This is a genomic window from Streptomyces sp. NK15101, assembly GCF_020400725.1.
GTDB lineage: Bacteria > Actinomycetota > Actinomycetes > Streptomycetales > Streptomycetaceae > Streptomyces.
Map to the genome: position 1 here is coordinate 1 of NZ_JAINVG010000063.1, position 44,568 is coordinate 44,568.

The window sequence follows — 44,568 nt, forward strand, 5'->3', positions numbered from 1 at the left end:
GCGGACGGCGATCGCCGAGCACGCGCACGAACTGGCCGCGGTGGTCGTGCCGGCCTGCTCGACCTGTCCCGGGCGGTCCTCACTCCGCCCACGTGCGGGCGAAAAGGGGGGGCGAGCTCCCCGGTCCGAGCCCCGTGGACCGGGCAAGGCGGGTTTCACGATGCACATCCTGTCGGACGCGAACGGACTGCCCCTCCTCGTCGGCCTCTCGGCCGCCGACACCCGCGACAGCCAGGCCCTGAGGCCCATGGTGCTCGGCCACCAAACGAAACACGACCCCTATCGAGGCCGTCACTTCAAGCCCCGGCGCCTGCACGCCGACAAGGCGTACGACATCTCTGAGCTGCAGAGATGGCTCCGCGGAAGACGTACCGGAGTCCGCATCGCGCGCAGGGGCATCGAGTCGTCCGAACGGCTCGGGCGCCGCCGTTGGGTGATCGAGCGCACGATGTCCTGGCTGACCGGCCACCGCCGGCTCAACCACCGCTACGAGCGTCTTCCCCGCAACTACCCGGCCTTCCTCGGCCTGACCGCAGCCATCTGCTGCTACAAGCGACTCCTCGAACTCACCACATAGGGCACGGTCTAGGGACACTGGCGCGGGTTGCCCGGATTTACCGACGCGTGACCCGGATACGGACGGAGGGCCGCCCACCGGCATGGTGGGCGGCCCTCATCGTCATATGGTCAGAGGCGGAAGGGGTTGGCACCGACTCCGGCCAGGAGGTACCAGGCGGTGGCACCGGTATGGCGGGAGGCGTAGTAAAGGTCGCCCTGTCCCGTGTCGAGGCCGTCGCCGGAGGCTGCGACGATGGCGCGACCGTCGTTGTGGGGAGCCGAGGTCTGGGCGTTCTCCAGGGTCTTCTGGAGGACGGCGGCCTTGGCCGCGTCACCGGTCCCGTTACGGACGTGGTAGGCGGTCAGGAGGTGAGCGGTGCCTTCGAACCAGACCTTGGAGGTGTCCATGGCGCCGAAGCTGACCCCCTTGAACACCGGTTCGCCGGTGGTGGCGTCCGCCGGACCGTCAGTGGCGGCCATGCGTCCTGCGGCCCAGTCGACGACCCGCTCGTAGGCGGGGTCGAGGGTTGCCAGGTAGCTCCAGGTCTGGACGTCCTCCGGTACGGCATCCTCGTTGACAGTGACCCCGTCGAGGCCCGTACCGGTCCACAGGTGGTTGCCGTCGGCACTGAGCATGGTCTTGACGAACGCGAACGCGTGGTCGGATCGGTCCTTCCACGCCTGGTCACCGGTGAGCCGGTTCAGCATCGAGAAGAACGCGCCGACGTCGATGTTGTGCTCGGTGGCCTTCCAGGTCCGCTCGACCATGCCACTGCCGTCCTCCGCGGCGGAGGTGTCCGCGTATCCGCCGGTGTACCCGCCCGCTCCGCGGTCGTCGGCCGAGTTGCTCTGGATCCAGTCGGCGGCCCGCAGTGCGCCGTCGAGGTAGTCGCCGTTGCCGGTGGCCTCGTAGAGATGACAGAACGCCATGCCTGCCCAGGCCATGTTTCCGGTGTACACCGACCAGCCGCCGATGTAGGGCGTGCCGGCCGGGTAGTCCCGGCCGAGGGTGGTGACGAACGGATCGGGCAGGTAGGAAGCCCGGATGCGGCCGTCGTCCTCCGGATCGTGGCCCTGGGCGTACAGCAGGCTCTCACCGAGCCGGGCCGCGCGGGACAGGTCCGGATGGGCACCCTTCACCAGAGCGATGATGGTGACCGCGTTGTCGTAGGTGAACGACGACTGGTAGCCGCCGTCACCGAACCTGTCGCCGGGGCCGAAGAAGCCGCCGGTGTAGCTGCGGGGAACGCCGAGCCCGTCCGTCCCGAACTCGTCCTGGTCGTCGGCGATGTAGGAGTACGCGGCATCCGTCGACGCCTTCGGCGCGTCGGGAACATCCGGGCCCGGTTGCGGGCATTCCGGGGAGGAACCGGTGGACGGATCGCCGGAACACATCGGTTGCGATGCGCGATTCGGGTTAGCCAGCAGGGCCAACCACAAGCGCATCATGTGGAGCGTCACCGTCCCTATGACGCCTTGGTTGTTGAAGGTCCATTCCCTTCCTGCACGGAATTCTCGGGACATGTGCTCCCACCCCCGGATGACATCCGCCCACCTCCTCGTATTAAACGGCTCCCCCGTGGCATTCGCTTCACCGGTGATGGATCTGTGGACCTGCTGCTGAACCCCCCTGTTTCGGGCGGCCTCGATGATCGCCACGACCGTGATCGCCAGGGAGTTCCCCACGGCGAAGGACGAGGGCGGACTGTCGGGATTCGACTGCGCCAGCTGGGATATCGCCGTCTGTATTCGCCCACCGGTGATGGTGAGCGACAATTCGCTGTTTTCCATGCCCTGGTACGAGCTTGCGAACCCGAGCATGACCTGCCGCGGAAGGCGATTCTGATCGAAGGCCGTCGAGGAATCCAGACGGGCATCGCTGAACCAGAAGACCGTCCCGTTCTGCCCTGCATCGGGAAGATAGTATCCCTGTACGTAGAGGTCCGAGCTGCTGACGACGAGCTGGACGTGCTCGCCATCGAAAGCGAGGGTGTCGAGGGACACCAGGAGGTAGCGGCCCGATTGGCCGAGATCTCGAGGGGTGAAAGCTCTGGATCCCGTACTGGAGGTCGCTGCACCCCCTTCGGCTGCAAACCTGTTCCGGACGCTCTCGATGAGATTGTTGTACCGGCTGCCGAGCTCGCTGTAATAACCCTCCGTGGCGTAGGCGGGGCCCACCAGGGCAGTGGGGACCAGCGTAAAGGCGATGACGAGGGCGAGAAGGCCGCCGACGGCCCTCCTGAAACGGTGCAGGATCATGAAGCGCGTCACCACGGCACCACATAATCGATGGTCGCCACCGGGGTCCCGCTCGACTCCTTGGCGTCATCGGCCCAGTAGGCCACGGTGTAGGTCGCCCCAGGTCTCATGCCGTCGTCTCCGGCCGGTACGACCGCGGAGCCGTGCGACAGGCATCGCTCGTGCTCGTTCGGGCAGACCCAGTCCCAGTCGATTCGATGACCGGTGTCGAGTTGCCCCTTCTCGTAGATGCCGATCCAGTCACCGTGACTGGACGGGACCCGGCCTGCCGGGGTGAGGTAGGTGACCACCAACCCGGTGTCGGACGTACCGATGAGCGCGCCCTTCTGGTAGACGTGCGCGGTGGTCCACATCGCATCCGTCAGGATGTACTTGTTGCCCTCCACCGGCCCTTCGTCCGACGCGAAGGCGTTCACACCTGCGGCCGCCGCGACGCACGTCAACACCGTCGCCGGGAGGATGAATCTTCGTCGGAGATTTTCCCGACGCCAAGAGAAGCCCATGTCGAATTCCTTGTAGATTACCGATCCGCCATCTGGAACGACGGCTTCGACTGCTCATTCCGGGGTGCCACCGGAAGCCCGCTCACCACGGCACGACGTAGTCGACTCTCGCCATCGGCCTGCCGTTCGACTCTTTCGCCCCGTTGGCCCAGTAGGCCACGGTGTAGACCTTTCCGGAGACCATGCCGTTGTTGCCCGCAGGGATGATTGCGGCGCCGAAGGACATGCACCGCTCCGGCTCGTTCGGACAGACGTAGTCCCAGTCGATGCGGTGGGCGGTGTCCAGCTGGTCCTTCTCGTAGATCCCGATCCAGTCACCGCGCCGGTTGGGGTTCCAGCCGGAAGGAGCCAGGTAGGGCACCACCAATCCGGTGTCCTTGCCGGTGAGGAACGGGTGGAATCCCTTCTCGTTGATATGGGCGGTGGTCCACGTCGGCTCATCCAGCGCGAAACCGCTGGATGACAGGGAGAGCGGATCACCATCGGCCGAGGCCGAGGAACTCTGCACTCCCAGCACGACGGCAGCAGCAAAGGCAATCGCCGTCGCATGGAAAAGAAGCGCGGGCCGGCGCCTCGAGAACCTCATACCATCCCATCCAATCTCTATTTTTCGATGCGTGTCTGCAGGAAAGGAAATCACGCCACCAGAAGCAGCGGTACACATGATCCTGCAGACCCCTCCCCGCATGCGGGAGACCTCATACAGTGCGCTACTTTTTCAATCCCAATCCGCGACGCACACAAGATCTCACAACAAAAGATCGGAGCCGTCTGAAAATACGCCGGGGGCAAGGACCCCGAAATCCCGTTCGTACGATGTCGTGTCGTTCCCCCACGCGCCCCGCAGGAGGCGAACCACCAAAATAGTCTCGTTCATCACTAGTGATTCGCTAACGATGCGCTGTTGCAGGATCACCTTTTCGCGTTAGAGCTCGCGACACGAGCGTGGGCGGTGCATCTTGAGGCGTCTTCGGCAGACGAGGCCGTGGGAAGGGAAGGCGGGGCGGAGTCCGGTCCGCCGCTCCCGGCGGACCGGGAGACGTTCGAACCGGTGCGGCAGGGCGAAGGGCTGCTCGACGACGTACCGGAGCTTGCCCGGGCCCTCGTCGCTCGGGGCGCCCCCTCGGAAGGCGACCGGCGGGATCCGCCGCTTGCGAAGTTCGCGGCGGCCGGGTCCGAAGTCGTAGCCCTCGTCACCGAACAGGGCCCGGAGGCATCGCCGGGGCCAGCCCTGGCCGAACCCCAGCCCCAGCCCCAGCGGCGGCGGTCGTCAGGCGGTGTCGTGACACTGCGCGTCCAGGACGCCCTGCGGACATGGTCGGTCCGGAACCGGCCGCGGGCCGGAGGCCCTCTCCGGCCAGGACGGCGGCAGCGACCCGGCCAATGCACGAAAAACGATTCGCCCTGCTCATGAGGTTCTGTTCCGCCTCGCCTCCTGTTCGACGTCTCGCGGTCCAGGGGCTTCGCGCGACCGACCTCCCGACGCCTCGGCCGAGTCCCCGGGCCGCGTACTGGTGGAGGGCGTGCCGCGCACCCCGGTCACGCCGGGCGGACCGTCGGCCGCGGAGGCCGGAGTCGGCTTTGAGGGTCGGTGTTCTGCAGCACACTCACCGAGCTGCGCATGACGATCGCGGAGGGCGACGAACCGGACCCGACCCGCGCCCGACTGGGACGGCGTCGGAACGGGCCCAACGAGCTCGTGCATGGTCGGCGGTGCGACGTCGAAAGGTGCGGGTCGGTCCGGTGATCACTGTGCCTGACAGTCCGTGCGGGTGGCGGTCTGCTGGTGTGAGAGCAGGCCGGCGACGGCTTGGATCGTGTCGCTCATGAGCTCGCGTCGGCCGAGGTGGCGGGCCGGTGCCCGCCAGTTCTTCAGGTGTGCGATGCCGTGCTCGACCCGGACACGGCGTGAGGAGTGCACCTTGCGCCGGCGTTCGCAGATCTCCTCGTACCACTCTGGCGGGTTCTTCTTGAACTCGCGGTGTGGTGGTGTCACCACGCGGCCGCCGGTCTGGGCGCCCAGGCCCTGATAGCCCGCATCGGCGAGGATCTCCACGGGCGGGCCGTCAGACAGGTGCTTGACCAGGCCCGACTGCCGGGCGTGGGTGATGCCGGCACAGCTTGCCGGCCGGGCTGGACTGCAGAACAGGAGCCTGCCGCGGGCGCCGGTGAGGACCATCGCCTTGACGGCGTTCTGCTCGTTCTTGCCGGAGACGAACTTCTCCCGATCCTTGCGGCCGGCGGCAGGCCTGCGGACCCGGATCTCGGTGCCGTCGACGATCCCGGTCCGCCCGCCGGAGCCGAGGTGCTCGATGACCTCGGCGAGGGTGCGGAGCCGGACACCGGGCGCGATGGTGCGGCCCCGCCGGGCGAGCAGCGGCCACACCTCGCCGACGGCACGGGTGATCGTGGAGCGGTCGACGCCGAACCAGCAGGCCGGCATGTCGTGAGGGGCACCGTGGCGAAGGTGAACGAGGGTGGCCAGGAGCCGGTCGATGAACACCAGCCGGTGCTTTGCACCGGCGCCGACGGCCCGCTTCCGCGGCCTGGACTCCAGTCTTGCCTGGTGTCGCTCGTGTCATGACGGACCTACCTCAGCGACGAGTTCGGCGATCACATCGGCCGACAGCCCCGTGGTCCTTCGGTCGTTGATGAGCGCTGCACGAGACCCGTTCCCCACCACACGAACATGATCAGCGATCACGATCCAGCGTCGCACCGCCAACCATGCGCGAGCTCGTTGGCAAAGCGCCGAGCGATCCGCCCCACCAAGCAAGAGGCATAAAATCATGTCCACTATGTGGAAAGTTCCTTGAGACGATTCCACCCGGTGCTACCGTGCACCTCATGCAGCACACCGCCACCCTCGCCATGATGCGAATGATGCCCCCGCCCCCGGAGGCGCTTCGCTAGCGAAGCCGTGTGCGCGCAGGACGCGACGGACCCTCCGGAGACGGAGGGTCCGTTTTTTGTCGTCCCGGCCCGTCACCGAGCCCGTCGACCCCCGCGCCTCGAACCCCACCCGCCCCGTGTCCTCCCTCGACAGAAGGACGAAGTACCGCCATGCCCCTTCCTCCGGTCGTCTCCCTCACCGACTGCGCCGACCCCAACGCACTCGCCCGCCAGTCCGCCCGGATCGCCACCCTGTTCGACTCCACGCCGACCGTCCTGCCGCTCGACGGACCGGACCCGGAGGGCGCCGCCGCCCTCACCCTGCTCGACCTGCTCCGCTCCACGGACCTGATCGGTGGCCCGGGCCGACCGGTCGTGGTGCTCGTCAACATCGCGCCGAGGGACGGGCACTGGCCCAACGGCGTGCCCTTCTGCTCTTTCCGCCACGGGAACCACCTGGTCGTCAGCACGCTGAACCAGCGGGTCCTCGCTCCGCTGGCGACCTACCTGGGCCTGAAGGGGGTCCAGGTCACCGACGTCCGCGAGGTACTGGAAGCCGCCGCCGACGACTGGGCCGAGCTGACGCCGGCCGAGATCGAGCAGATGGTACGGACCCAGTTCCGGAGCCTCTGGTACGCGCCCCTGCTGGCCCGCTGGCTGGTGGACGGCCACCCCGTTCCCGCACGGCCGACAGCGGTGCGCCCGTCCGCCGCCGAAGACGTGCGGATCGCCGTCGTCGACAACTTCGGCAACTGCAAGCTGGACCGCCCGGCCGCCGAACTGCCCGGTTACAACACCGCCGAGAGCCTTCTCGTGCGCAACCGGCTCGACGGCCGCGACATCCGGGTGCGCTGTTACGACCGACTCCCCGACGTCCCGCTCGGCGAGCCCGGAATCACCGTCGGGAGTTCCGGGGTCGGATTCGCCGAACTGGTGATCCGCGGCGGTTCCGCGGCGGAGGCATTCGGACTGCGTCAAGGCGACCACGTATTCCGTCTCACCAGCTGACATGTTATCAACGCGTTACCCCGGCAACGGTCTTCCCGATTGACGCCGGTCTCCGTGAGCCGGAATGCTGAAAAGCATGTCCGGAACTCTCCTGCTGGTACGCCGCCGCCACGTGGACCACGTGCGCTGTGCGGCCGATCTGTGTTGCTGAGCGCACAGCACCGGCCCTCCCCCCGTACCTTTCCCGGACCTCTCGAAGGACCTCTGATGTCCCGTACCCGCATATCCCTGACGACCTCCGCCGTCGCCCTCGTCGCGCTGGCGGCGGCCGGTTGCGCGCCGCAGCCGCAGAACACCCCCGAGGCGGCCGGATCCAAAGACGCCGCCCGGTGCACGACCGACGACCCGAGCCTCCACAAGCGCGGCCAGCTCACCGTCGCAACCGACTCCCCTGCCTATGAACCGTGGTTCGACAGCAACACCCCGTCGAACGGAAAGGGCTTCGAAAGCGCCGTGTCCTATGCGGTGGCCGAAAAGCTGGGCTTCGAACGCGATCAGGTGAAATGGGTCGTCGAGCCTTTCGCCCATTCGTACGCCCCCGGCCCCAAGCCTTTCGACTTCGACATCAACCAGATCTCCATCACGCCGCAGCGCGCGAAAGCCGTCGATTTCTCCACCAGTTACTACACGGCCAATCAGGCCATCCTGGCACTCGACGGATCCGTGTTCGCGAAGGCCAGGTCCCTGAGCGCCTTCAAGGACGCCAGGATCGGCGTGCAGGTCGCCACGACCAGCTACCAGGCCGTGCTGGACCAGATCAAGCCCTCGAAGCAGCCGAGCGTCTTCAGTACCACCAAGGACGAGGTGACCGCGCTGCGGAACGGTCAGATCGACGCGGTCGTCACCGACCTGCCCACCGTCTTCTACCTGGCCGGGGCGGAGCTGGAGAACGGCGAGATCGTCGGCCAGTTCGGCTACGCGGGCGGCACCCCCGAGAAGTTCGGCCTGCTGCTGCCGAAGAACAGCGGGTACACCTCCTGTGTCAACCAGGCCCTCGACGAGCTCAGGGCCGACGGCACGCTCGCCAGGCTCACCACGCAGTGGCTCTCCGCCTCGGCGAACGTCCCCGAGCTGAAGCGATAACGGGCCGGCTGTGGACATCGGCAAGACGGCCGCACCGGACCGGTCGGCCACCTCTCCGGGCACGCTCGACACCGGCTACCGACCCAGCGACCACGAACGGGAGCGACAGCGGTACCGCCGCTCCCGCAAGCGCCGCCACACCTGGGTCTCCACCCTCTGCACCCTGCTCGGCCTGGTGGCGGTGGGCACGGCCGCGGTTGCCTCACCGGGCTGGGAGCGCGTCGACAGTCTGTTCTTCGACGGCGCCGAGCTCCGCTCCGCCTTCCCCGACCTCCTCCGGGGCTTCTGGCTCAACATCCAGATGTTCCTCGTCGCCGAGGTGCTGATCCTCGTCCTGGGACTGCTGATCGCCCTGGTGCGGGTGACCCGCGCTCCGGGTCTCCAGCCGCTGCGGCTCGCCGCCACGGTCTACGTGGACGTCTTCCGCGGCGTACCGACCCTGCTGCTGGTCTTCCTCGTCGGCTTCGGACTACCGGCGCTGCAACTGCAGGGCACCCCCTCCGAGCCCTGGATCCTAGGCATGATCGCCCTCACCCTCTCCTACACCGCGTACGTCGCCGAGGTGTTCCGGGCGGGACTGAACTCGGTCCACCCGGCCCAGCGGAACGCCGCCAGGGCCCTGGGCCTCAACGAGCGGCAGACCGTGCGGCACGTCGTCCTGCCCCAGGCCGTGCGCAACGTGCTGCCGCCCCTGCTCAACGACTTCATCGCCCTGCAGAAGGACACGGCACTGGTCGCCGTCCTCGGTCCGCTCGAGGCGCTGCGGGCCGCGCAGATCAAGGCGGACTACGATTTCAACTACACCCCGTATCTGGGAGCGGCCCTCTTGTTCATCGCGGTGACCATCCCGCTGACCCGCTTCGCCGACCGGCTCCAGCGGCGGGCGACCCAGCGCACCTGGGCGGGGGCGGGCCAATGAGCGAGTCGCTGCTGCGCATCCGCGGCCTCCGCAAGCAGTACGGGGAGCGGCTGGTGCTGCGCTCGATCGACCTGGACGTCGCCGAGCACCAGGTCGTCTGTCTGATCGGCGGCTCGGGTTCGGGCAAGTCGACCCTGCTTCGCTGTGTGGACCTGCTGGAGGTCGTCGACGACGGGACCGTCCACCTGAACAAGACCGAGCTGACCGATCCCCGGCTCGACCCCGACGTCGCCCGCCGCCGGATCGGCATCGTCTTCCAGGCGTACAACCTCTTCCCGCATCTGAGCGTGCTGGACAACATCACGCTCGCGCCCCGCCAGGTCCACGGCGTCCCGCGCCGGAAGGCCGAGTCCTCGGCCCGCGAGCTGCTCGACCGACTCGGGCTCGCGGACAAGGCGCACGAACACCCCGACCGGCTCTCCGGCGGACAGCAGCAGCGGGCGGCGATCGCCCGCGCCCTGGCCACCGAGCCGGAGCTGCTGCTCTTCGACGAGATCACCTCGGCCCTCGATCCCGAACTGGTCGGCGAGGTCCTGGACGTCGTCGCCGACCTGAAGCGGCGCGGCCTGACCATCCTGATGGCGACCCACGAGATGGACTTCGCCCGGCGGGTCGCGGACCGGGTCTGCTTCCTGGAGGGCGGCGTGATCGTGGAGCAGGGCACTGCGGAGCAGGTGCTCACCGCTCCGCGGGAGCAGGCCACGCGGCGCTTCCTCGCCCGCGCACTCGACCGTTCCTAGCGCCGGTTCCCGCGGATCTCGGAAGCCGGTCCCTCCTCCTGCCGCGGGAGGGACCGGCTTCCTCCGTCAGTGGTGGAAAGCCGGTTGCGGTGTCGTTTCCGATGCGGACTTCCTGCCCAGGTGGTTGAAGGCGAGGTTGAGCAGGACGGCGACGACGCAGCCGGTGCTGATGCCCGGGTCCGGGACGGTCCGGGTGCTCTCAGGGAAAGCGCGGGAGGAGTCGGGCGCGGCGATGGGGACGATGCCGGCGCCGAGCGAGATGGCGGTCCATGAGGGCGTTGTCGCCGCGTTCGAGGGCCGCGCCGACGGGGGTCTGGTCGCCGCCGGCGGCGACCGTGTCGAAGAGGGCGATGCCGAGGGATGGACCGTGGGTGGTCAGGCCGGCCGATCAACCACACCACGCGGGGCGCGGGCTGGTGACCGGCACCGCTGCTTCTACGGCCGAGCCGGTGGTCGTGGCCTCCTGCGGACGCGAGAGGATCGATCTGCCCCGGCTGGTGAGCGCCGGGGACATGCAGGGCATGGATCACTGCCAGAACTTCCCGTCCCACGCCGGCTTCTCCACCTGGGGACCAGCAGGGCCGAGGTCCGGGCCCATCACGGACCAGCCCCCCTCCGAGGAGCCGCACCAACTGCCTTTTCCACTGGTCAGCGTGGGTTCAGCCGCTGTACCACCAGCAGTCGAAGGTCCTGCTGGTCAGCTATTCGCCGAAGAAGCCCGGGTTCTTCCAGGGGCACACTAGAAGGTGCTTGAACTGGGCTTTCGCCCGTCAGGCGCCTCACCCCGGCTGACGCGGTCCCACTCCTCCATGGACCGCCCGATGAGGCGGTCGGCCTGCTCCTGGACGCCGGCGGGCGGCCCTCGCGGAGTCCGAGGACTTCCCGCACCTGGTCCGGGGCCTTGGCCGGGTCGTGCGCGAACGGGGTGTGACGGCCCGCCACTCCCCGGTGTGGGCGCATGTCCACCGCCACTCGGCCAGGCCGCTGACGGCCGCACCGCCGGGCCGGTCGGGGTCTGCCGCTCGCTCCTTCACTCGCGGTGGTGGTCCCGGGTTGGAACGGCATTCGGGAGGAGGGGTGTTGGGCTCCCGTAACTGGCGTCGACGGGTCACGTCATTTCTGCCGCACCCTTCACATCCGACTCAGCCGCTCCCATCGGGCCCTTCCTGTTACATCTTCACGGAATGCCCACCGTGTGATGATAAGTCAGTCCGTATGCCTTCTCATGGACCTCGCAGCCGCATTAGGATTGCCCTGCGTGCCGGACCGCTGGCGGTGTGTGATGCAGGGTGCTGCTGGCTGGTCACCGGTTTCGCAATTCGTCATCGGATCCGTGACTGATGGAATTGGGTGACCCATGCCTCCTCGGCTTGTCGGCCATCAAGGCTCCCTGGCTGGACAGCAGTTCCCGATTGGCACCACACCGGTTACCTTGGGTCGCAACGGCGACAACAACATAGTGATAGTCGGGGGGAACGTCTCACGCTTTCACGCCGAAGTGCGGCGCGAGGGCCACGGATTCGTGCTGTACGACAGAGGCAGCAGCAACGGAACGCAAGTGAACGGGACGCGTGTGACGTCGCACGAACTGCAGCCCGGAGATCTCGTCCAGATAGGAACCGAGACGTTCCGTTTCGAAGCGGCCGATGCGATGGAGACCATCCTCGACCTCTCCGTGCTGCGCCCGCTCGGCCCCTCCTCCCAGGCCACCCTGGCGGCAGGGCCGGTTCTGCGCGTCACGATATCGGGCGGGGGTCCCGTCGGCCTGAGTTTCGCCCTGCTCCTGGAACACCTCATGGGGCGCCGTGTCGCCATCACCGTGTACGACGGCCGCTGGACCCAGGACGGGACGAAGGTCGTCTGGAAGGGCGAAAGCCAGGGCAACGTACGGCGACAGCAGGTCGTCACGGTGCAGAGCCGCCAGTATCTGAACCTCCCCGAGGAGGTGCAGGAACGGCTGTTCCGTGGCGACGCGTTCTCCGAGATGTGGCCGGTCGGACCCGACTCGATCCGCAACCACAACCCCAGGAACCTCAGAATCGCCTACATCGAGGACACGCTCCTCGAACTGGCCAACGAAAAACCGGACCGCATCCAGCTGGTCCCCGCCGCGTTCGATCCGGCCGAGCACCAGAAGTCCGGGACCAAGGATCACGTACTCGCCATTTGCGAGGGCGGCCGCTCTCGAACTCGGGAGTATTTCGCCGACAAGTTCGGCAACGCCGACAAGTCCATCTACTCTCTGCACGGCCAGCACATTCAGGATGTCGTCCTCGGCCTGCGCGTCAAGTCGACCCTGACGGACCCCATGACGGTCCTGCTGACCGTGGCCCAGAACCGTTTTCTCCTCAACGCCCTTCGTGGCGAGGGGTTCCTGAACATGCGGCTCACCGACGCCGAGGCCGCAGAAGTGGTCGGCATCGATCCGGTCCGGCACGTGTTCGAGGAGTGCATCGCCTCACGCCCGTGCGTCATGGGGCGCGACGACCACGGCGATTTCCAGTGCTCGACGCACAGCACGCTCTTCCTGCCCGCCATGGTCAGGGGGTCGGCCCTGTGGAAGCGGGTGCTGGAGGGGCTGGCGCTGTTCGGCGTCGCCGAGAAGGACTTGAGCGCCGTCACCGCCTTCCGGCTCGACATGGTGCAGCGCCCCAGGTTCACCACCCGTCTGCACTCGGCGACGTCGACCTCCCCGGGAACGTACGGATTCCTCCTCGGCGACGCCGCCAACGCCATCCACTTCTGGCCGGGCCGTGGGCTCAACAGCGGCCTCGGCTCCGCCATCTCGCTGGCCCGGTCCCTCAACGGGGCCTGGACGGGCAGGCCGTTCCGCGACGCCGACTTCGCGCGACACGAGGCAGCGATGTCCATGCTCCAGTACCGGCACAAGAGCCGCGCCTGGAACACCATGATCACCACCGACGAGAACGGCGTCAGTCGCCCGATCAAGGAAAGGATCGCCCAGAGCATCGAGGAGTGCGAGGGGAAGGACCTCGACAGGAACGCGGACATCGACGCCCTCATGGAACGACTGCGGTCGATCCGTGACCGGCTGACGTCACGCCTCCCCGGCATGCCCGACGACCCGACCCTCCGGAACCACCTGGAGTCGCTCGACTCCTCGACCCTGCGCACGCTGTGGGAGAGCGGAGCGTGGGACACCCTGATCGTGGGGGGCGAAGAGGTGGACATCGACATCTTCTACCAACAGGACCCATCGCCCACGGCCGCCGCGACAAAGGCCCCTGCCGTGTCGTGATCACGGAAGGTGCCGGGTCCCCCGCGGACTCGACACCGCTCAGGTCGTCAGAGGACGACGGAGCAGAAGGGGGTCCTCCGGGGGCCGCTCCGGTCTTCCGGGCAGTCTTCGAGACGTGCCGGCGCCGGCGGGGGCCTCGGGCTGGGGCCGGGCGTCGCGGCCGACGTGAAGCCCGGGGTGACCTGCCGGGCCCTCGGCGCGGCCGTACCAAGCCCACGGACAGGCGCGGGGCTGCCCGAGTGGTCGCCGTCGCCGTCGGACTTCTCCTGCTCGGTCGAGCGGTCGGCACGGCCGCCGCCGTACGTCCGCGGCATGGTCTCACCCGCCCCCGTCAGCGGCCCCCGTCCCGGCACCCGGGCCTTGAACCCGTGCTCGTCCTCGGGACACTCTTCGTGCCGACCGTCTCCACGGCAGCGGACGGTCCCGCCGCGCCGGGCAGAAGGAGACCGAACAGATGGGAGAGGTCCGCATGACCACCCGCACTCCGCAGGAACTCGCCGTCCCCGCACGAGGAGGCGACCTCGCCGTGACCCGCTGGCCGGGCGAAGGACCTGCGGTCATCGCCCTGCACGGCATCACGGGCAACGCCCTGTCCTTCGGCGCCGTCGCCGAGCAGCTCGGGGACATCGATCTGTACGCCCCGGACCTGCGCGGCCGGGCCCACAGCGCCGGCCTGCCGGCTCCCTACGGCATCCCCGCCCACGTCGAGGACGTCCTCGTCGTCCTCGATCACCTGGGCCTGCGTCAGGTGCTGCTCGTCGGCCACTCCCTGGGGGCCTTCATCACCGCGGTGGCCGCCGCGCGGCACCCGGACCGCTTCCCGCGCGTGGTCCTCGTCGACGGCGGCCTCGGATTCCCGATTCCGGACGGCGCGGACATCGACGAGGTGATCGAGTCGGTCATCGGCCCGGCGATGCGCCGGCTCAGGACGACCTTCCCGGACGGCGACGCGTACCGCGCGCTCTTCCGTGAGCACCCGGCCTTCGCGGCCTACTGGGGCCCGCACGTCCAGGCATATGCGGACCGCGACATGACCGGCGAGCCCCCCGAGATACGCAGCAGCTGCCTCCTGGACGCGGTCCGTGCCGACGGCGCGGGCCCCATCGGCGACCCCGAGACGCTGGCCGCCATCCACCGGCCGGAGGTGCGCGGCACCATGCTGTGGGCGGAGCGAGGAGTGATGAACGAGCCTCAGGGGCTCTACGACGAGGGGCGTCTGGCCGCGGGCGATCTCTCCCCGGACCGGATCACCACCCGCCGGGTCGACGACACCAACCACTACACGATCCTGTTCGCGGAGAACGCGACGGCAGCCGTCGCGGAGGCGGTGCGCGCGGAACTGAAGCAGATGTAGCACCTGGCCCGACGTGACCCACCGGGCCGGGCGTGCGTCCGATTCCGCGGAACGGCGCAATCCGGCCCGGTGCGCGACCGGCGTCGCCACGACAGTCGACCGGCAGACGGGTTGTTCCGAAGGTCTGGTCCTGTGGCAGACGGTGACGGTATGGACACGCAGCGCTTACCGGCATCACACTCGCCTCAGCCCCTCGGCGGGGAATCGGACCTCAGGACGGAGACGCGATGCTTCGGCGCACGATCCAACTCACCCTCTCCATTGTCATGGTCATGGCGGCAACGTTGGGCGGGATGCTGTCCACGGCCGGATCCGCCCAGGCCGACGAGTGCTACACCTGGGGCCGCACGCTGTCCGAGGGCATGTCGGGCTCCGACGTGACGCAGCTGCAGATCCGCGTGGCCGGACATGCGGCGTACGGCGAGGTCATCGCCGTCGACGGCGCCTTCGGCCCGGCCACGAAGGCCGCGGTGACCCGATTCCAGCAGGCATACGGGTTGCCCGCGGACGGCATCGCGGGTTCCCAGACGTTCAGCAAGATCTACGCCCTGCAGGACCCGGACTGCACCCCCGTCCACTTCACCTACGCCGAACTGAACAAGTGCAACTCCGACTGGTCCGGTGGCGCGGTCAGCGCCACGACGGCCAAGGCCAACGCCCTGCGGACGATGTGGAAGCTGGAGGCCATGCGACACGCCCTGGGTGACGTGCCGCTGACCGTGACCAGCGGATTCCGCTCGTACGCATGCAACAGCGCGGTGGGCGGCGCCTCGAACAGTCGGCACCTGTACGGTGACGCCGCCGACCTGACCGGCAGCCCGTCGCTGTGCACCCTGGCCCAGCGGGCCCGATACCACGGCTTCGGCGGAATCTTCGGCCCCGGCTACCCCGGCCACGACGACCACACCCACGTGGACGGACGCACCAGCCGATCCTGGTCCGCGCCCAACTGCGGCGTCTGACCTGCTCGTACGACACGGACAGCGGGCTCTCCCCCGGACCGGCTCCAGCTCTCGGGAGAGCCCGCACCGCCCGCCAGGCGCGCGGCCGGCGAGGCTCCGGCCCCCGGACGGGCACCGCTCATCCCTGCCCCGAGCAGACCTGCCCCACCACCCTCTCTCCCGGGGCGGTCACGTGGTGCTGTACGACTCCGACACCTCGAAGTACTACGGCACCGGCTGGCACGGCACGTGGCGCCAGTACATGTACCGGTGGTGAGGGGACGGCACCCGGCGCACCGGGTCCGCCTCCCGACTTCGTGAAGGCCGCTCGCTGAGCGGCCGGCGCGGCAGGGCCGGACGGCTCTCGCTCCGAAGGCGGCGTCGGCGAGCAGCCGCCTCGAACCGCTCCGCGAGACGTCACCGGACGGTGGTCTCCGCCTCATCGCGCCGAACCTCGCAAGCGGCGGGACTCCCGTGCTCGCGGACGAGACGGTGGTGCCGACGTACCCCGGCCCGCTTCCGGGAGACGTGCGCCCCGAACTCTCCGTCTTGCTCAGCGGACTGAGGGAGGATGCGGTGGAGATGCCCCATCGCGGTGAGGGAAACGACGTCGTGGCCCTCTGCACGCCCGCCTCCGTCGAGTCCCCGCAGCGGCCGGGCCGTCGAGCGCGCCATGGCCCGGCTCCCTGCCGTCCGACAGGGAGCGCGGCGGCGGCACGGGAGACAGCCTCGCGACGGGCGCGGGCCGCTGCCCCGTCATGTACGGCGGTCGCCTCGGCGGTGTCGGTGCCGTGCTCTCCACCGGGCGAGGAGCTCAGCGGGCGTGCGGGCCGGTGGTGTCCGTTCCACCGGCCCCCGGTCCTGCGGGGTGAGGGCGATGTGGGGCATGAGGTAGCGGTCGCCGTCCGTCTCCAGCACGCACAAGGGGACGTCGCCCTCGTCGTAGGGGGGGTCGATCCTGACGACCACCGGCTTGGGCGGAAGGGCGGGGAGCTCCCCCTCCAGAACAGTGGTCTGGTGGGGTGGAGTCCGGGCCACGGCGATGGTCTTGCCGTTGACCCAGACTTCCGCGCGTCGGCGCCGCGGGTCGTGCAGGACGGTGATCGATTGGCCGTCCTGATCCAGGTGGTACCGGTGGTGGCCCGCCATGTCAGCCTCCTCGGACGTTCCTGTAACCAATGTAGGACGCCGGGCCTCCCCGCCTGCCGTGCCCCGGGGCGGGAACGGTGGGCGGGTACGCCCGTCCTCGTCCTTGCTTCTTGCCGACCACCGCGCTGATGCGGAGCGGATCAGGTCCGGCCGAGCTCCGCGAAGGACGAAGGACGCGTCGATCCATGAGCGGGGTCCTCTTCTCCGGCGTCCGGTCCACGGCACAGGCCGTCGGTTTCGCCACGTCGGATCCGGGGCCGGGGACGCCGGAAAGGGGCATGGCCCGGTGAACGGTTTCACCGCGTGACTCTTGCAGTACGCAGCGGATCGGGACGCCGTCGGTGAGCCGGCCCGAAAGGGCACCGTCCCTACGGCTCCGGCGCGGTCCTCTGTACCGCGACAAGCGCCGCGTCATCGCCGAGATGGCCGCCGGCGTACGTCCGGAGGTCGGCCCGCAGCCGGTCGAGCAGGATCGCCGGGTCGTCACTCGCCCAGGCGGCGAGCCGCTCTGTCAGGGGGTAGAAGGCACGCGAGTGGTCACGTGCCTCTGTCACTCCGTCCGTGTGGAGGAGCAGCACGTCTTCGACGCCGAAGGGGAACGTCTCGACCGTCACGTCCGCCGCGAGGACGTCCGAGAGCCCGAGCGGCGGACTCGTGCGGGTCGTGTCGAGGGGGATCACCCGCCCCTGGCTGAGGAGCAGCGGCGGGGGGTGCCCGCAGTTCACCAGCCGCACCACCGGCTCGTGATCGGGGACGTCGAGCACCAGCGCGGTGACGAAGGCCTCGTCGGCGCCGTCGGGACGGGCCGCTGTCACCCCGTGGGTTCGCTCGGCCGAGCCGATTCCCGCTTCCAGCTGTCCGACCAGTTCCGGCAGTCCCTGTTCGCGGCGGGCCGTGACCCGGAAGGCGCCCAGGACGAGCGAGGCCTCGCTGACCGCGTCGAGTCCCTTGCCACGGGCATCGCCGATCAGCAGCCGGGTCCCGGACGCCGTGCGGGCCGCCGCGTACAGGTCGCCACCCATCTGCGCCTCCTCCTCCGCCGCCAGGTAGAGCGAGGCGATGCGCAAGGGACCTGCCCGCTCGGGGAGCGGCGGCAGGACGACGCTCTGGGCGGCGTGGGCGATCGAGCGCAGGCGTGCCACTCGGTTCTCGTCCCGTTCGCGCAGATGGGCGAAGAAGGTCGCGATGATCGAGATCAGGACGAGGACGATGATCTGGTACGTGTGGTTGAGGTCCGTGACGCTCGTCCGCGCGACGGCCACCACCGTCTGCGCGGCGACCGCGACCGCCCCCACGAAGGCCGTCGCCCGAGGGCCCGCGAAGGAGGCGGTCACCGCGGGTGCGGCGATCAGGAACGGCCCCAGGTGAACGTCGGGAGGGACCAGGACGTCCACCACCGTGACCGCCGCGATCAGCGCGAACGGCACGGCGAGCAGCAAGCGACGTCCGCCGCGCCGTGAAGGGCGGGGAACGAGGTCTCGCCTGAAGGGGTGCACGTAAAAGGCATACCTCAGACGCCGGGGCATGTCCTCTCGTCCCCTCTCCGACGTGCCGGGCGCGGAGGCGGACGACAGCCATGGACCAGCCCGTCCCCTGCCAGAGGGGTGAGCAGCGCGCATCAGGTGCATGCCGTCGGTTTCCAGGGCGCACGGGGTCCACCGCCTGGAATGCCGTGCGGCCGATGCGACACATGAGGGGTCGCGCGGTGCCGTCGCGGGCGGGCCGCGGCCGCGCGGTGATACGGGCGGCCTGTGGTGGGTAGGCGCCTCACGTGAGCGAACAGGAACAGGAACCGCCGCGGACGGAAGCCGAGGAACTGCTGTCCGGGCTCAGCGTGGACGACCGCCGGCCGGAACAGCCCGTGCTGCTGGACGCCTCCGGCGCTCCGATCCGTACGTGGCGGGAGAACTATCCGTACGAGCACAAGATCCGTCGCGCGGAGTACGAGCGGACCAAGCGGATCCTGCAGATCGAGCTGCTGAAGCTGCAGCGCTGGGTGAAGGAGACCGGTGCGCGGCTGGTGGTGATCTGCGAAGGGCGGGACGCGGCGGGCAAGGGCGGCACGATCCAGCGGTTCACCGAGCGGCTCAACCCCCGCGGAGCACGGATCGTGGCCCTGGACAAGCCGACCGAGCGGGAGGCGGGACAGTGGTACTTCCAGCGGTACGTCGCCCACCTGCCGGCCGCCGGTGAGATCGTCTTCTTCGACCGCTCCTGGTACAACCGCGCCGGTGTCGAGAAGGTGATGGGGTTCTGCACCCCTGAGCAGTACGAGCTGTTCCTGCGGCAGTGTCCCGTCTTCGAGGCCCTGCTCGTGGAGGACGGGATCCTGTTGGTCAAGTTCTGGTTCTCGGTCTCCCGCGCCGAACAGCGCACCCGCTTCGCGATCCGCCAGGTCGATCCTGTGCGGCAGTGGAAACTGTCCCCCACCGACCTGGCCTCACTGGACCTGTGGGACGCCTACACCACCGCGAAGATCGAGATGTTCCGCGCCACCGACACCGAACACGCGCCATGGACGGTGGTCAAGAGCAACGACAAACGACGCGGGCGCCTCGAAGCCATGCGCAGCCTGCTGTGGCGCATCGACTACGACCGCAAGGACGAGACAGCCGTCGGCCACCCCGACACCCTTATCGTCGGCGCCGCCGACACGCTCCTGGAGTCCGGCGAGGAACCCACCGCCCTCTCCCCCACTCCTCTGGCAGGCCCTCCCCTCGGCCCCGGCCTGCACCCCAACCCCCGGCGCCCCGCCCCGTAAAAGAGCGTTCCGTCCTGGCGGGGTCGCAACACCAGCACGGCTCCGTCTCCCGCGCCGTCGGTCGGTCCGCCGGCGTGATGGCCCCGGGGCGGTCCGCCGGAGCGAAGACGTCCACGAGGTCGTCTTCGGAGGGCGCTTTCCGGCCCGCAGCGCACGGGCCGGGTGGCGGTGGGCCGGGCCAGAAGCCGCAAACGGCGCGGGGAGGCCGGCGGGAGACGGTCCTGTTCCTGTGCCCCGGTCGAGCCGGCCCGCCAGATCGGTGTCGGTCCGGGCCGCGTACTGATGGACATCAGACTTCGATCAAAAACACCTCGTCGACGTAGCACCAGGCCCATGACTCGTCATGGGCCAGCGAAAAGACGATCGGATGCCCTGTGGCCTCGTAATGGGCGTGTGCGTGTTGCCCTCGGGAGCTGTCACAGCACCCGATGGTTCCGCAGGTCGTGCACCGGCGCAGGCGGACCCAGTCGTAACCGAGGGCCACGCACGCCGGGCAGACCGCGGATGGCCCGGTGTCCGGAGGACGCGTGAGCATCGAGGTGTGCGTGCAGACCGAGCCCTGCGGACGGCCCCCGTCGGGGGCGGCGCTCCAGGCCGACGACGAAGGCGCCGTGGTGCCTTCGTCCGGGATCTCCGGTCCCCCCGACGACGTGTTGTGGGTTTTACGCATGATCGGTTCGACTCCGTGTCCTGTCGGTCTCCGTCTTCCTTTCGCGCAGCCGTCCGGAGATGGATGCGGGGAATCCGACAGGCGCCGAACGGATGCATCCAGACCTGCGTGCTGCCGGAGAATACGGGGAGTGGAGAAGTGGATGCCGCCGGAGAGCGGACCGTTCGTCGGACGGGTCGAAGAAGTCGAGGAGCTGGGCTCCCTGTTGGGCGAGCGACGACTCGTCACGCTGGTGGGCACGGGCGGGATCGGGAAGTCCCGGCTCGCCTCGCACGTCGCCGGCGGCTGCGCGCCCGACGCCTTCACGAGCATCCACTGGGCCCCGCTCTGGTCGCTGACCAACGCCTCTCTGCTCACCTCCCTGGTCGCCGACGCCTGCGGTCTGTCGGACCACTCGCCCGGCGAACCCGTCGACACGCTGGCCGACTGGATCGGCGCACGCCGTGTCCTGCTGGTCCTGGATTCCTGCGAGCACCTCGTGGCGGCGTGCGCGGCACTGGTGTCGGCCCTCCTCGCCCGCTGCCCGGAGCTCGTCGTGCTGGCGACCAGCCGCGAACCGCTCGGCACGGAGAGCGAGTTCCTGTTCCCCGTCGGACCCCTGCCCGTCGACTCCGACTCGATGGAACTGTTCGCCGCCCGCGCCGACGCCCTCGGTGTCCGCTGGACGCGACCCGAGGACTTCGTCGCCGCCGCCGAGGTGTGCCGCTGGCTGGAAGGCATTCCCCTGGCGCTCGAACTCGCCGCCGCGCAGCTGCCGGAGAGGCCGCTGCCCACGATGGCGCGGCTCCTGCGCGGCAGACTCTCCCTCGCCGAGAAGCCCGGGAGCCGGGTCCGACCGTCGCGTCACCGCGCGCTGCGCACCACCATCGGGTGGAGCCACGAACTGTGCGAACCGCGGGAGCGGCTGCTGTGGGCTCGCCTTTCGGTGTTCCGCTCGGGTGCCACGGTGGACGACGCGGTACGGGTCTGCCGCGGCGGGCCGCTCACCGAAGCCGCCTTGACGCGGGCCCTGGAAGGGCTCGCCCGCAAGAACGTCGTGACCCTGTCCGGTGACCGCCTGCACCTCTTCGACACGGTGCGCGAGTACGGGGCGCTGTGGCTCGCGGAGCTCGGCGAGACCCGTACGACGGCCGACAGGCACGCACGGCGCTTCCACGAACTGGCTCTCGCGGCCGAGGACTCCTGGTGGGGGCCCGGCCAGGCGACCGCCTACACGCGGCTGGCCGGTTGCCACGGCGACCTGTGCGCGGCACTGGAACACCTGTTGGCCACGGACCCCTCGGCGGCCGCGGAGCTGGCGGGGGCGCTCGGCTTCTTCTGGGCGTGCTCCGGCCATCTGCACGAGGCGGCCCACTACCTGGAGGAGTGCGTGCAGCTGGTCTCCGGGCCCGAGGCCGTCGTGGGCAAACTGGCGTGGGCGCTCGGGGTGGTCCGCTGCCTGCGGGGCGAGTACGACACCGCGGCCCGGCTGGCCGGCCGCGCCGACGAGTGCGCGGTACGCGCGCGGGACACGACGCTCCTCGTCGACGCCGCCTACCTGCGCGGCCTGGTGATGCTGCTGCGCGGAGATCCGCTGGATGCGCTGACCGTCGCGGATCGCGCTCTGGCGGAACAGGACGCGGCGGCACCCGCAGCGGCGCGGTGCCGGCTGATGAGGGTCTTCGCGCTGACAGCGTCCGGTTTCCTCGGGGAGGCCCGCGCCGAGGCCGAGAGCCTGCGGCTCGACTCGATGTCGGCGGGCGAGCACTGGACGCGGTCCTACACCGAGTACCAGCTCGCGGTGGTGGCGCTGCGGGAGCGGCGCTCGGCCGACGCCGCCGACCACGCCCGGGCCATGCTGCGGGACAAGCTCCTGATCGGTGACGTCTTCGGCCTCGGCCTCGGGCTCGACCTCCTCGCGGTCGCCCTGTCGGCGCTGGCCAGGGGTGAGGAGGCGGCCTCGGCGTACGGGACGGGCCAGGTGTTCTGGCAGATGGTCGGGCATCCGCAGCGCGGCACCCCCGAACTGCAGCCGTTGCGACGGAGCGCGGAGCTGTCGGCCCGGAAGCAGATCGGGGACGACGCGTACGACACCGCGTACCGCCTGGCCACGCTGACGGACCCGTTCACCGCGCTGGAGACGATCCTCACGAGGTGAGAAGAGCGCGGGGAGGCTGCCGAGCAGGCGCCGACGTGTGGCGTCGGGAGCGGCGGCGTCAGGCCGACGCCGATGACGTGTCCGGCATTCAGCCGGCGTAGGGGCCTCGGACGATGCTGTCGCCGGAGTGGTCGGGTCTGCCGTCGTAGGCCTGCACGGACACGTCCACGACCGGATACTCGTTCAGGTCGATGGTGGCGGGGAGGGGCAGGACGGCGTGGCCGTCGGGGCCGAGGACTCCCATGGAGACGAGCTTGGTGTGGGTGCGGTCCATGAGCCAGACCTCGAAGTAGCCGGAGGTCCGGGGAAGGCCCTTGACCGTGATCTCCAGGGAGCGCCGTCCGGTGTCGTCCTTCAGGCCGGCGTAGCCGGCCGAGTCGGCGCGCAGGGAGTCCAGGGGTTTGGCGTCGGCGACGGTCCGGACGACTGGTGTGCCGGGACGGGTGAGCCACCAGGTGAGGGCGCTGCCGGACGCGGCGCCGAACAGCGCCGCGCAGGCGGCGAGGGCCAGGGTGAGGCGGCCGGAACGCCGCAGGTTCTTCGGACGGGGCCGGCGTACCGGAGCGGTGGTGTCGTCGTGTGCCCGCGGGGAGTCGTGGCGGTGGGGGATCCGGAGTTCGGCGGCGATCGAGTTCCAGACGTGGTCCGGCGGCGGGAGCAGATCGTGTTCCGCCGGGGCGGGTGTCCGCATGGCTGACACGATCCGGCGCAGACTGTCGTACTCCTGCCGGCAGTGGTCGCATTCGTGCAGGTGAAGGGAGGTCGTGGGGTCGGTTTCCTCTCCGAGGGCCATCATCACCAGGGTTTCTTCATCGGCGTGCTTCACCGTCCGCCTCCAACCTCTTCCTCAGCCGCGTCAGGCCACGTCGCGTATGGTTCTTGACCGTTCCGAGCGGCAGTCCGGTGCGTTCGGCGATCCGCGACTGGGACAGGTCTTCGTAGAAGGCCGTCTTCAGTACGAGCCGCTGCTGGTCGGGCAGGTCTTCCATCGCCCGTGTCAGCGCCATGTGGTCCAGCAGCGTCCCGGCCAGGGGTTCGGGCCGCGCAGGGGTGTCCGCGGCCGCCGTGGCGGCGTCGACGTCGCGCAGGTGACGGGAGCGCTTCTCCAGGGCGTCGGCCACCTTTCTGCCGGTGATGCCCATGAGCCAGGTCTTCAGCGAGCCGCGGCGCGGGTCGAAGGTGCTGCGGCTGTTCCAGGCTCCGACGAAGACCTGCTGGGTGACGTCCTCGGCCTCTTCCGGATCACCGAGCCTGCGGGTGGCGACGGTGTGGACGAGTGGGCCCCAGCGGCGGTAGGCCTCCCTCAGACATGCTTCGTCGCCCTCGGCGAACCCCTCGCCCAGGCCGTCCTCCGTCACGGCGGTCGCGGGGGCCGCACCGGCGGCCGGCACCCGTGCGCCGTCTCGTACCGTTGTCACCGCGTCGCCTCCGCCGCCGTGACGACCAGGTTGTTCTGGTACCCGCCCGCGTCGGGCAGGTAGGGGCCGGTACAGGTGATCAGCGTCAGTACCGCCCGGCCGTCCCGGCGGAACGCCTCCGAGTCGGCGAGGGCCTTCTTGTCCACGGTCCGGCGAGCGGTGATCTCGTAGGCGATGCTGCTCCCGTCCTTGCGTTCCACCAGCACGCGGTCTCCCTGTCGTACCTCGTTCAGAGCGTTCAGGACGCCGAGGCCCCGGCCCTCGGAGTCCACATGACCGACGATCACGGAGGAACCGGCGGCGGAGCCCGGCGGGGGTGAGAAGCGATACCAGCCGACCCGGCCGGGGTCCGGCGGGACCTCCATCCGTCCGTCGTCGGCCACGCCCACCGGATCGACGGGAGCGCGCAGGCCCAGCCGGGAAATCGACAGTTCCTGCGGCTCCGGGACGCGGGCGGATCCGAGACGGTCCGGTGCGTCCGCTGTGTTCGCGGACGCGGCCGGGGGCGGCGCCGCCGGCGCCGGTGACCGGGGCCGGGTCGCCGCCGGTGCCGTGGGCGTCGCCGGTGCCGTGGGCGTCGTCTGCGGGGAACCGAAGTCGGCGGACCGCGCAGGCCCGTCACGCCGGACGGCGACGACGAACGCCATGGAGAGGATGACGCCGATGAGCACCAAGACCGTCCCGAAGACCTTGCCGTGTCCTGTCCGGCGTGTACTCATCGTGGTCGGCCTTCCGGCGTGGAGGGACTCCGGGTGTGCTCGCCCCGCCCGGGCCGGGTGGGCACATCCGGAGCTCCGTACAAGGAGAGGTCGTGCCGTGGGTCAGACGGCGTCGGTGCGCCGGCGCAGGAGGTAGCCGCCGGTTCCCAGGGCGAGGACCGCGCCGGCTCCCAGGGCGCCCAGGGCGGCGTCGTCGTTCCCGTCCGCGGCCCGTCCGGTCTCGCCGGCGGGCACGCCGTCGGGCGCGGAGTGCAGGCCGGTGACGGTCTGGGTCTTCAGAGCGAGGTTCTTGTCCGTCGCGCTGCCCCAGGCGTAGACGATCGTGTTGCCGCCCTCGGTCAGGTCGAGGTCTGCCGGGCCGATCGCCACGGTGTCGGTGCCGGCGAGGACGACGTCGGCGTTGACGGTGCCGGCTGCCACCTCGCCCTTGGCCTCCTTGGGGTTCTCCAAGCCCTTGAAGACCACGGTGCCGTCGGCCCGGACGTCGACGGCGGGTGCGGCGGCGACGTGGCGGACGGTCAGGCGGGCCTTGCCCGCCGGCACCTTCGAGGTGTCGTTGACGAACGCGTCGAGAGTCGGCTTGCCGTCGGCCGTGAGGTGGGCGACCAGCGTCGCGTTCGCCCCGGCGGGCACCTCGACCGTCTTCTCGATCGCCGGAGTCCCCTTGGGGCCCTCGCCGTCCTTGAAGACCTTGATGTCGTAGGAACCCGCGTCCAGCTTCATCGGATCGGTGAGCGTACCTGGCTTGAAGTCCGGCAGCAGTTCCTTGTCCCCCGCGAACACGTCCACGGTCAGACCCGGCACCGCGTGCAGCACCGACACCGTGGCCTGACCATCGGAAGTCTGCGACTGGGCGAACGCGGGAGCGCCGGCGGCGACGGACAACGCGACGGTGATCCCGGCGGTGAGAGCCGCGCCTGTGGTTCGGACGGTCATGGCGATCATCCCCATCATCCGGTCGAAAAGGTCTCGAACCCTGTGTGGAGAGGTATTCCGCCACCGTGGACGGATCGGTTTCACCCGGTGCTTGAAATCTTTACTTCGCCTCGGTCGGAGATCTGACGGAACGACACGTCAAGCGGCCGTGCCCGTGGTGGTGGACCAGGTGGAGCGCCTGGTGTCCGCCGTGGCTCTCGACAGCGAGAACCGCACCGGTCGCCGGATCCCTCGCCACCGCTCCCCCCAGCCGCGGGCCGAGGCCGCCCGCACCCCGTTGTCGAAAATTCCGCTCCTGACATGTGCGTGGGGTGCGTGCACGAGAAGCCCGGCCGCGCGCAGAATGCACCCTTCGACGCAGAGCACACCACCACGCCGCTCCCGCGTCCGGAGAAACGTGACCGACCCGCTTCACCTGGAGGACTGTTGACCCGGGAGATCTCCCGCCGTGTCGTGCTGCTGGCGACAGCCGGCAGCGCGCTCGTCCTGCCTGTCGTCCGTTCCGGAACCGCGTATGCCTCCAGCCCCCTTCCGCCAGGGGGCGGCGGACACTCGATCGTGACGAACCCCCGTGATCCCGGGGCGGTCTACGGATCCGACGCCGCCCGGAACGCACACGCGGAGCCGTTGAACGCCGCCGTCGGCTGTGCCGCGGATCGTGGAGGTCGTCGCTGATGGCCACCTTCGTCACCCGTGCCCAGTGGGGCGCTCGGACGCCCGCGAACGTCAGCGGCAACATCACCCCGGAACAGGGCGGCGTGGTCGTCCACCACGTCGATGCCGTGAAGGTGGCCGAGGCCGACCACGCCGACTGCGCCGCCCAGGTGAGGAGCATCCAGAACCACCACATGGACACCAACGGCTGGTCGGACATCGCCTACAGCCATCTCGCATGCGTCCACGGCTACCTCTTCCAGGGACGTGGTGAGAACGTCCGTACCGCCGCCCAGGGCACCACACAGGGCAATGACGACTGGTACGCGGTCTGCGCACTGACAGGTGGCACCGGCAGCGACTACGACGTCGTCACGGCCGGGCTGATCGACGCCATCCGGTACGGGATCAACCGCCTGAGGGTGTCGGGCGGCGCCGCGCCGGCCATCACCGGCCATCGCGACCACCACTCGACCGGCTGCCCGGGCGATCTGTACGCCCGAGTCCTCAGCGGCGAGGTCGACCCCGGCGGCGGTCCCCTGCCCCACCCCGGGGTCGGTTTCCGTCAGCCCCCGGCCACCGTGCACGCGAGCGTGGCGACCTGGCAGTACCGGATGAACAGCGCGCACGGCTACTCCCTCACCGTGGACGGCCAGTACGGACCGGGCTCCGACGCGGCCTGCCGCGGTTTCCAGTCGCGCAAGGGGTTGAGCGTGGACGGCGTCGTCGGGCCGGCTGCCTGGGGCGCCGCTTTCGCCTAGTGCCGCGGGCGGGGAATGCACGAGCCCGCTCTGCGGGATCTCGGACCGTCCGCCGTTTCGCCACGACCGCAGGGCCGTCCAGGTGAATCGTCGAGGCCTCGCATCCGCCGAAGAACGGGCGATCGAAAAGTCTCCGCAGAGTCACTTCGAGCAAGCGAGGTAACACCGTGCCGTCACCCACTCGATTCCACCCCGGCGCGTACACTCCCGAGGCCGGCGAGTACGTCTGCGACTGCGCCGCCGAGCACAGGTGGCGCATCGACATGGCCGGGCACCTCTTCCCGGCTTTTCCGCCGAACTGCAGCGCCGGCGCATGGCGTACGGTGCTGCCCGCCGAAATCCCGCAGCACCAGGAACCGGGCTTTCACGCCTGACCGACGTCGCTCCTCCCTCCGCTTCGCCCTTCCCCCGGTCGGAGCGGGGAGCGCACCGGACGGAGTCGGTCTCGTCCCCGGCAGCCGGGGAACGGGACCGTGCTCCCGTGTTCCCACCGGGTCGCACGGAGGTCGTGGTCGGACACTCCTTTGCCGGTCCCCTTCCCCTTCAGGACAGAGGTGAGCAGTGGGTACGTACACGTTCGAGGCGGGTCCCCTCACACAGACCGCCGGTGTCTGGCAGACGGGGCTCGCCCAGGTCCTCGGAGGACTCGTCCTCGTGGCCGTCCTCGTCGGAGCCTTCGCGTTCGGCACGCGCCTGAGGGACCAGGAGGCGCCTCCGCCCGACCCCGGCTCCCAGCCGCACCGACCCGAGACCGACCGTCCGCCCGGCAGGATGTCGGAGTACCGGCGGTCCGCAGAGGTGCCCTGCGCCGACCGCGCGCACCGCCTCACCGTGCACCGGCTCAGGGCGAGCGGCACCGAGACGTCTCCGGAGCCGCCGAACGAGGAACGGCGCAAGTGGGGCAACGTCTCCAGCGGCGGCTTCGGCAGCGGGAGCGCAGGCCACGGGGATTAGACCGGGCACCGGATCGGCATCGTGCGCAGGTGGCCCCGCATCCTTCCGGTGAAGGATGCGGGGCCACGGGGCGACCTGAACGCCGGGCGTCGCCTGGAGGAGCTCGTCGAGGTCGGCCTCCGGAACCTTCGCGAAGGCGTCGTTCGTGGGCGCGGGGACCGTGATGTTCTCCGCGTCGTCGGACGTGTCGACCAGGCCGGCCTTCTTGACGGCGGTGACCGGGGTGGACAGGGCCTGGCCGCTGGACGCGGCGGTGGCGGCGGGGCCCTCGGCGATGCCGTCGAACGGGTCGGCGCTGAAGGCCGGAGGGTCTTCAGGCGCCGGAAAGCGTCACGTCTCCTCCTTCGGGGTCGTTCGGGATCGCCCGCCCGGCGAACGGGTCCTTCGCTCGAAGGAGTGGCGACGTGCTTCGTCCGGCGAAGTCCTTCCGGGCCCGGCCGGGCGCCTGCCGGGGAGAACCGCCTCCGGCGTGACGGCTCCTGGCCCGGATCCGCCGACCGGCCGGCACGTCCGCGGTCAGGAGAGGATCCGCCGCATCCGGTACGGCGCCCTCCCGGGGTTCTCCCGCGCCCGTACGGGTGCGGGGCGCCACAGCCGTGTAGTGGCCGGCCAGGGCCCGTGCCATGGCGTTCGAGGAGTAGGTGGAGCGGACGAGGCCCCGGGCGCTGCGAGCCATCGCGGTCGCCGCCGCGTCGTCGACCCGGAGCAGCCTGCGCAGGCCCTCGCCGAGCGTTCGGGAGCAGGAGGTGTCGATCAGCAGGCCGTTGACGCCGTCGACGAGGTAGTGCGGGACGCCGCCGCGTACGGGACCGGCGACGAGGAGTCCGGCCTCCATGGCTTCGAGCACCGCGAGCCCGAACTCCTCCTTGGCGCTCGGACACACGTACCGCGCGCGGAACCCGCTCGAGGGGTCGGCGAGTCGCCGTTCCAGCGTGCGTACGTCGGCGTTGGCGAGAGCAGGCAGGAGGATCAGGCGTTCCGCGGCCTCGGGAGCGGCGGCGACGGCCCGGTCGACGCGTGCGCGCATCGCGCGTTCGGCGGGATCGTCGTCCGACGGGCTGCCGCCGACGCACACGAGGACCGACTCCCGGAAAGCCCCCGACTCGACCCAGGCACGTACGAGGACGTCCTGCTGTTTGACGGGGTGCAGCCGGCCGACGGTGAGCAGCACCGTGGGCGTGCGTGGCCGGACCGGCCCGGCCGTTGCGTCGAGGCGGGCGCCGATGGCCGCGAGGAGGGAGTCGCTCCGTCGGACGGCGTCCGCCGGAGGCCGGTACGGCGGGATTCCCTCGGGCGGCGCGTCGGGAGCGGCTCCGTCGGCCAACTGCGGGAAGTACCGGAGCAGTTCGTCCGCCCCTCCCCCGGGCCCCGCGATGCCGACGACACGGTCGGCCCGGTCGACCAGCCGGTCCGCGACGAACACCCGGTGCAGGTCCTGCCGGAGGGCGTTCGGATCCGTACCGGGCGCGTCGTGCCGCTCCGCCATCTGACGGTGCGGGTCCGGCGCGGCGGTGAAGACCAGGGCCGCGCCCGAGCGGCGGGCCGCTTCGGCGAGGGCGAGCGAGCCGTCGTCGGCGTAGCGGACGTGGAGCACGTCGACGGGTCTGCCCAGCGAGCCGAAGAGTCGGGTCGCCCACCAGGCCAGTGCCTCGCGGTGCCGTCCCAGCTCCTCGGGACGGACCTGCCGGGGGCTGTCGACGGGAAGTCTGAGCACCCAGTGCCGACGGTCGCGGCGGCGCAGGAGGACCGGATCGGCCTCGAGTTCCGGGACGCAGGCGGTCACGACGGTGAGGACGCCCGCGACGCGGTCGGTCTCCGCGAGAGCGTCGCCGAGGGAGCCCAGCAGGACGCCGAGGCCGCCGCTGAGCCCCTCACCCGGCCGGTCCAGGTGACCCATGAGCATGGACTGGGCGACGAGCGTCCCGGGACGGAGCCCTGTGCTCTCCGGAGCGGCCGAGGAGGCCGGGGCCCGCAGGGCCTCACGGAGCAGACGCTCGTAGGCGTCCGCGGGACGGGACCCGGGTGCGGTGCCGGCGTCGGCGCCGGGCAGGAGGAGCGAGCCGTCGTACGTGGCGAGGAGGCGCCAGGCCGCGTGGCGTACCGCCCGTTCGCGCGCGTGCGCCAGCCGGAGCAGTTCGGGCCGCGCGAGGGGGACGAGGGACTCCGCCGCGGCGAGGTCGAGGAGGAACGCGACGAGGTGCGGGCGGCGGGTGCCGTGGAGGCCACGCCGCACGGCGGCCGCGGCACGCGCCGTCCCGTGGCGTCGGACGGTCTCCGGCCACGCGTCGAAGACGGCCGCGCGGGTGCGGTCGCCGTCGGCGAGCAGCCGTACGCACGTCTCGGGAGGCGGTGCGCCGCCCGCCCGCGTGCGGCGTCGCAGCCCGGCCAGGACGAGGTCCCCGGGGGTCGCGACGGCGGGCCGGACGGCCGGTGCGCCGTCGGGGCGGTACTCGGCCCTGACGAGTTCGGCGAACAGGTTCGGCGGGGCGGCGCGCCGCCCCGGGGAAGGACGGGGCGTTCGCTTCCAGTAGGCGGCCCTGGCCGCCACGAACGGATCGGACCTCTCCATCGGGTGGCCCCCGGAGGTGCGGTCGACGGGCACGGCGGGATCGGGGCGTTTCATCGGAACTCCTCGACGACGGTCGGCACGGAGTGGTTCGCCGGGGGCCCGGGGCGTGGATGCACGGGCCCCTCGACGGCGGGAGGTGCCGGCACCGGGCGACCGCTCCGTGCCCGGCACGCGGTCCTCGCGGCATGCGTGCGCGCATCCGCCGAACGGCGGGCGGGGGAAGCCAGCGGCATGAAGCACTCGCGTCCCGGTGACACCGGAACCCGCCGGCCACGCGTCGTGGTCGTCAGTCCTCCGTTCCTCTCGCACGCCCAGCCCCTGTCCGTGCTGGCGGGGGCGCTCTCCCGGGCGGGCTGCGACGTGTACGTGGCGAGCGCGCCGCCCTTCGCCCCGCTCGCGGAGGCGGCGGGGGTGCGGTTCGTCCCGCTGACCGTCACGCGGAACGCGAACACCGGCGTCGCCCGGAACACCCGGCAGGGTGCCCGCGAGGCGGAGCGGCTGGAGGAGTTCCTCGCCTCCACCCGGGGCGGGGCCGTCGCGGCGCTGCTCACACAGGCACGACACCGCGGCGAGGACCTGCTGGCGGACCCGTCGGCCGTTCTGGCGGGGCTGCGGGAACTGCACGCCCGTCTGTCACCCGACTGGTACGTGGTCGACCAGCTGAGCTACCCGGTGACGCTGGCGCTGCACTGCCTCGGCCTTCCGTACGCCACCTTCTGCCCCGGGCACCCGGCCTATGTGCCGCACGCGCCGGAGGCCCTCTTCGGCGTGCCCCACGCGTGGCCCCGGGCGGTCCGCCCCGACGAGGAACGCCTCGCCGAACTGCGGCGCGCGGCGGGGGCCGCCGAGGAGGCGTTCACCGAACGGTTCGCCCGGGTCGCGCGTGCTCACGCTCCCACCGTCCCGGCTCCCGGACGCGCCTTCGCGCTCGCTTCGCCCCACGCGGTGGTGTTCAACTACCCCTCCTTCCCGTGGCTTCCGGAACGCCCCGGGAGCACGGCGGAGTTCTTCTACGGAGGGCACTGCTCGCCCCTCCGGGAGCCGGGTCCCGGTGAGGCGTGGGAAGAGGTGGTGCGTCGGCTCGGGACAGCTCGCCGTCGGCTGGTGCTCGTCGCCCTCGGCACCTTCCTGTCGGCCCGCGACGACGTGCTGGCCGTACTCGTGCGCGGAATCCGGTCCCGTGTCCCCGATGCCGCGGTGGTGGTCGCCGCGGGCGACCGCGCGGCGGCCCTCTCCCCGTTGGCGGGGCCGGACGTGCACGTCGCGGACGTCGTGCCGCAGCGGTGGCTGCTGGGGAAGGTCGACGCGATGGTCCATCACGGCGGGAACAACTCCTTCACGGAGTGCGTGGTCTCGGGGACCCCGGCGCTGGTCCTGCCCTTCTCCAGCGACCAGTTCTCCATCGCGCACGACGCGGAGAAGGCCCGTCTCGCACTCTGTCTCGATCCGTCCCGGCTGACTCCGCACGCGGCCGGAGAGGCTCTGCGGCACCTGCTCGCGGAGGTGCCGGCCGGTCTGCCGCGATGGGCGGAGGAGGTACGACGCCGGGGGCCGGATTGGATGGCCCGGAAGTTGACGCGGACCATGGCCTCGGCGGTCGGGGCCCGTCCGTGAGGAGTTCTCCGTTTCCGGCGCCGTCGCTCGACGGCCGGATCAGAAGCCGAAGATCCGGAACAGGAAGAAGAGGCCGCCGAGGACGGCGCCGAGGAGGACGAGGGAGACCCAGACCATCGGGTGGTCCCAGACGCCGCCGTCGGCGCGTTCGGGGTGGGCGGAGGAGGTGGAGCCCTCCGCGGGCGGGGTTTCCTCAGGAGGTACGAACGGCACGCTCATGATCGCTCCCTGGATGTGTGCGGCGGTTCGACGCCGCCGTGCCTCCACCGTCTCCCGCCGGCACCGTCACCGCGAGGCGCGTCGATCGTGCATCGATAGTAGGCGCGAAGGACCGGGCTCCCCGGCGGAGAGGACGCCCGGGTCATCCGGTTCTCCGCGTACGCCGCCACCGCTGCGCGCGGGTCCGTGACCGGTCGCGGACGAAGGAGCGGGCCGGACGTTCCGACCCGCCCCTCCCGCCCGGCGGCCCACAGGGATGACGGCACCCCGGGAGACCTGCCGCACGGGAAGCCGTCCCGGGGGGCGAGGCCGGGGGCGCCGGGCGCTGCTGAAAGCGCGTCCGGGCGCCGGTCCGCACGAACGCTCCAGAAGGCGCCCGTGCCGCAGGGGCTCCCGGTCGCCGCGCCGGGGAGGCTGTCCAGATCTCGTAATGGGCGATACATTTACGCCCTGAAACTCCACAATCTGAAACACGGGGGGCCGGATGGCGCGACTCTGAAGTCTGTGCGCGGCCTTCGGTGGTCTCCCGCTGCAGAAGGGAAATCCATGAGTCCCACGCTGGCCGACGAGATCCGCAGTCGGCTCGGAGAGCTGAGCCCTGCCGAACGCAAGGTCGCGCGGGTCCTGCTGGCCGGCTATCCCGCCGCGGTCTTCGAGACGGTCGCCACGATCTCGGAGCGGGCCGGCGTCTCGGCGCCCACGGTGCTGCGGTGCGCTTCGCGGCTGGGCTTCAAGGGCTTCCCCGATCTGCAGGCGGCCCTCCGCTCGGAGCTCGACGCCCGCAACGCCTCGCCGATCACCCTCTACACGGCCACGGAGACGTCGGAGCGAGAGACGACGGCCCCGCTGAGCTCCGTGGCCACCCATCTCGGCGAGCGCTCGGCTCTCGTGCGCCGGGCGGTCTCCCAGACCTTCGAGGAGGTGGCCCCGCACGAGTTCGAGGAGGCGGTGAGCCTCCTCGCCGATCCCCGGCGCCGGGTGCACCTGGCGGGAGGCAGGTTCACGCACCTTCTGGCCGAGTACCTCGGTCTGCATCTGATGCAGTTCCGCAATCAGGTGGGTCTCCTGCCGCACAAGGACGTGGAGCGGACCTCCTTCCTCACGCAGCTCGCCCGACGTGACGTCACCGTGCTGTTCGACTACCGGCGGTACGAGGCCGACAAGACGCTCATCGCCGAACTGGCCAGGGAACGCGGCGGCAAGGTCATCGTGTTCACCGACCCGTGGCTCTCACCCGCCGCCGCCCACGCCGACGTCGTCCTCATCACCCAGGTGTCCTCGAACTCCCCCTACGACAGCCTGGCGCCCGCCCTGGCGATCGTCGAGTCGCTCGTCGCCGCCGTCCTCGACCGGATCGGCGGCGACGGCCACGAGCGGATGAAGGAGGCCGAGAGGATCGCCCGGCGCACCGGACTCCTGTAGACGGACCTCCCGCGGTCGGGCCCCGTCCCTCCACGGTTGGCGCGGAGAGGCCGCTTGCGGCCGGTCCCCGGGCGGAAGGCGGCGGAGCCGGCCCGTCTCGCGATGCCGTCCCCGCCGCTCGGCCGATCACCGGGGCGCGATGTCGATCCGCAGCCCGACGACGGTCCGGGCGCCGGTGCCGTCGCCGGTGAAGGCGGCGAACCCGCGCCCCTTGGTGAAGGTCACGGCGAACCGTGGTCCGGTCTCGTAGGTGGTCGCCGTGGCGCTGTTCTGCGCCCGGGTCGACGCGAGCGCGAGGGCGGTGGTGCGGAAGGAGTAGGGGGTGCCGTCCGGGTCGGCGGCCGAGTGGAAGACGTCGGCGTTGGCCGGCACGGGGGTCGTGTCGGCGGGGACGAGGGGCTGCTTGCCCGGGTGGACGCGGGGCGTCCAGGTGCGGGCGTCGTACTGGTCTCCGTCGGTGAGGTGGCTGTACCGGGCCCGGCGGAGGGACCAGCCGTTCGCGGAGTCGTGTGCGCGGGCGTCGCGCAGGTCGAGGACGGTCACGCCGTTGGGGCCGAGGACGGTCATGTGCTCGCGGCCGGTGCCGGGCCGGTCGACGACCAGGGCGGTGTTCTCCTCTAGGGCGTAGACGCGGTCGTGGCCGGTGTCGGAGGCGAGGCGCAGCGCCCGGCCCTCCCGTCCGTAGGCGCCGGTGTGGGTGTCGACGAGTCCGGACCGGAGGAAGCCGAATCCGCCCCGGGGGATGTATCCGAGGCGGGTCGGGTCGTCGAAGTAGCCGGGTGCGCTGCCGTCCCGGAGGGCTTCGTAGGATTCCCCGCCGCTGACCATGTCGGGGCCGGAGGCGATCTGGGCGCCCGCGGAGGATCCGGAGACCACGGCACCGTGGGCGAGCTTGGCGCGGATGGCGGCGAGGACCTTGGAGTCCTTGTGCCCGTCGCCGCGCAGGAGGGTGGTGACGTAGCGGTACTGGTCGCCTCCGCCGAAGAAGAAGCCGGTCATGGAGTCGACCTGCGCGACGACGGCGTCCGAGTCGGCGTCGGCCACGTGGTCGATGTCGAGGGGGATCCACTGGGCGTCAGCGGCGCCGTGGCGCTCGAAGAGCTCGGCGTAGTAGGCCCCGTTGCAGGCGGAGTTGCTGCAGAGGTCGGGATCGCCGGCGTGGGGGTCCTGGCTCTCGGGCACGGAGGCGGCGGTGATGATGCCGATGCGGGCGCGCGGCCCGCCCGCCCGCTTGATGATCTCGCCGTAGACCTGGGTGTTGTTCTCCTTCAGTGCTCCGCCGATCAGCACGAGGGATCCGGTCCGGTTCCGGACCGGCCGGGAGTCGGCGCTCGCGGGGGAGGCCGCGGCGAGGAGGGCCACGGCGAGGCCGCAGGCGAGGACGGTGCGGCGTGCTGGAACGGAAGGTACGCGCATGATGCCTCCGAGGGCGGGAGAGGGAAGTCGATGAGATCGTGTGTCCGGCGTGCGGTGCGAACCCACGTCGAGCTGGCCGGGTCGTCGGACGCGCGGGCGGAGGGAGGCGGACCTTCCCTCCGCTAGCGCGTCCGGTGCCGTTCAGGTGGTGCCGATGTCGCCGAGGGAGACGATCAGGTCGGCGAGCATGGCGACGCGCTGGGGGACGCTGGTGGTGTCGAGCCATTCCTGGGGCGTGTGGTCCGCGCCTCCGACGGGTCCCAGGCCGTCCAGCACGGGAACCCCGGTTCCGGCGATGAGGTTGGCGTCTCCGACTCCGCCGGTCGCCGCGGCGCCGAGCTCGATCCCGACCGCATGCGCGGCGCGGCGCGCGTGGTCGAGCATGCGCCGGGAGACGGGGGTGTCCTCCATGGGAGGGCAGAGGTCGAGCTGCTCGACCTCGACGGTGACACCGGGGACGCCCGGGTGGTCGGCGGCTTCCCGGATGGCCCGGGTCACGCGCTGGATGTCGGCCGTCGTGGCGGCGCGGACCTCGATGTGGAGTTCGGCGTCGGGACAGACGATGTTGGCGCGGGTGCCGGCCCGGACGACGCCGACGTTGACCGTCACGTCGTCCCAGTGGCCGTTGAGGGCCTGGAGGGCGACGGTCAAGTGGGCGGCGGCGAGGGCGGCGTTGGCTCCGCGCTCCGGTTCGATGCCGGCGTGCGCCGCCCGGCCGGTGACGGTGAGACGGAAGTCCGCGACGCCCTTGCGCGCGATGACCAGGTCGCCGTTCTCCCGGGCGCATTCGAGGCCGAGCCCGTAGTGCACGCCCTGGGCGGTGCGCTCGATGAGGCTCCTGCTGGCCGGCGATCCGATCTCCTCGTCGGGGGTGGCGAGGAGGACCAGCTCGGCGTAGGCGTCCATGCCGCACTCCCCGAGGATCTCCAGAGCGGTGAGGCCCGCGAGCAGGCCGCCCTTGTCGTCGCTCACCCCGGGGCCGTACGCCGTGGAGCCGTCGACGCGGAAGGGACGGGCGGCCGCGGTGCCGTCCTCGAAGACGGTGTCCATGTGGCCGGCGAGGAGGATCCTGCGGCCTCCTGCCGTCTCGGGAAGGCCACCGCGTCTGCGCCCGATGAGAGCGTCGCCGGTCCGGTGTCCGTCGGCAGCCGCCGGGAAGCGGACGCGTTCGACGTCGAACCCCATGCGTTCGAGGCGACGCTCGACCCAGTCGGCGACCTTGTCGACGCCCTCGGCGCTGTAGGAACCGGAGTCGATGGAGACGAGCTGTTCCAGGTCGTGCAGGTAGTCGGAGCGGTGAGCCCGAGCCAGGCCGAGGAAGTGATCGAGCCTGTCCTGCCGGCGGGTGGGGGCGCTCACAGGACCTTGGACAGGAAGGCACGGGTGCGCTCCTGCTCCGGGTCGACGAGCACCCTGCGGGGGTCCCCCGCTTCCACGACGACTCCTTCGTCCATGAAGACGGCGGTGTCGCCGACCTCGCGGGCGAAGCCGATCTCGTGGGTGACGACGACCATGGTCATGCCGTCGGCCGCGAGCCGCCGCATGACGTCCAGGACGTCCCCGACGAGTTCGGGGTCGAGGGCGGAGGTCGGCTCGTCGAAGAGCATCAGCTTCGGTTTCATGGCCAGCGCCCGGGCGATGGCGACCCGCTGCTGCTGGCCTCCGGAGAGCTGGGCGGGGTAGTGGTGCGCCCGGTCGCCGAGTCCGACCTGTTCGAGCAGGAGCTGCGCCTGCTCACGGGAGTCGGCCTTGGACACGCCGCCGACCTTGACGGGTGCCTCGGTGACGTTCTCCAGGGCCGTCATGTGCGGGAACAGGTTGAACCGCTGGAAGACCATGCCGATGTCCCGGCGGCGTTCGGCGACCTCGCGTTCACGCAGTTCGTGGAGCTTGTCGCCCTGCTGACGGTAGCCGACGAGCTCTCCGTCGACGGCGAGCCGGCCGCCGTCGACCTTCTCCAGGTGGTTGATGCAGCGCAGGAAGGTGGACTTGCCCGAGCCGGAGGGTCCGAGAAGGCAGCAGACCTGGCCGCGCTCGACCGTGAGGTCGATGCCCTTGAGCACTTCGAGTCTCCCGAAGTGCTTGCGTACGCCTTCGGCGCGCACCATGGGGGTGCTCATCGGTTGTGCTCCTTGTTCTTCTTGCCGAGCCGCTCCGTGGTTCCGCCGAGCAGGCGCCGGAACGGCGAGACGTGTCCGGCGCGGGTGGTGCCGCGTCCGTAGCGTCGTTCCAGCCATGCCTGGGGCACGCTGAGGAGGGTGACGAGGACCAGGTACCAGATGCTGGCCACGACCAGCATGGGGATGACCTGGTAGTTCTGGGCGTACACGTCCTGGATGTTGGACATCAGGTCGTGGGCGGAGATGACCGAGACCAGGGCGGTCATCTTGAGCATGTTGATGGTCTCGTTGCCCATCGGCGGGATGATCACGCGCATGGCCTGGGGCAGCACGATCCGGCGCATGGTGAGCGCGGGCCGCATGCCCAGCGAGTGCGCGGCCTCCGCCTGGCCGGGGTCGACGGACTGGATGCCGGCGCGGACGATCTCGGAGGCGTAGGCGGCCTCGTTGAGGCCCAGGGCGAGCAGGGCCGCGATCGCCGGTGTCAGCAGCGCGTTGGTCTCGGTCTGGAAGAAGGTGATGTCGGTGAAGGGGACGCCGATCTTCACGTACTTGTAGAGCGCCGCGGCGTATCCCCAGAAGATGATCTGGACGAGCAGGGGGGTGCCGCGGAAGACCCAGACGAAGGCGTTGGCCAGGCCGTACAGCACGGGGCTGGAGGAGAGCCGCATGACGGCGATCAGCGTTCCCAGCGCCAGGCCGAGGAGCATGGCGGCGGCGGTCAGCCAGAGCGTCGTGGCCAGACCGTCGAAGATGAGGTCGGCGAAGAGGTAGTCGCCGACGACGTCCCAGTGCAGGTTGTCGTTCTTGGCGAGCGATCCGATCAGTCCGACCAGGGCGAGCAGTGAGGCGACGGCGGCGATCCAGCGTCCGTGGTTGCGGACGGGAACGATCTCCAGATCACGGATGCCCGTCGCGCCGGTGGTCGTGCGGTCGGCGGGAGACTTGACGTCGATCATGCTCAGTCCACCGACGCGTTCTTGGTGGCTTCCTTCACCGCGATCGACGGAACGCCGTACTTGTTGTAGATCTTGACGAGGGTGCCGTCGTCGATGAGGGCCTGCAGGGCCTTCTGCACCGCGTCCGTCAGCTCGGGCAGCTGCTTGCTGATCGCGATGCCGTTGGGCGAGGCGTTGTAGCCTCCCGGCGCGGCCGGGTCGTCGACCAGGTCGAAGGCCTTGCCGGCGTCGGCGGTCTTGGCGACCCAGCCGGCGGCGGGCTTGGTCAGCACCTGGGCGACGACCTTGCCGGAGCGCAGGGCGAGCTGGGCGTCGGAGTCCTTGGGGAAGGTCTGGATGTCGATCTTCCCCTTGCCCGCCTTCCCGCAGGCGTCCTGGTGGGACTTCAGCAGGTCGAGCTGGTTGGTGGCGGCCTGTACGGCGACCTTCAGACCGCACAGGTCGTCCAGGTTCTCGATCCTGGAGGGGTTGCCGTCGCCGACGAGGATGCCGGAACCGGACTGGGAGTAGTCGACGAAGTCGACGACCTTCTGCCGGTCCTTGTTGTCCGTGATGGCCGACATCGCCACGTCGAACTTGCCGGCCTGGACGGCCGGGACGATCCCGTCGAACTTCTGCGGAGCGAAGGCGAAGTTGACGCCCAGTTTGGCCCCGAGCGCCTGGCCGAGGTCGTAGTCCAGCCCGGTCAGCGCGGTCTCCCCCTCCTTCACGTACATCTCGAAGGGCGGGTACGGGACGTCGGTCGCGACGCGGACCTCGCCGGCCTTCTTGATCTTCTCGGGGAGCAGGTCGTGCAGCTTCTGGTCCTTCACGACCTCCACGCCGGCGACGACGACCTTGCCGGACGGGGCGGCGGCGTCATCGCCTCCGCAGGCGGACAGGGAGGCGAGCATGATCGCCGCGACAGCGGCGGCCGCTGCGGGGCGTGCGGTACGAGCGTTCATCGCGTGGAACCTCTCGGTGGTTTTCTGCCGGCGGAATCCGGCCGCCAGGCACAGCAGAGAAGTTACATACGAGCGCAGACATTGGCTAGATGTAAGTCTCATTACGTTCACGTAACACGACCCGCACGACTCCAACGAGGCGCATTTTGACCATTTTCACCGGATAGCTCCGGGAAGTCAGAGATCACCAGGAGCCGAAACGGCCTTACATCTTCCTACGACGTCTCGTTACTTGTATGTTCCGCTACCAACCGCCGCCCATCAGTGGGTCGCCGCGGAATCGATCAACCCCTTTTTCCTTGGAGCGCAGATGCCACTCCGTTCAATCAGGTTCACCTCGGCCGCCGTCGTACTCACCGCGACGGCCTCGGTCCTGATCGCGCATCAGCCGGCCCACGCGGCGGCCGACAGGATCCGGCTCGGCAGCACGTCCGACGTCGGCAGAAGCTCGTGGAACGGCCCGGCGTTCACCATGAACGGCGCCGGCGGCATCGTCACCGCCTCGATGAGCCGGGCCATCGACGAGATCCGAGGCGGCACGGGAACCCTCGACGTCGTCGTCCTGGCCGGCTCGGCACCGACCTCGGGGAGCAAGACCCCCGAGTGCGACGCGATCACCGGACTGGCCGGCGTCAACTCCTGTACGACGTGGACGCTCACGGCGGCGAGCGACGGGAACAACAGCCAGGTCAACACCGACGTCCGCAACGCCGAGTTCGTCTACTTCGCGGGCGGCGACCAGTGCCGGTACGCCGCGTGGAAGGGAACCGCGCTGGAGGCTTCCGTCGAGTCGGTCGTGGCCAAGGGCGGCGGTTCCGGCGGCGGCAGCGCCGGCCACCACATCAACAGCCCGATCGTCTACGACGCGTGCAACGGCAGCGTCACCAGCGCCGAGGCGCTCGCCAACCCCTACGACCGGTACATCAGCTTCACCACCGGCATGTTCGAGTGGGCGAACTACGGTTCCGTCATCAACGACTCGCACTTCGTCACCCGTGACCGGATGGGCCGCACCATGTCCTTCCTCGCCCGCGCGGTGAAGGACGGCCTCGCACCGGGGGGCGCCGCCTGGGGCGTCGGGGTGGAGGAGGGCGGCGGCTCGCTGTTCCTCGACCGCAACGGCACGGCGACCCAGTACGGCAAGGACGCCTACGTCGTCCTCGCCGACCACCAGCCGGAACAGGCCGTCGACAGGAAGCCGCTGACCTACTCGGGCTTCAAGATCTGGCGCCTGACACCCGGCTCGACCTTCGACTTCAAGAACCGCCCCACCTGCGGCTACTACCTCCGCAGCGTCACCAACGGCGTCGCCGACGCCAACCTCTACAACGGCACTCCCGTGACCGACTGCGGCGGCCAGGGCGGCGGGAGCACGCTCGCCGAGAGCGAGCCGAACGACACCCGCGACACGGCCGACGACGCCACCGCCCTGGCCTCCCCCGGCACCCTGACCGGCAGCATGCGGTCGACCAGCGACCGCGACTACTTCAAGCTGACCCTGTCCTCGGGCCAGACGGCCTCCGTGAACTGTGCCGTCCCCTCCGCCTACGACGCCGACCTGTACTGGCTGGACACGAACGGCAGCACTCTGACCCGCTCCGTGAACGACGGCGCCGGCACCGACGAGGCCCTGTCCTTCACCAGGACCGCCTCCGGCTCGGGCACCTACTACCTCGACGTGGAGGCCTACAGCGGATCCGGAACCGCGTCCTACAGCTGCACCGTGACGAAGAGCTGATCCGGTCCGCATGACGGGCGACCGGGCCGCGCACGCGGTCCGGTCGCCCGTTCTTCGCCGAACTCGACGCCTCCGAACGGCCCGTACGCGGGCCGGACGGCTCAGCTCGGCCGAGCGAGCCGCCACGGATCGAGGAGGGACGCGAGCTCTCCCTCGGGGACCAGCCCGTCGCGAGCCGCCAGTTCCCGGACGGGTACACCGGCCGCCTGGCACCGGCGCGCCAGGGCGGTGGCCCGCTGGTAGCCGATGACCGGGTTGAGGGCCGTGGCGAGACCCGGACTGCCCTCCACGAGAACCAGCAGGTGCTCTTCGTCGGCCTCGATGCCTCCGACGCAGCGCTCGGCAAGGAGCACGCAGGCGGCGCTCAGCCGGTTGGCCGAGTTGAGCAGGTGGTGGACGATCAAGGGCTCGAAGGCGTTCAGCTGGAGCTGTCCCGCCTGGGCCGCCGCGCAGACGGCGGCGTCCGCCCCCACCACGTCGAAGCAGACCTGGTTGACCGCCTCGGGAATGACGGGATTGACCTTGCCCGGCATGATGCTCGACCCCGCCTGCAGCTCCGGCAGCCTGATCTCGCCCAGCCCGGCGCGAGGACCCGAGGCCAGGAGCCTGAGGTCGTTGCAGATCTTCGAGAGACGCAGGGCGAACTGCCTCAGGGCACCGGAGAACCGGATGAACCCGCCCACCCCTTGCGTGCTCTCCACCAGGTCACGGGCGGGCCTGACCGGTGCGGACGAGACGGCGGCGAGGTGCGTCACGGCCAGAGCCGCGAACCCGGCATCGGCGTTGAGGCCGGTGCCGACGGCCGTTCCCCCCAGGTTGACCTCCAGGAGGGCCTCGGAAGCCAGGCGGATCAGCTCGGCGTCGTCGCGCACGGTCAGGGCGAACGCGTCGAACTCCCGCCCCAGCGTCATGGGCACGGCGTCCTGCAACTGGGTACGGCCGAGCTTGACGGTCTTGGCGAACGCCCCTCCCCGCTCGGCGAAGGCGTTGCGCAGCACGGACATCGCGTCCAGAAGCCGCCCGGCGGCGGCGTACAGGGCGAGCTTGGCAGCCGTGGGGTAGACGTCGTTGGTGCTCTGGGACCGGTTGACGTCGTCGTTGGGGTGCAGGTGGGCATAACCGCCGCGGGCGTGCCCCATGAGTTCGAGCGCCCTGTTGGCGATGACCTCGTTGGCGTTCATGTTCGCCGACGTGCCCGCACCGCCCTGGAAGACATCCACGACGAACTGGTCGTGGAGGCGACCCTCACGGATCTCCCGGCATGCGCTCGTGATCGCCCGGACCTGCTCCTCATGGAGCGTCCCCAGCTCCAGATGGGCCAGCGCGGCCGCCTCCTTCACGGCGGCGAGAGCCGCGACGAGTTCAGGGTGCGACGAGAGGGGGATTCCCGTGATCGGGAAGTTCTCCAGTGCGCGCAGGGTGTGGATGCCCCAGTAGACGTCGGCCCCCACCTCCCTCCCGCCGATCAGGTCGTGCTCCTCGCGCTGCATACCGGCCCCTTCGCCCTCGACGATCGGTTCTCAGCGAACCAAGGGAAGTATCATTCATTACAAGAACGCCACGCAAGAGCGTTATGGAACTTTCCATTACGTGGCCCACGGGTACCGTCCGACTCCGTCACGCGCCGGCCCACCGGAGCCCGGCGAAGGCGGCTCCTCTGGAGGGGTCACCGGTCGGCGAGGTGGCACTCGACAGGGGGAACGCCTACGTTCTCAAACGATGCATCACCGATGCGACTTGTCGCCGCGCAGCCGTCGTCGGACGGTGGACGAGGACGGGGATCAGCGAGCGAGGAGGGTTTCATGCGCACTGACCGGACCGCACCGCCCGGCACGCCGCTGAACTCGCTTCGCGCACGCGACCGCGACCCGAGGGCGCCGCTGGGTCGCCACCCCGGCGACAAGGCAGACGCCGCGCTCTCCATCCGCTTCGGCGCCCTCGGCGCGCACGGTCCTCTGGGTACCCGCTGATGCCCAGGCCCCCGGACCGTATGCCCGAAGACCGTTCCGCACCGTCGGCGGACGGACCGGAGCACGTGTCCCGGGCGGCACCCCGTCCCCTGCCGAGCGTGTCCTACCGGCAGGACTGGAGCGACCTGCTCTTCGTCCACTGGGCCGTCTCCCCCGATGCCGTGGCCGGCTTCTTCCCGCGGGGCACGCGTCCCGATACGTTCGACGGCCGCACCTTCGTCGGACTTGTCTTCTTCGAGATGCGGAACCTCTCCTTCTCCCGCGGCCCCGCGCTTCCGGTCCTCGGGCGGTTCCCCGAGATCAACGTGCGGCTCTACAGCGTCGACGGCCACGGGCGCAGGGGGGTCGTGTTCCTCAGCCTCGATTGCGCGCGTCTGCTGCCCGTGGTCGCCGCGCGAGCCGCGTACCGTCTGCCCTACCACTGGGCCTCCGCACGCAGGCTTCGCTTCGACGACCGCCTTCTGTACACAGTGCGCCGCAGGTGTTCGGGCGGGCCGCGCTCACGCGTCTGGGCCGACCTGGGCGGGGAACAGAAAAGCCCGGACGCGCTGGGCGACTTCCTGACCTCCCGGTGGGGGCTGCACGGGCGGGCCCGGAAGGGCACCTACTACTGGCCCCTGTGGCACGACCCGTGGAGTTTCCGCGAGGCCGCGCTGCTCTCGCTCGACGACGAACTCGTCGCGGCCGCCACCGGCCTGCCGACCGCCGTGTCCTCGCAGCCCGTGAGCATCCTGTACTCCCCCGGCCTGCACGTGCGCTTCGGTGCCCGCCTGCCCGTCCGTCACCCGTGATCCGCGGCCGTCTCCGCGAGCGGGGGACCCCTGCGGTGATCACGGTCCCGGCCGATCGGCCGCCGCCCGGCCCGCGCCGAACGCCCCGCCGCCGACAGCCTTCTGATCGCCTCCTGATGAGGAACGGAGCCTCCGCGGGGAGGGGCGGGGAAACCCCCGGCGCCTTCTCGCGCGCCCCCGCTTCGGATGCGCGTCCCCGCCGTCCCCCTCGCGCCGGTGCCGCGCCTCTCAGGGGCTTCGCCGGGCGGCATCCGCGAGCGGCTCGACCAGGTACCGTTCCACGGACAAGCCAGGATCGGCACCGGGCGGCAGCGTCGGCGCCCTTCCGGTCACCGCCCGATCGGCGAAGCCTCCCTCCAGATGAGGCATCCTCACGTCGACGACGCGGACCCCCCGCCTCCGCTGCTCCCGGCCCACCACGCCCAGCCACGCCGCGAGCGCCGACTTGGCGGCCGCGTAGTCGGCCGTGCCCTGCGGGGGCGCGTCGACGACGGCACCGGTGACGACCCCGACGGACCGTCCTGACTCCAGGACGGGCAGAGCACCACGGACGACGGCCATGGGCGCCAGGGCGTTGACCGTCATGAGGTGCTCCGCGGCGGCTTCGTCGACATGTTCGGCGCGCCCGAAACCGGCCACGCCGATGGCGACGACGACGCAGTCCAAGCCGCCGAGGGAGCGTGCCGCCCACGGGGCGAGCGCGGCGCAGCCTTCGAGGTCGTAGGCGTCGAAAACACGACGGGGGCAATCCCCCAGCAGCCGTGACCGGTCGGCCAGCCGCCCGGCGTTCCTGCCCGCCAGGGCCATCGAGGCGCCCCGCTCGTACAGCATCCGCGCGGCGAGGCCTCCGATCATCCCCGTCGCTCCCACGACGAGCACTCTCACTCCGGCCATCTCCGAGTCCTTCCCGGAGGGCCCGTGCGGGGCGGCCTCCTGGAAGACATTCACCGCGGAGGGCCGCCCGGGATGCACGGCCGTGGAGACGCACCGCACGGAGCGGCCGGCGCTCGATCCGGGGAGCCCGGAGGCGGTACCGGTGCCGTGAGGGCGCGGTCAGACCAGCAGGACGATCGCCAGCGCGCCCGACGCGTCGACGACGCCGCACCATTCCGACCAGGCGCGGGGGACGAT

The 44,568-nt window shown here is 70.5% G+C and carries 37 protein-coding genes and 3 pseudogenes; 19 read left to right on the top strand and 21 right to left on the bottom strand.

What is annotated here, in order from left to right; genetic code table 11:
- Positions 1-69: 69 nt before the first annotated feature.
- Positions 70-577, top strand: a pseudogene (locus tag K7G60_RS27570) (transposase); the annotation flags it as partial.
- 110 nt (positions 578-687) lie between these two features.
- On the opposite strand, the gene K7G60_RS27575 reads toward K7G60_RS27570, so the two are convergent.
- From K7G60_RS27575 to K7G60_RS27590, 4 genes are all read right to left on the bottom strand, one after another.
- Positions 688-2,832: a ribosome-inactivating family protein gene (locus tag K7G60_RS27575; protein ID WP_225803657.1), complete on the bottom strand. Its 2,145-nt coding sequence runs from the start codon at positions 2,830-2,832 to the stop codon at positions 688-690.
- Complete coding sequence (locus tag K7G60_RS27580) at positions 2,826-3,233, bottom strand: hypothetical protein (RefSeq protein WP_225803658.1); 408 nt, start codon at positions 3,231-3,233, stop codon at positions 2,826-2,828. The genes K7G60_RS27575 and K7G60_RS27580 overlap by 7 nt, the downstream gene beginning before the upstream one ends.
- A 169-nt stretch (positions 3,234-3,402) precedes the next feature.
- Positions 3,403-3,906, bottom strand: coding sequence for a hypothetical protein (locus tag K7G60_RS27585; protein WP_225803659.1), 504 nt, complete (start codon positions 3,904-3,906; stop codon positions 3,403-3,405).
- A 1,161-nt stretch (positions 3,907-5,067) separates the two neighbouring features.
- Positions 5,068-5,823, bottom strand: a complete 756-nt coding sequence (locus K7G60_RS27590) for a transposase (protein WP_225803660.1) — start codon at positions 5,821-5,823, stop codon at positions 5,068-5,070.
- A gap of 560 nt (positions 5,824-6,383) precedes the next feature.
- Between K7G60_RS27590 and K7G60_RS27595 the strand changes: the two genes are divergently transcribed.
- From K7G60_RS27595 to K7G60_RS27635, 8 genes and pseudogenes are all read left to right on the top strand, one after another.
- Positions 6,384-7,220, top strand: a complete 837-nt coding sequence (locus K7G60_RS27595) for an SAM hydroxide adenosyltransferase (RefSeq protein WP_225803661.1) — start codon at positions 6,384-6,386, stop codon at positions 7,218-7,220.
- A 207-nt stretch (positions 7,221-7,427) separates the two neighbouring features.
- Positions 7,428-8,303, top strand: coding sequence for an ABC transporter substrate-binding protein (locus K7G60_RS27600; RefSeq protein WP_225803662.1), 876 nt, complete (start codon positions 7,428-7,430; stop codon positions 8,301-8,303).
- 10 nt (positions 8,304-8,313) lie between these two features.
- Positions 8,314-9,222: an amino acid ABC transporter permease gene (locus tag K7G60_RS27605; RefSeq protein WP_225803663.1), complete on the top strand. Its 909-nt coding sequence runs from the start codon at positions 8,314-8,316 to the stop codon at positions 9,220-9,222.
- Complete coding sequence (locus tag K7G60_RS27610) at positions 9,219-9,962, top strand: amino acid ABC transporter ATP-binding protein (protein WP_225803664.1); 744 nt, start codon at positions 9,219-9,221, stop codon at positions 9,960-9,962. The genes K7G60_RS27605 and K7G60_RS27610 overlap by 4 nt, the downstream gene beginning before the upstream one ends.
- Before the next feature lie 1,357 nt (positions 9,963-11,319).
- Positions 11,320-13,221 carry an FHA domain-containing protein gene (locus K7G60_RS27620; protein WP_225803665.1) on the top strand — a complete coding sequence of 634 codons (1,902 nt, stop codon included), beginning with the start codon at positions 11,320-11,322 and terminating at the stop codon, positions 13,219-13,221.
- Positions 13,222-13,690: 469 nt separating this feature from the next.
- Complete coding sequence (locus K7G60_RS27625) at positions 13,691-14,575, top strand: alpha/beta hydrolase (protein WP_225803666.1); 885 nt, start codon at positions 13,691-13,693, stop codon at positions 14,573-14,575.
- Positions 14,576-14,802: 227 nt separating this feature from the next.
- The gene (locus K7G60_RS27630) at positions 14,803-15,537 is read left to right on the top strand and encodes a D-Ala-D-Ala carboxypeptidase family metallohydrolase (protein WP_225803667.1); all 735 of its coding nucleotides are present in this window, start codon (positions 14,803-14,805) and stop codon (positions 15,535-15,537) included.
- 420 nt (positions 15,538-15,957) lie between these two features.
- Positions 15,958-16,113: pseudogene (locus K7G60_RS27635) on the top strand (ferritin-like domain-containing protein); the annotation flags it as partial.
- A 159-nt stretch (positions 16,114-16,272) separates the two neighbouring features.
- Here the strand turns inward: K7G60_RS27635 and K7G60_RS27640 are convergent.
- Entirely contained in the window at positions 16,273-16,665 is a 393-nt protein-coding gene (locus K7G60_RS27640; protein ID WP_225803668.1) for a hypothetical protein, read from the bottom strand.
- 368 nt (positions 16,666-17,033) lie between these two features.
- On the bottom strand, positions 17,034-18,191 hold the full coding sequence (locus K7G60_RS27645; protein ID WP_374115697.1) for a PP2C family protein-serine/threonine phosphatase: 1,158 nt from the start codon (positions 18,189-18,191) through the stop codon (positions 17,034-17,036).
- Between the two features lie 245 nt (positions 18,192-18,436).
- Here K7G60_RS27645 and ppk2 point away from each other — a divergent pair, with 245 nt between their 5' ends.
- A complete protein-coding gene (ppk2, locus tag K7G60_RS27650; protein ID WP_225803670.1) occupies positions 18,437-19,426 on the top strand; it encodes a polyphosphate kinase 2 in 990 nt (329 codons plus the stop codon).
- 289 nt (positions 19,427-19,715) lie between these two features.
- Here ppk2 and K7G60_RS39265 read toward each other — a convergent pair whose 3' ends face one another.
- A complete protein-coding gene (locus tag K7G60_RS39265; RefSeq protein WP_308082380.1) occupies positions 19,716-20,096 on the bottom strand; it encodes a UBP-type zinc finger domain-containing protein in 381 nt (126 codons plus the stop codon).
- A gap of 130 nt (positions 20,097-20,226) precedes the next feature.
- On the opposite strand from K7G60_RS39265, the gene K7G60_RS27660 reads away from it, so the two are divergent.
- A complete protein-coding gene (locus tag K7G60_RS27660; protein ID WP_225803671.1) occupies positions 20,227-22,233 on the top strand; it encodes a regulator in 2,007 nt (668 codons plus the stop codon).
- Between the two features lie 88 nt (positions 22,234-22,321).
- On the opposite strand, the gene K7G60_RS27665 is transcribed toward K7G60_RS27660, so the two are convergent.
- From K7G60_RS27665 to K7G60_RS27680, 4 genes are all read right to left on the bottom strand, one after another.
- Entirely contained in the window at positions 22,322-23,059 is a 738-nt protein-coding gene (locus tag K7G60_RS27665; RefSeq protein WP_225803672.1) for an anti-sigma factor, read from the bottom strand.
- A complete protein-coding gene (locus K7G60_RS27670) occupies positions 23,043-23,651 on the bottom strand; it encodes an RNA polymerase sigma factor (protein ID WP_225803673.1) in 609 nt (202 codons plus the stop codon). The genes K7G60_RS27665 and K7G60_RS27670 overlap by 17 nt, the downstream gene beginning before the upstream one ends.
- On the bottom strand, positions 23,648-24,370 hold the full coding sequence (locus tag K7G60_RS27675) for a class F sortase (RefSeq protein WP_225803674.1): 723 nt from the start codon (positions 24,368-24,370) through the stop codon (positions 23,648-23,650). Before K7G60_RS27675 ends, K7G60_RS27670 begins: the two co-directional genes overlap by 4 nt.
- A gap of 102 nt (positions 24,371-24,472) precedes the next feature.
- Entirely contained in the window at positions 24,473-25,306 is an 834-nt protein-coding gene (locus K7G60_RS27680; protein WP_225803675.1) for a DUF4397 domain-containing protein, read from the bottom strand.
- 674 nt (positions 25,307-25,980) lie between these two features.
- On the opposite strand from K7G60_RS27680, the gene K7G60_RS27685 reads away from it, so the two are divergent.
- From K7G60_RS27685 to K7G60_RS27695, 3 genes are all read left to right on the top strand, one after another.
- Entirely contained in the window at positions 25,981-26,721 is a 741-nt protein-coding gene (locus tag K7G60_RS27685; protein WP_225803676.1) for an N-acetylmuramoyl-L-alanine amidase, read from the top strand.
- A 167-nt stretch (positions 26,722-26,888) separates the two neighbouring features.
- Positions 26,889-27,095 (top strand): hypothetical protein, encoded by a 207-nt coding sequence (locus K7G60_RS27690; protein ID WP_225803677.1) that lies wholly within the window; start codon positions 26,889-26,891, stop codon positions 27,093-27,095.
- Positions 27,096-27,282: 187 nt separating this feature from the next.
- Positions 27,283-27,675, top strand: a complete 393-nt coding sequence (locus K7G60_RS27695; protein ID WP_225803678.1) for a DUF6479 family protein — start codon at positions 27,283-27,285, stop codon at positions 27,673-27,675.
- Between the two features lie 96 nt (positions 27,676-27,771).
- On the opposite strand, the pseudogene K7G60_RS27700 reads toward K7G60_RS27695, so the two are convergent.
- Positions 27,772-27,999, bottom strand: a pseudogene (locus K7G60_RS27700) (fasciclin domain-containing protein); the annotation flags it as partial.
- Positions 27,989-30,298, bottom strand: a complete 2,310-nt coding sequence (locus tag K7G60_RS27705; protein WP_225803679.1) for a glycosyltransferase family 4 protein — start codon at positions 30,296-30,298, stop codon at positions 27,989-27,991. The pseudogene K7G60_RS27700 and the gene K7G60_RS27705, both read right to left, overlap by 11 nt.
- 177 nt (positions 30,299-30,475) lie before the next feature.
- On the opposite strand from K7G60_RS27705, the gene K7G60_RS27710 reads away from it, so the two are divergent.
- Positions 30,476-31,858 carry a glycosyltransferase gene (locus K7G60_RS27710; protein WP_225803680.1) on the top strand — a complete coding sequence of 461 codons (1,383 nt, stop codon included), beginning with the start codon at positions 30,476-30,478 and terminating at the stop codon, positions 31,856-31,858.
- Between the two features lie 39 nt (positions 31,859-31,897).
- Here the strand turns inward: K7G60_RS27710 and K7G60_RS27715 are convergent, their stop codons facing one another.
- Positions 31,898-32,077, bottom strand: coding sequence for a DUF6480 family protein (locus tag K7G60_RS27715; RefSeq protein ID WP_225803681.1), 180 nt, complete (start codon positions 32,075-32,077; stop codon positions 31,898-31,900).
- A 546-nt stretch (positions 32,078-32,623) separates the two neighbouring features.
- Here K7G60_RS27715 and K7G60_RS27720 point away from each other — a divergent pair.
- Positions 32,624-33,499, top strand: a complete 876-nt coding sequence (locus K7G60_RS27720; protein ID WP_225803682.1) for a MurR/RpiR family transcriptional regulator — start codon at positions 32,624-32,626, stop codon at positions 33,497-33,499.
- 126 nt (positions 33,500-33,625) lie between these two features.
- On the opposite strand, the gene K7G60_RS27725 is transcribed toward K7G60_RS27720, so the two are convergent.
- The 5 genes from K7G60_RS27725 to K7G60_RS27745 all read right to left on the bottom strand — a co-directional run bounded on the left by K7G60_RS27725 (position 33,626) and on the right by K7G60_RS27745 (position 38,938).
- Positions 33,626-34,915, bottom strand: coding sequence for a cyanophycinase (locus K7G60_RS27725; protein WP_225803683.1), 1,290 nt, complete (start codon positions 34,913-34,915; stop codon positions 33,626-33,628).
- A gap of 141 nt (positions 34,916-35,056) precedes the next feature.
- Positions 35,057-36,274: a M20 family metallopeptidase gene (locus K7G60_RS27730; protein ID WP_225803684.1), complete on the bottom strand. Its 1,218-nt coding sequence runs from the start codon at positions 36,272-36,274 to the stop codon at positions 35,057-35,059.
- Positions 36,271-37,035, bottom strand: coding sequence for an amino acid ABC transporter ATP-binding protein (locus K7G60_RS27735; RefSeq protein WP_308082389.1), 765 nt, complete (start codon positions 37,033-37,035; stop codon positions 36,271-36,273). Before K7G60_RS27735 ends, K7G60_RS27730 begins: the two co-directional genes overlap by 4 nt.
- Positions 37,032-37,994, bottom strand: coding sequence for an amino acid ABC transporter permease (locus tag K7G60_RS27740; protein ID WP_225803685.1), 963 nt, complete (start codon positions 37,992-37,994; stop codon positions 37,032-37,034). The genes K7G60_RS27735 and K7G60_RS27740 overlap by 4 nt, the downstream gene beginning before the upstream one ends.
- Positions 37,995-37,996: 2 nt before the next feature.
- Positions 37,997-38,938, bottom strand: a complete 942-nt coding sequence (locus tag K7G60_RS27745; protein WP_225803686.1) for an ABC transporter substrate-binding protein — start codon at positions 38,936-38,938, stop codon at positions 37,997-37,999.
- Between the two features lie 310 nt (positions 38,939-39,248).
- On the opposite strand from K7G60_RS27745, the gene K7G60_RS27750 reads away from it, so the two are divergent.
- Entirely contained in the window at positions 39,249-40,676 is a 1,428-nt protein-coding gene (locus K7G60_RS27750; RefSeq protein ID WP_225803687.1) for a hypothetical protein, read from the top strand.
- A gap of 101 nt (positions 40,677-40,777) precedes the next feature.
- Here K7G60_RS27750 and K7G60_RS27755 read toward each other — a convergent pair whose 3' ends face one another.
- On the bottom strand, positions 40,778-42,166 hold the full coding sequence (locus tag K7G60_RS27755; RefSeq protein WP_225803688.1) for an aspartate ammonia-lyase: 1,389 nt from the start codon (positions 42,164-42,166) through the stop codon (positions 40,778-40,780).
- A gap of 312 nt (positions 42,167-42,478) precedes the next feature.
- Here K7G60_RS27755 and K7G60_RS27760 point away from each other — a divergent pair, with 312 nt between their 5' ends.
- A complete protein-coding gene (locus K7G60_RS27760; protein WP_225803689.1) occupies positions 42,479-42,646 on the top strand; it encodes a hypothetical protein in 168 nt (55 codons plus the stop codon).
- Between the two features lie 98 nt (positions 42,647-42,744).
- The gene (locus K7G60_RS27765) at positions 42,745-43,437 is read left to right on the top strand and encodes a DUF2071 domain-containing protein (RefSeq protein WP_225803690.1); all 693 of its coding nucleotides are present in this window, start codon (positions 42,745-42,747) and stop codon (positions 43,435-43,437) included.
- A gap of 228 nt (positions 43,438-43,665) precedes the next feature.
- Here K7G60_RS27765 and K7G60_RS27770 read toward each other — a convergent pair whose 3' ends face one another.
- The gene (locus K7G60_RS27770; protein ID WP_225803691.1) at positions 43,666-44,331 is read right to left on the bottom strand and encodes an SDR family NAD(P)-dependent oxidoreductase; all 666 of its coding nucleotides are present in this window, start codon (positions 44,329-44,331) and stop codon (positions 43,666-43,668) included.
- Positions 44,332-44,568: the final 237 nt, after the last annotated feature.

What these genes read in the sequence shown, in the direction of transcription:
- K7G60_RS27585 (WP_225803659.1), bottom strand. Translation starts at nt 3,906, where the DNA reads ATGAGGTTCTCGAGGCGCCGGCCCGCGCTTCTTTTCCATGCGACGGCG.
- K7G60_RS27595 (WP_225803661.1), top strand. Translation starts at nt 6,384, where the DNA reads ATGCCCCTTCCTCCGGTCGTCTCCCTCACCGACTGCGCCGACCCCAAC.
- K7G60_RS27600 (WP_225803662.1), top strand. Translation starts at nt 7,428, where the DNA reads ATGTCCCGTACCCGCATATCCCTGACGACCTCCGCCGTCGCCCTCGTC.
- K7G60_RS27610 (WP_225803664.1), top strand. Translation starts at nt 9,219, where the DNA reads ATGAGCGAGTCGCTGCTGCGCATCCGCGGCCTCCGCAAGCAGTACGGG.
- K7G60_RS27620 (WP_225803665.1), top strand. Translation starts at nt 11,320, where the DNA reads ATGCCTCCTCGGCTTGTCGGCCATCAAGGCTCCCTGGCTGGACAGCAG.
- K7G60_RS27625 (WP_225803666.1), top strand. Translation starts at nt 13,691, where the DNA reads ATGACCACCCGCACTCCGCAGGAACTCGCCGTCCCCGCACGAGGAGGC.
- K7G60_RS27630 (WP_225803667.1), top strand. Translation starts at nt 14,803, where the DNA reads ATGCTTCGGCGCACGATCCAACTCACCCTCTCCATTGTCATGGTCATG.
- K7G60_RS27640 (WP_225803668.1), bottom strand. Translation starts at nt 16,665, where the DNA reads ATGGCGGGCCACCACCGGTACCACCTGGATCAGGACGGCCAATCGATC.
- K7G60_RS27645 (WP_374115697.1), bottom strand. Translation starts at nt 18,191, where the DNA reads ATGCCCCGGCGTCTGAGGTATGCCTTTTACGTGCACCCCTTCAGGCGA.
- K7G60_RS39265 (WP_308082380.1), bottom strand. Translation starts at nt 20,096, where the DNA reads ATGCGTAAAACCCACAACACGTCGTCGGGGGGACCGGAGATCCCGGAC.
- K7G60_RS27675 (WP_225803674.1), bottom strand. Translation starts at nt 24,370, where the DNA reads ATGAGTACACGCCGGACAGGACACGGCAAGGTCTTCGGGACGGTCTTG.
- K7G60_RS27680 (WP_225803675.1), bottom strand. Translation starts at nt 25,306, where the DNA reads ATGACCGTCCGAACCACAGGCGCGGCTCTCACCGCCGGGATCACCGTC.
- K7G60_RS27685 (WP_225803676.1), top strand. Translation starts at nt 25,981, where the DNA reads ATGGCCACCTTCGTCACCCGTGCCCAGTGGGGCGCTCGGACGCCCGCG.
- K7G60_RS27705 (WP_225803679.1), bottom strand. Translation starts at nt 30,298, where the DNA reads ATGAAACGCCCCGATCCCGCCGTGCCCGTCGACCGCACCTCCGGGGGC.
- K7G60_RS27710 (WP_225803680.1), top strand. Translation starts at nt 30,476, where the DNA reads ATGAAGCACTCGCGTCCCGGTGACACCGGAACCCGCCGGCCACGCGTC.
- K7G60_RS27715 (WP_225803681.1), bottom strand. Translation starts at nt 32,077, where the DNA reads ATGAGCGTGCCGTTCGTACCTCCTGAGGAAACCCCGCCCGCGGAGGGC.
- K7G60_RS27720 (WP_225803682.1), top strand. Translation starts at nt 32,624, where the DNA reads ATGAGTCCCACGCTGGCCGACGAGATCCGCAGTCGGCTCGGAGAGCTG.
- K7G60_RS27725 (WP_225803683.1), bottom strand. Translation starts at nt 34,915, where the DNA reads ATGCGCGTACCTTCCGTTCCAGCACGCCGCACCGTCCTCGCCTGCGGC.
- K7G60_RS27735 (WP_308082389.1), bottom strand. Translation starts at nt 37,035, where the DNA reads ATGAGCACCCCCATGGTGCGCGCCGAAGGCGTACGCAAGCACTTCGGG.
- K7G60_RS27740 (WP_225803685.1), bottom strand. Translation starts at nt 37,994, where the DNA reads ATGATCGACGTCAAGTCTCCCGCCGACCGCACGACCACCGGCGCGACG.
- K7G60_RS27745 (WP_225803686.1), bottom strand. Translation starts at nt 38,938, where the DNA reads ATGAACGCTCGTACCGCACGCCCCGCAGCGGCCGCCGCTGTCGCGGCG.
- K7G60_RS27750 (WP_225803687.1), top strand. Translation starts at nt 39,249, where the DNA reads ATGCCACTCCGTTCAATCAGGTTCACCTCGGCCGCCGTCGTACTCACC.
- K7G60_RS27755 (WP_225803688.1), bottom strand. Translation starts at nt 42,166, where the DNA reads ATGCAGCGCGAGGAGCACGACCTGATCGGCGGGAGGGAGGTGGGGGCC.
- K7G60_RS27760 (WP_225803689.1), top strand. Translation starts at nt 42,479, where the DNA reads ATGCGCACTGACCGGACCGCACCGCCCGGCACGCCGCTGAACTCGCTT.
- K7G60_RS27770 (WP_225803691.1), bottom strand. Translation starts at nt 44,331, where the DNA reads ATGGCCGGAGTGAGAGTGCTCGTCGTGGGAGCGACGGGGATGATCGGA.